This window comes from Streptomyces sp. NBC_01275 (assembly GCF_026340655.1).
Lineage (GTDB): Bacteria > Actinomycetota > Actinomycetes > Streptomycetales > Streptomycetaceae > Streptomyces.
This window is the reverse complement of sequence record NZ_JAPEOZ010000001.1, coordinates 3,094,842-3,152,512: the sequence shown is the minus strand read 5'-3', so window position 1 is coordinate 3,152,512 and position 57,671 is coordinate 3,094,842. Positions and strand designations below refer to the sequence as shown.

The window sequence follows — 57,671 nt, the reverse complement described above, 5'->3', positions numbered from 1 at the left end:
TCTTCGTGTGCGCGAGCCCGGTCTCGAACTCGGTGTTCAGGGCGTCGAGCTTCTTCACGAGGGCCGCGGTGTTGGTCTTGTAGTCGGCCGCGTGGTCGGGGTCGGCCTTCTCGAAGGCCTTGCCGACGCCCTCGGCGACCTGGGCGTAGCGCACCGGGTCGAGCCAGATGTGGGGGTCGAGGCCGGCCAGCTCCTCGTTCTCGGAGTCGTCGTGCGAGGCCGCGTGGCCGCCGACCTCGTTGCCGTGCTTCTCCAGCGTGGTGAGGGAGGCGGCGTCGATCTTCGTCTTGATCTCGGACTGGGCCACGGCGTCGTCGACGGAGGGCTGGAGGTTCTTGAGGTAGAGCACCGCGTCGGACTCCTGGAGGGCCGCGGTCTGCTTGGCGCTGATCTCCAGGTCGTGCGGTTCCTGGCCGGGCTCGGTCAGGCTGGTGACGTGCACATGGTCCCCGCCGATCTGCTCGGCGAGGTAGGCCATCGGGTAGAACGACGCGACGACGTCGAACTTGTCCGTGTTGCCGGCGGCCGCGCTGTCGGTGGCGCAGGCGGAGAGAGTGCCGAGGCCGAGGACGCCGACGGCCGCCATGGCCACCCCGGATATGTACTGTCGTCGTACGTTCATGACAGTCATTTTCAACAAATATGGAAACCGTTGTCAACAAAGCCTGGGGTAAGGGCCTGGTAAGGCCTGAAGCGCGCCGGTACGACCCCCTGTGAGCGGGGCGGCGACGGGAACCGATTTGGCCGAGGGGGAGCCCCCGCCGGTACCCTGAAGCATTCGCTGGAAGCACCTCGCTTCGTCGCCCGTCGTCGTTATGAAGAGAGCATCGTGGCCGCCGACAAGATCGACACCATCGTCAGCCTGAGCAAGCGCCGTGGCTTTGTATTCCCCTGTAGTGAGATCTACGGCGGCCAGAAGGCCGCGTGGGACTACGGACCGCTGGGTGTCGAGCTCAAGGAGAACCTGAAGCGCCAGTGGTGGCGCTACATGGTGACGTCGCGCGAGGACGTGGTCGGCATCGACTCGTCCGTCATCCTGGCCCCCGAGGTCTGGGTCGCCTCCGGTCACGTCGCCACCTTCTCCGACCCGCTCACCGAGTGCACCTCCTGCCACAAGCGGTTCCGCGCGGACCACCTGGAGGAGGCCTACGAGGCCAAGCACCACCGCCAGCCGGAGAACGGCCTGGCGGACGTGAACTGCCCCAACTGCGGCAACAAGGGCCAGTTCACCGAGCCCAAGCAGTTCTCGGGTCTGCTCTCCACCCACCTCGGCCCGACGCAGGACACCGGTTCCGTCGCGTATCTGCGCCCCGAGACCGCCCAGGGCATCTTCACCAACTTCGCCCAGGTGCAGACCACTTCGCGCCGCAAGCCGCCGTTCGGCATCGCCCAGATGGGCAAGTCCTTCCGCAACGAGATCACGCCCGGCAACTTCATCTTCCGCACCCGCGAGTTCGAGCAGATGGAGATGGAGTTCTTCGTCAAGCCGGGCGAGGACGAGAAGTGGCAGGAGTACTGGATGGAGCAGCGCTGGAACTGGTACACCGGTCTCGGCATGCGCGAGGAGAACATGCGGTGGTACGACCACCCGAAGGAGAAGCTCTCCCACTACTCCAAGCGCACCGCTGACATCGAGTACCGCTTCCAGTTCGGCGGCAACGAGTGGGGCGAGCTGGAGGGCGTCGCCAACCGCACGGACTTCGACCTCAGCGCGCACTCCAAGGCCTCCGGTCAGGACCTCTCCTACTTCGACCAGGACGCCCAGGAGCGCTGGACGCCGTACGTCATCGAGCCCGCCGCCGGCGTCGGCCGCGCGATGCTCGCGTTCCTGCTCGACGCGTACGTCGAGGACGAGGCCCCCAACGCCAAGGGCAAGCTCGAGAAGCGCACGGTCCTGCGCCTCGACCACCGTCTGGCCCCGGTGAAGGTCGCGGTGCTCCCGCTGTCCCGCAACCCCGAGCTGTCCCCGAAGGCCAAGGGCCTGGCGGCCGCGCTGCGCCAGAACTGGAACATCGAGTTCGACGACGCGGGCGCGATCGGCCGCCGCTACCGTCGCCAGGACGAGATCGGCACGCCGTACTGCGTGACGGTCGACTTCGACACGCTCGACGACAACGCCGTCACCGTGCGTGAGCGTGACTCGATGAAGCAGGAGCGCGTGTCGCTGGACCAGATCGAGGGGTACCTGGCGGGTCGCCTCGTCGGTGCGTAGTGCTTTTTAGCGGGTGAAGCGGAAGCTGGCGGGGGCGGTTACGTCTCCCGTCAGCTTTTTGCCGTCGGGGCGGTACACGGTGCACATCACGTACCGGAAGCCGTCGGTGTAGTCGGTCTTGTTCGTCCAGGCGTTCAGGTCCTGGCCGGGGCCGTTTCCGTAGGTCGATGAGTACTTGTTCGTGCACAGCTTCGGCGATTGGTCGTAGGCCGACGTGTAGGACATGCCGGCGGGTGCCTTCACGAAGCCGACGACCTGCTCGTTGTGGGGAGCGCTGCAGTCGCCGAGGATCAGCGTGGTCGTGTCTTTGGTGTTGAGGCAGTCACCGATCGAGCTGTTGGTCAGCCAGACCACTTCGCCCTGGTTGCGGAAGGTGTCGACCGGTCCGTACAAGGTGACGGTCTTGTTGAAGATCAGGCAGGCAGTGCTGTGCACGCCGTTGTCCCATCCCTGCTCGCCCGGCGGGAGTCCGTACGCCTGGGCGTCGGCCATCCGGTGCACGGTGGCCGCCAGGAGGTCCTTGCAGCGGGCCGGGCCGTTCTCCTTCGCGTCGTCCAGGGAGGTGGCCGCGTCCGTCTTGACCACCTGGCCGTCCACTTGTTCTGCTGTGTCGACGCAGTCCACAACCCCCACGGAACTGGGTACGCCCTTCAGCTTGCCCTGGGCCCAGACCGTCGAGACGCAGTCCCCGGGCTGAAGTTCCTTCGTCAGATCCACGTTCTCGCCGTACAGCTTGACCGGTCCCGTCGGGCTTGGGGTGTCCGCGACGTTTTTCCCGTCCTTGCTGCCGGACATGGCGGTGCCCGCCCACACTCCGCCGCCGATCAGCAGGAGCGCGACCGCGAGGAGGGCGATGAGGCCCTTGCGGGACCTTCTGTGGGGAGAGTCGGGTTCTCTCGGCGGTTCGGGGGTGTGCGGCGGCTGGGGGGTGTTCGGTGGCTGGGGGGTGTTCGGCGGTTGGGGGTGAGGGACCACCACGGTCGGCTTCGGTGGGGCGGGCGGTGTTTCCACGACCGTTCTCCGGGCCGCCGTCGCCACCTCGGCCAGTCTGCGGGCCGCCTCCTCGCCGTCCATGCGTTCCTCGGGCGTCTTGGCCAGGAGGCCGGTCAGGACGGGGGTCAGTTCGCGGGCGTGTTCCGGTGGGACGGGTGCCTCGAAGAGGAGGGCGGTCAGGGTGGAGGCCTCCGAGTCGCGGTCGAAGGGCCCCTTCCCGCTGACGGCGAAGTAGAGCGTCGCGCCCAGGGCGAACAGGTCGGCGGGGGCGCTCGGCGGTGCGCCACGGGCCCGTTCCGGCGCGAGAAAGCCGGCCGTGCCGACGATGCCGGAGGCGGAGGTGAGACGGGGTTCGCCGGAGTCGGGGCGGAGCGCGATGCCGTAGTCCGCGAGCAGGATCTGGCCGTGCTCTTCGGGGTACGGGGCGTCGGGGCCTGGGGTCGTCAGCAGGATGTTGGCCGGCTTGACGTCCCGGTGCAGGATGCCGATCCGGTGGCCCGTGAGCAGGGCGTCCAGCACGGCCAGGCCGATCCGGGCGGTCTCCTGCACGTCCAGCGGCCCGTGCTCGCGGACGACCTCCTGGAGGGTCGTCGCGCCGGGCACGTACGCCATCACGATCCACGGCCAGCCGTCCTCGTCGACGACGTCGTGGACTGTGGCCACGTGGGGATGGTCGCGCAGCCGGGCCGCCATACGGGCCTCGCTGCGGGCCCGGGACACCCGGGCGGCGAGCTCTGTTTCCGACAGGTCCTGCGCGAAGATGATCTCCTTGATCGCGACCTCGCAGGCCAGTTCCAGGTCGTAGGCGAGCCAGACCCTTCCCATGCCGCCGGCGCCGATCTTGTTCAGCAACCGGTATCGTCCCGCGATCACGCGTCCCGCGCTGTCGTCGAAGTTCGTCATGGCCGTACCGCCAAAGAGAAACCCCTGTATCGACCGTAGGCCCGTGGTGCCGAAGCCGCAATTCGGGTTGGTGGGACGGCTGTTGGTTGCCTGGTCAACAGGTCGTCAGGGCTCAGGACGGCAGGGCGGCAGGCCGTCAGGCCGTCACTGGGGGTGGTCCTGGTGCTGGTGCCTGCGCAGCAGCACGTTGGCATCGGTTTCCGCGCTGTAGTCGTGTGCGGCCTGTGCGGTCGTGCGCAGGGTCGCCAGTTCCTCGCACTCGGCGCAGTCCGGCTCCGGCACGGGGGGCCGACGCGTGCCGAGGAGGAAGGGTCCGTCGGTCCGAGGGGAGCGCTGGTTCGCCGCGCGCAGGCTCGCGCTGAGCCGTTCCTCGCGGGTGGCCGGGCGCAGGGTCGCCGGGTCGGCCTGCCATTCGCGGCCGCCGCCGACCGGCCGCAGCAGCGCGTAGGGCCCGCAGCGGTCCTGGTACTCGCCGACCCTGTCCGTCGCGGGGTCGTACAGCAGGGTGCCGCGCGGGTGGGGGAGGTCGTGGGGCAGCTCGTGGGGGAGAGCCTGATCCGGCGTCATGGATTCGCTCCTTTCACCCAACTTACATACTAAATGTGAGGGTTGGGCTACTCTGGGTTGTGAGGGCTGATCTCAGAATGGCCCTCGCGCGGTGCCGACAGGCCGTTGACGAGGGCGGGTTCTCTCCCGGCGGCGTTAATTCCACAACTTCCGGAGGGGTGAGATGCCGCCAAGGCGGGTGATCACGGGACGGAGCCAGGAACCCCGGCGACGGTTCGCGGAAGAACTGCGCTTACTGCGCACCGGCAAGGGGGAGAGCCTCCGGCAGCTGGCGGAGGTGCTGGGGTGGGACGCGTCCAACTTCGGGAAGATGGAGGGGGGTCAGAGCCTGGGCAGCCCGGAGATCGTCGAGGCGCTGGATCAGTACTACGGTACGACGCCGATGTTGCTGGTGTTGTGGGAGTTGGCGGTCGCGGATCCGTCGCAGTTCAAGGAGCAGTACCGCAGGTACATGCTGCTGGAGTCCGAGGCGGTGGGGCTGTGGCAGTTCTCGGTGAGCTCGCCCCCGGGTCTGCTTCAGACAGACGGGTACGCGCATGAGGCGCTAACGGCGGGCGGGCTCCGGGGGCAGGAGCTGACTCAGCAGGTCGAGGCGCGTACGAGTCGACGGAAGTTGCTGGAGGGGGCCGAGGCCCCGCCGTTCCGGGCGATCCTTGCCGAAGCGGTGCTGCGCAATTCCCTGCGCGATCTGGGGGAGTGGCGGCGGCAGTTGGAGTATCTGCTGGAGGTGGCGGAGCGCCCGAACGTCACCCTTCATGTGCTGCCGTTCGGCTCTGGCCCACACGGCCTGATGAACACCGACACGATGTTCCTGCGGTTGCTGGACGCCCGTACCGTCGCCTATACCGAAAACGACGTACGGGGCGAACTGATCGAGGAAACAGGCAAGGTTGAGGCCCTGCACCGCACATATGATGCGGTACGTGACCTGGCGCTGAACCCTGCCGAGTCGCGGACGTTCATCTTGCGGATGTTGGAGGAAGTGCCGTGCGAGCCATCGACCTGAGCAGTGTCACGTGGCGCAAGAGCAGCTACAGCAACACGGACGGCGGTAACTGCCTCGAGGTCGCCGACGGCACCCCCTCCCTCGTCCCCGTCCGGGACAGCAAGGACCCCTCCCAGGGTGCCCTCCTCTTCGACGCGGCGGCCTGGAGTCGCTTCATCGCGTGGAAGCGCAATGACTGACATCTGACAGCTGACAGATATTGAAATCTGTCAGTCGTCATGCCAGGCTTCTCGGCATGACGATGCACACGCGCGCCCTCGGCGCGACCGGCCCCCAGGTCTCCGCCCTCGGTCTGGGCTGCATGGGCATGTCCGCGTTGTACGGCGACGCGGACCGGGCCGAGGGGATCGCCACGATCCACGCGGCCCTGGACGCCGGAGTGACGCTCCTGGACACCGGCGACTTCTACGGCATGGGGCACAACGAACTGCTCATCGGCGAAGCCCTCCGCACGGCCCCCGCGGCCCTGCGGGAGCAGGCGCTGCTGAGTGTGAAGTTCGGGGCGCTGCGCGACCCGGACGGCGGCTGGACCGGGTACGACGGCCGGCCCGCCGCCGTACGGAACTTCGCCGCCTACTCCCTCCAACGCCTCGGCGTCGACCACATCGACGTCTACCGCATCGCCCGGCTCGACCCGGCCGTGCCGATCGAGGAGACGGTCGGCGCGATCGCGGAGCTGGTGGAGAAGGGATACGTCCGGCACATCGGGCTGAGCGAGGTCGGCGCGGAGACGATCCGCAAGGCCGCCGCCACCGCCCCGATCGCGGACCTCCAGATCGAGTACTCGCTGATCTCCCGAGGCATCGAGGAGACGATTCTGCCGACCACCCGTGAGCTGGGGATCGCGATCACGGCGTACGGCGTGCTGTCCCGGGGGCTGATCTCGGGCCACTTCGGCCATGACCGGCAGCTCGCCGCGAACGACTTCCGCGCCTACTCGCCCCGCTTCCAGGGCGACAACCTCCGGCACAACCTCGACCTCGTCGAGGCGCTGCGCAAGGTCGCCGAGGCCAAGGGCGTCAGCGTGGCGCAGACGGTGATCGCCTGGGTGCTGGCGCAGGGCGAGGACATCGTGCCGCTGATCGGCGCGCGGACCCCGGAGCGGCTCGCGGAGTCGCTGGGCGCGCTGGACGTGACGCTGGACGCGGACGACCTCGCGGCGATCGAGCGGGCGGTGCCCGCCGACGCGGCCGCCGGCGACCGCTACAGCGCCGCCGCCATGGCCCACCTCGACAGCGAGCGCTGATCGCCCCTGCGGGTACGGTCTCCTCCATGGCCCCCAGCGAGACCCTGACCGCCGAGCGCATCCTCGAAGCGACCGAGGAGGTGCTGCGTCGCCACGGCCCGGCCAAGGCCACCGTGGTCGACGTGGCCCGCGCGCTCGGCGTCAGCCATGGAAGCGTGTACCGGCACTTCCGCACGAAGGCCGCGTTGCGGGAAGCGGTCACGAAGCGCTGGCTGGACCGTACGTCCGACGCCCTGTCCGGCATCGTCGCCGCCGAGGACCGCGACCCGGAGACCCGGCTGCGGGACTGGCTGGCCGGGCTGTTCGCGGCCAAGCGCAGCAAGGCGGGCGACGACCCCGAGCTGTTCGCCACCTACAAGGTCCTCGTCCGGGAGCAGGGCACCGAACTCGGACGGCAGCACATCGCCGACCTGGTCGACCAGCTCGCCGCGATCATCGGCGCGGGCGTCGACGCCGGCGTCTTCACCGCCCCCGACCCCCGAGTCGCGGCCCGCGCCGTCTTCCACGCCACGGCCCGCTTCCACGACCCCTGCCACTCACCGGAGTGGGAGCGGCCGGAGACATACGCCGAGTTCGAGGAGGTCCTCGACCTGGTGCTGCGGGGGCTGCGGGCTTAGCGGTCGGCCTGTGCGGGCGGGGCCGTCGCGTGGCGCGTCTGCTGGATCAGGACGGTGGTGGCGCGTTCCAGGAGTGCGCAGAGTGCGGCGTGCTCGGAGGGCGTGAACGCGTCGGTGAGCGCGCGCTCGAGGACGATCACCTCCTGGTAGGCGCGGTCCAGCAGCGCCCGGCCCTCATCGGTGAGGGTGGCGATCTGCACCTTGGCGTGTACCGGGGACGTCTCGCGGCGGATGAGTTCCTTGGTCTCCATGTTGGTCAGCACGCTGCTCATGCTCTGCTGCGTCACCCCGCAGGAGCGGGCCAGTTGGGCCCCGGACATGCCGCCTTCGCGTGAGAGGACCAACAGCACGGTGTACTGCGTCATGGTCAGCCCGTAGGCGCGCAGCACCGCTTCGTGGTGCGCCATCAGCGCCTGCTCCGACCGCCTGATCCGGGTGCAGAGGTCGTTCTCGACCGGGGCTTCCATCGCGCACTCCCACTCCATTGCCAGGTTCATGGCTTGACTCAGGAACCTTACATACCTACGGTTGTCGACTGTAAGGATACTGAGTCAACACAGGGGGCTGTAACCATGAAGGCTGTCGTTCTCGACGCCGATGACCGCTACCGGGTCGCCGAACTCGACGAGCCCGCCGCCGGCCCCGGCCAGGTGGCGATCCGCGTGGCCTACGCCGGGATCCAGTGGGGCGACACCATGGTCAGGGACGGCCACTTCGCCGTACCGCGTCCCTTCGTCCCCGGGTTCGAGGCGTCCGGGCACATCGTCGCGGTCGGCGCGGACGTCGACGTACGCCGTGTCGGCGAGGCCGTCACCGCGCTGACCGACTCAGGGGCCTACGCCGAGACGGTCCTCGCGTCCGCCACGCTCGCGTTCGGCATCGGCGGCATGCCGCTGAGGACGGCCGCAGGGCTCGGATGGGGCGCGCCGACCGCCTACGACCTGATCAACACCGCCGCGCAGGTGCGGCCCGGCGAAACCGTGCTGATCCACGCGGCCGCCGGCTCGGTCGGCACACTCGCCGCCCAGTTCGCCCGGCTGGCCGGAGCGGGCCGGATCGTCGGCGTGGTCGGCACCGCAGAAAGGGCCGACTACGCCGCGCAGTTCGGGTACGACCGGCTCCTGCTCCGCGAGGAGTTCCCGGCCAAGCTCGGCGACGACACGTTCGACGTGATCCTCGACCCGGTCGGCGGCTCGACCCGCACCGCCGGCCTCGAGCGGCTCGCGGCGCACGGCCGACTGGTGGCTTACGGCAACCTCGCCACGTACGAACCCGTCCTCGCCGATGCCAACGACCTGCTCATGCACGGCAAGTCACTGCTGACCTACAACGGCAACCTGCTCAGCCGGACCCACCCCGAGCGGCTCGCCGACAGCGCCCGCCGTGCCCTCGGCCTCGTCGCCGACGGCCGGGTGCGCGTGGACGTCACCGCCGAGTACGACCTTGCAGACCTGGCCGTCGCCGTGCAGCGCCTCGCCGAGGGCGTCACCCGGGGAAAGAGCGTCCTCCGCGTCGCCTGACCACACGCGCAAAGCGCCGACCGGCGCCGACCCAGAGGGGCGGCTCCCGCTCAGGCCCCCGCCGTGCACCGCCAGAAGTCCCGCATCAGCGGGGTCGGCGTCGGGCTCTCCATCGCCACCTGGGTCAGCAGGATCGTGATCATGCCGGTGGGCGGGACGAGGTGGGCCGTGGTGCCGGTGCCGCCGACCCAGCCGTAGCGGCCGGGGACGTTCCACGGGTCGGCGGGGGTCACGTCGACCTGCGCGCCGTAGCCCCAGCCCTGGCCCTCCAGGAAGAGCGCCCCGATCTCGCGCTGGGCCGGGGTGAGGTGGTTGGCGGTCATCCGGCTGACCGAGCCGGGGGAGAGGATCCGCCGGCCGCCCGCCTCGCCGCTGTGCAGGAGCAGCCGGAAGAAGGCCAGCATGTCGTCGGCCGTCGACGCCAGGCCCCCGCCCCCGGACGGAAACGCGGGCAGGCGGTTCCACTCGCCGTCCGGCACGTCCGCCACCTCCAGCGCACCCGCCCCGCCCGTGCCGCCCGCGCCGTCGGGACTGTATGCGGTGTAGGCGGTGGTGAAACGGTCCCGCTTCTCCTTCGGCACCTCGAACGCCGTGTCCTTCATGCCCAACGGCTCGAAGATCCGCTCCGCGAGGAAGTCGGGCAGCGTACGTCCCGACGCCCGCGCGATCAGCACGCCCTGGAGGTCGGACGCCGTGCCGTACAGCCACGCCTCGCCGGGCTGGTACAGCAGCGGCACCCGGGCCAGCTCCGCCAGCCAGGCGTCCGGGCCGGGATACCCCTGCGGGAACCGGCCGTCCCTCTGCACGCCGAAGAGCGCCTGGACGGCGGGCAGCGCGAAGTCCGAGGGGAAGCCCCATCCCGGGCGGGAGGTCAGCAGGTCCTCGACGGTGATCGGACGGGCCGCCGGGACCAGGTCGTCCACGGGGCCGGACGGCGTACGGACCACCAGCGGCTTCGCCAGTTCCGGCAGCCACTCGGCCACCGGCGACTCCAGCGCGAGCCGCTCGTCCTCCACCAGCGTCAGCAGCGCCGCCGCCGTGATCGGCTTGGTGATCGAGGCGACCCGGAACAGGGACTCCCGGGTCATCGGCGCGGAGCCCTCCGCGTCCAGCGAGCCGACGGCCACCGTCTCCACGTCGTCGCCGCGGGCCACCAGGCCCACCGCTCCGGGCACGACGCCGTCGTCGACGTACCGTCGCAGGGTGTCGTAAAGAGCGCTCATGGCCGGCCTTCCGGTGCTGAACTCATCGCGGCGGCTGTTCCTCCGCCGGGTCCACGGTCGCCTGGTGGGCCTCGGCGAGATGCTCGGCCGCCTTCAGCCAGGGCAGGAACTGCGCTCCCTTCCGCCAGCCGCACGTGTCACATCTGATGGTGCGCTGCACACCCGAACGCTGCACCCGGACCACATGCTCGCGGCCGTGCTGGTCCCAGCGGCTCACCTTGCTCGTCGTCATCTGTGGCATGACGCGAGTGTGCAGTAACGGGAAGATCAATGGGAGGATCGTTACGGGGAGTTGACGGGGACTGGAGATACGGGGGCGCCGGGGACGCCGAAGGACGCCGGGCATCAGTAGCCGCACAGGGTCGTCAGGCGGTCCGGGGACAGCAGGAGCAACTGTCGGTAACCGGTTGTCAGGACGTTCTCCGCGCGCAGTTCCGCCAGCATCCGTTCCGTCGTGGACACCGACACCCCGGCCAGACTGCCCAACGCCCGCTGGCTCAGCGACAGTTCCAGCAACACGGCACCGTCGCGGCGCGGACGGCCGTACTCCGCCGCCAGCTCGTACAGCACCCGGGCCAGCCGTCGCCGTGCGTCGCAGCCGCTGGTCTCTATCCGCCGCTGGGTGGCGGACCGCAGCTTGCGCGCCACACTGCGCAACACCTGCAACTGGGCCGCCGGATGCGAGTGCAGAAACGCGATGAACGACGCGGGGGCGATCCGCAGCGCGGTGACCGGACCCGCGGCCCGCACGGTGGCGGACCGCAGATTCCCGTCCAGCACCGCCAGCTCCCCGACCACCTCGCCCGCCGCGCGGATCGCCAGCACCGGCTCCTCGCCGTCCTCCGTCGCCCCCACCACCAGGACCAGGCCGTCGAGCAGCATGTACACCGCGTCGCCGACCGCCCCGGCCGCCATCAACACCTCCTGGTCGGCGTACCGACGCCGGGTGCCCAGTCGTAGCAGCGCGTCCCGGTCCACCGTGTCGATCGTGTCCAGCAGGCTGCCGGCCGCCCAGACGGCGGTCATGCGGGGGCCGGGCCGTCGGAGGGCGGGGTCGCGCCGAGGCGGGCGACACGTCGGCGCAGGTCCTGGGAGCGCCGGCGGACCGGGTCCAGGGCGGCCAGCCGTCGCCGCACGACCGGCAGGCGTTCGGCACGCTCCCGGGCCGTGCTGCGCCGGACCTCCTGGAGCCGGCGCACCGTCCCGGCCATGGTCTCGGCCTGGGCGGCCAGCTGGTCCTCCAGGGCGTTCGCCAGGGCCCGGGAGCTGTCCCGGATGTGCCCGTTGAACTCCTGCTCCACCTGACGGCGGCCGGAGTCCAGCACCGGCAGCACGCTCTCCTTCAACCGCCGGGTGCGCTCCCGGGCGGCCCGCGCCTCCTCGTCGGCCCGGTCCTGCCTGCTGCCGCCGATCATCCCGGCGAACTGGCCGATCAGACTGCCGACGAAACCGCCGATCCAGGGCCCGATCACCGGGATGACCAGACCGATCACCGCCCCGGCCGCCAGCCCCATGCCACTGCCCGCCTCACCGCTGCTCCACGCGATACGCGACCGCTTCCAGCCGCCTTTCCCCGCCGTGCCGGCCGACTCCTCGCCGAGCCCCGACAGCGACGGCGTCGACAGCTTCGGCACGGCCGGGGCCGCGACCTGCGCGGTCAGCGGGACCGAGGCCAGCGAACCGTACCGCTGCGCCACCTCCAGGACCGCCGACTCCAGCTCCTTCACCGCCCGGTCGGACGCCTCCAGCAGGGCCAGCGTGGCCGCCCGCACCAGCCGCTCGGGCTCCTTCGCCGCCCGCTCGTCCTCGCAGCCCCGGCGGAACGCCTCCCGCGCCGCGTCCATCGCCGCCGTCAGCCGCCCGCGCACCGGACGCACGGCCTGCTCCAGATCGTCCTGGAGCTCGCGCCGCCACCGGCTGCTCTGCGAGCGCAACGCCGTGAGCGTCTCCTGCGTCCGGAGGATCTCCTTCTCCACCTCCGCCAGCGCCTCACCGCTCTGCAGCGCCGCGGCCTCGTTCGTGAGCGGCGCGGCGATCTCCTCCAGGGTCTCGTCGAGCCGGTCCAGCGCGATCCGCAGGGCCGCCCGCCCGCAGGTCTCGGCGAGCCCCTCCCACAGCGCCGACTCCAACTCCGGGAAGCCGGAATCGGCCGCCAGCACCGGATCCTCTTCCTCCTCGGCCGCCCACCGCCGGAACGCCGACACCCCTACGACCACGAGGTCCTCCGGCGGCACCTGCGAGACCCGGGCGATCCGGGCCCTGGCCTGCGCGACCACCGGGTCCGGATCCACCACCTTGTCGATCATCGTCACGGCGGTGACGATCACCGGACACCGCTCCAGCGTGTACCGCAGGAAGTCCAGCTCCACGGTCGAGAGCGGTTCCACCGCCGATCCGACGAACAGCACGGCGTCGGCCCGCGGCAGCACGGAACGGGTGGCCGCCGTATGCGCGGGGTTGACGCTCCCCACCCCCGGGGTGTCCACCAGCACCAGCCCCGACCTCAGCGGCGCGAACGGCGCTTCCATCTCGATACGGTCCACCCGTTTGACGTTGTCCGGGTTCTCCTGCTCGGTCGCGTACCGCCGCACCTCCGCCAGCGGCACCTCGAAGGGCGCGGGGCGGGAGTCCGGCCGGTTCGGGTCGGGCAGGGGCCACACCCGTGCCCGCTCGGTCGGACCCCAGCGCAGGGTGGCCACGATGGCCGTGGTCACGTCCACCGCCACCGGAAACAGCTTGCGCCGCCTGACGAGCGCGTTGAGCAGGCTCGACTTTCCGCGCCGGAACTCGCCGCAGACGACGACGTAGTACTCGTCGGAGGCCAGCCGCTCCCTGCTCTCCGCGAGGACCCTGCGCCGGGTCGAGGCGTCCTCCTCGTCCAGCAGGTCGGCGACGGTCGGGAAGAAGGCGAGGATGTCGGCGCGAAGGCGGTCCAGTTCGGTCTGCTGCGCGCTCTGCCCTGCGGTGGCGTTCGGGGGAGGGGGAGTGTTCTGCGTGTTCTGCGTGTTCTGCACGGGAACTCCGTCTCTCGGCCGGCCGGTCAGGAGTTCGCCGCGGCGACGATCGCGCCGACGACCGCTCCGGCGATGACGAAGAACGCGAACGCGCCGTCCGAGACGTCCCCGCCGGCGAAGAGCGCCCCGATGATGCCCGCGAGCACCCCGCCCCCGAACATCCCGGCGCACCCGCCCCCGACGAGGGTGGACGGCTGGACGGACGAGGAGGACGAGGAGGAGGAAGACGACGCGGGACGGGAAGCGGCTGTGGACGCCGACGACGTCGAACCGGCCTTGGGCAGGCCCTCGTTCACCTTCTTCATGATCTCCTTCTCCGCCTTCCTCGCCGCGGCCTCCCGTTCCTCGCGCTCCTGCCTCTCCCGCCGTTTCTTCTCGGCGGCGGCCGCCCTGCGCTCCAGCCGCTCCTTCTCCGCCCTGGCCTTCGCCGCGGCCTTGGCCCGGCGCTCCGCCTCCTCCTGCCGCAACTGGGCGCGGGCGTACAGGACCGCGCCCCTGACGACGGCCAGCTCGGGCTCGTCCGGTACGCGGACCGTCCGCCCCCACTGCTCCGTCAGCAGGTTGCGGACCAGCGGGATCTTGGCCGAGCCGCCTACCGGGATCACGTGGTCGACGTCCGCCCAGGTCAGGTCGGCATGCGCCAGCATGTCCCCGCAGCTCTTCACCGTGAGTCGGACGAGGGGCGCGATGACCTTCACGAACTCCTCGCGGGGGAGGGAGAGTTCGAGGGGCGGGGTGAGTTCGGTGACGAGTTCCTCGTAGGCGCGGCGGGAGGAGAGCCGTACCTTGATCGTCTCGCAGGTGTCGAACAGCTGGATGCGGCGGCGCAGGGTGTCGTCGTCGACGTGGCCGTCGCCGTGGGCGTCGAGGAGGTCGGCCATCGGGCCCGGGAAGCGGTTGCGCAACAGGGCGAGGACGGCGCGGGTGAAGTCGGAGCCGCCGATGTCGTCCAGCCCGTGACTGCCGAGGACCTCGAAGGTGTCGTCCGGGGCGCGGCGGGCCACCGCGCAGTCGAAGGTGCCGCCGCCGAGGTCGTACACGAGGACCGTGCGGGGGCCCTCGACGAGCCCCTCGAAGGCCGTGCGGACGGCGGCCTCGGGCTCGCTCTCCAGGACCACGTCGGCGCGGGTGAAGCCCGCCCGTACGGCCGCGTCCAGGATGTCACCGCGGCGGGCCCGCTCCCAGGTCACGGGCACGGTCAGCACGACCCGCCGGGGGCGGCCCGGCACGGCCCGCTCGGCCTGTTCGCGCAGGAACTCCAGCACCTTCGCGGCCAGGTCGAGCGGGGTGTAGGACGCGTTGCCGATCGGCGAGGGGGTGTCCTCGCCGATGTCCCGCTTGAACTCGCTGCGATAGTCGCCCGGCCGCAGCTTCTTGCCGTTCTCGGCCTCGGTGCCGACCAGGAGCCGTCCGCCCGGGCCCAGACAGACGCTGGTCGGGACGAAGGGCCGACCCGACGCCGGGTCGTTGACGCGGACCAGGGTGCCGTCGGTCGAGCTCACCATGATCGACGAGTTGGACGTTCCCAGGTCGATTCCGTACGCCAATGCGGACATGACGCATGCCTCCCCCTCCCCGGTCCCCCCGGGGTCTGTGCGTGATGTGCGTGTGCGGTTGGGCTTGGTCGGGCTTGGTCGGGCTTTGTTGGGCTTGTCATTCGTGTGCTGTGTCGTCCACGGACGCGATGACCTGTTGCGGGCGCAGGACGCGGCCGTGCCAGCGGTAGCCGGGGCGGACGGTCGCCAGGACGCGGGGGTGCGGCCCCGGGCCGGGGCGGGTCTCCACGACCTCGTGCCGGGAAAGGTCCAGCGGACCCTCGTCCTCGTCCTGGACCGTCTCGATGTCGGCCCGGGCGAGCAGGTCGGGCAGCCGGCGGTCCAGCCACCGCAGCAGCGTCGCCGCGTCGATGCCCCCGGCCGCCACGGAGGACCGTAGGTCCACCAATTGGTCCGCGGTACGAACTAGTTCGGGCACGACGGCAGGCGGCTGCGCGGCGGTCTCCCGGAGTGCGCGCAGTTCGGCGGCGAGGGCGGCCTGGGAGTCCAGACGAGCGCGCAGGGCGTCGATCTCCTCGGCGGCACGGGCCGACTCCCCTACGTGGAGGGCAAGTTGCTCGTCCCGTAGCTCCAGGACGGACCGGCAGTCGGCGAGCTCGTCCAGGGCGTGGTCGAGGCGGGAGCGCAGGGCGGCGAGGGTGTCGCGCAACGCCTGCGCCTCGGTCGCGGCATGGGCCTGCGTCGCGGCCTCGACCCGAGCCTCGAACTCGGCCAGGGTGTCGAGCCGGGCCCCGCCTTGGCCGTTGCTCCCCGTCTTGCTCCCCGTCTTGCTGCCTGTCTTGCTCCCCGTCTTGTCTCCGGCGTTGTCCTCGCCGTTCCGGCTCTCGGTGGGGCGGACGCGTCGGCCGCCCCAGCCGCGCCAGCGGGACCCCTCGCGTTCCGAGCCTTCCGAGCCTTCCATGTGATCCGTCATGGGCTCACGCGCCTTCCTCTCGGGATGCGGCCGACTCCGGGACGGCGTGCAGCAGGCGCTCGCAGCCACGGCGTACCGCTCGTACGGCCTGGAGCGAGGGGCGGTCCAGGGTCGGGTCCTGCTCGCGGCGGGCCCAGCGGTGGACGCGGGCCAGGGCGGCGGCCCGCAGCTCGTGCGGTGCGGCGTCCTGCGGCAGGCCGAGCCGACTGGGCAGGGACGTGCCGTACTCCCCGGTGATCCGCAGGAGTTCGTCCGTCTCGGCCGGGGACAACCGCAGCTCGTCGCGGTAGTACGCGGAGAGGACGGCCAGCTCGGCGAAGCCGGCCGTGCGGGCACGCAGCCGTTCCAGCCGCTCGGCCACCTCGGCGGCGACGGGCGGTACTGCGGGCCCGCCGTTCACGGCATCGCGGCGCAGTCCGGCCAGCGCGCCCTCGACCGAGCGCAACCCGTGGTCCAGCTTGATCAGGGAGTTGCGGTTGCCGAAGTGGCGGCCGACGAGATCCCGCAGCCTGCCCACACCGCTCGCCTCGACCAGCGCGGCCCGCAGCTGCTCCTCGTTCGCCCCGTCCCGCAGGAACCCGCAGGCGAGGTGGACGCCCCAGCTGCCGATCCGCGCGATCAGGGCCCTGCGCAGGTCCGCGGGCACGTCGATGCCCCGCAGCTGCTCGGCCGTGGCGAACACGCCCGTGTCCGTCAGCCGGTTCACCAGCACCCGGGGCGGAGCCTTCGCGAGGTCGGCGAGCACGTCGAGCTCGTCGCCGGTGAGCAACTGCGCTCCCTCGCCGAGGAGCCCGGCGATCGGCACGATCGTGAAGAACACCGAGCGCACGCTGGGCCGTTCGAGGTTCTTCTCGGCGATCTTGGCCGACTCGGCCATCGGGTCCCAGGTGAGGGGGTCGCAGTCGTCGTCGTAGTCCTGGCTGGGCGGCCACTGCAGATCGCAGCGGCTGAGCACGCCGAAGGTGTTGAGCGGGGTGCGGTCGTCGCCCGCGTTGCCGAGGAACTCCCGTACGCCCAGGCGGTCCTGGTCGTGCAGGCCGCGCGCGAAGAGGTACAGCACGGCGTCGGCCCGCCGGATCTCGTTCACACTGTCGTCGTGCACGTCCCGCGCGGTGCGGCCCGATGCGGCGAGGGCGGCCTCGAACGCCTTGCGGTCCTCCTCCCCGGCGAAGGAGGAGATGCCCAGGAAGTCATGGGTGTTCTGCGAGTCGACGCCGTGGACGCTGCCGAGACCCGGGGTGTCCGCCAGCCGGAAGGCACGCAACAGCGGGTTGGGCAGGCCGTGTTCGACGCGTTCCACGTCGGCCAGGAGCGCGGCCCGGCTCTCGTCGCGGGCGGTCATCTCGCCGAACGCCTCGGCCGGCAGCGTCCGGCTGGAACCGTCCCGTCGGCGGACGGTCACCCTACGCTCCCTGGCGTAGTACAACTCGCTGACCGTGAAGGTGACTTCGAGCTGCCCGGTGAGGGCGATGCGCTCGCCCAGCAGCGCGTTCACCAGAGTGGACTTGCCGCGCTTGATCTGCCCGGCCACGGCGAGCCGCAACGGTTCCCCCAGCCCGTCGGCGGCGGCTCGCAGCACCTGGGCCAGCCCGTCGGCCGCCTTTCCGGCCTGCTCGGCGGCGCGGGCGCAACCGGTCAAGGCGTCCTCGGCGTTCATGGGTCTCCCCCCTTCACCCGCTCTCCGAGTCGATGTGACCCATCCCACAAGAAAAGTCATTGTGCCCGGCGAAAACCTGACTTGACTGTTTTTCGGCTTTTTCCTCGACTCGACCCTTCCCGGACGCCATGATGGCGACGACCGAGAGGTCGAGAGGGGGGCGACATGACGACGGACGAGGACGAACACACCTGGGACGAAGGTCGGTTGACCGAGCACGATGTCATCGAGGCGGCGGACGGAACCGGCTACACATCCGTTTCCGAGTACGTCGTCGGCGAGAACGGCCACGAGCCCGATGCCTACGACACGGACGGCTCTCATGCCGCCGACGACTCCTACGCCGACGACTCCTACGGCGCGGACGACTCCTACGCCGACGACGACTCCTACGCCGACGACGACTCGCACGACTCCGGGGATTCGCCGACCGTCTGAACCCGTGGCCGGGGCCCGGACCGCCCGCCCTCCCCCGGGGTCCGGTGGACCGGACGGACGGGCGGCCGCGGATTCCCCGCCGTGGGAACGGATCGTGCCCACGTCACCGAGGCTAGGCAGCCGCCGTCCGCCGGACTCCCTCCCGGGAGGGAGTCCGACGGTCCTCGCCGACGCCGTTCCCCTCAACTCCCCTAAGAGAAGGGATCGTTGCGATGCCCGGCCAAGAGCCAGCGGTCCCCGGCGTCCGCCGTCTGTGCCTGGTCGTCGACGTCGAGGGATACAGCAAACGCCTGAACTTCGCCGCCCTCGACGTGCAGGACCGGCTGCTGTGGGCGATGCAGCAGGCCTGCCGGGTGGCCGGCGTGGACCCGGCCCACTGCGCGCGCCAGGACCGCGGGGACGGGCAGCTGCTGATCTGGCCCCCGGGCATCGACGAGGGACACGCCCTGCCGGCGGCCGTACGCGGACTGCGGGGCGCTCTGCACCGGTTGAACCACAGACCGGGCGCGGGCGGCCGGATCCGGCTGCGGGCGTCCGTGGCGCAGGGGCTGGTGTACGTGGCGGCGACGGGGTTCGTCGGCACGGCGGTCGTGCACGCCTGCCGGGTGCTGGACTCGCCCCAGCTGCGGGCCGCGCTCGGCGGCCGGGCGGACAGCGACCTGGCCCTGGCCGTCACCGACGACCTCTACCGCGACGTCCTCGCACAACGCCAAGACGAACCCGCGGCCGGTCACTTCGCCCCGCTGGAGGTGGGCGTCCCGGACAAGGAATTCCGGGCGCGCGGCTGGGTGTACGTCCCCCGGTCGGGCGGCCCGCGCGGCCTGGTGCCCGCCTACCCCGGCCCGGCCCTGACCGACGGCGCACCCCCGGAACACCGCAGCCGCTGGGGCCGCCGCCTCGCCGGGGCGGGCGGTCTGGGGGTGGGAGGCTGGGCCGCACGGGAGGTCTGGTCGGGGACCGACGCCACCGACTCCGGTACGGACCCAGACCCAGACCCCGGCCCCGGTACCGAGACCGACCCCGGTACCGACGCCGACTTCGGTGCCGACCCCTACGTCGATCACGTCGATCACGTCGACCACCTGGCCCATGACACGTACGACCAGGGTGACCCGTACGACTCCTACGACGCCCCCCACGGGATGTACGACGACGTCACGGACGTTCACGACGCCTTCGAGGGCCATGAGGACCACGGAGACCACGGCGATCACGGCGATCACGGCGACGACGGGGGTCACGACTCCGGGTCGGGCCTGTGGTGAGACCCCGGTTCGTTCAGCTTCTCAGCCGACCTTTCGGGGCAGCCGCAGACTCAGCAGCCCGGTCAGGACGACCCCGCCCAGTTGCACGGCGAGCGTCGTCGTCAGCGCGTCGCGCATGCCCATCCCGGGGACCAGGGAGAGGAAGAGGGTGCCGAGGGTGGCCACGCCCAGCGCCAGGGACGCCTGCTGGGTGGTCACCATCACGCCGCTGCCGACGCCCGCGCGGGCCGGCGGCACCTCGGACATCACGATCCGCATGACGACGGGCAGTTGGAGCGCCTGGCCCGCGCCCGCGACCACCGCGCCGGGCAGCAGTTCGACGAGGCCGACGTCGGGCCAGTCGGCGCGCACCGCGAGCAGGATGAGCACCACGCCCAGCCCCTGCAGGACCGCGCCCGCCGTCACCACCCGCGACCCGAACCGGGCGATCAGCCGGGGCCCGGCGAGCGAGGCGAGGAAGAAGGCGAGGGCCATCGGCGCGAGCGCCAGCCCGGCCGGGACCGGCCCCAGTCCGGCCCCGCTCTGCAGGGCCACCGCGACGACGAACATGAACCCGCTGAAACCGACGGCGAGCGGTGCCATGATCGTCAGTCCGCGTCGCAGCGAGGTCAGCGCGAACAGGCTCGGCGGCACCAGCGGCGTACGGCCGAGACGGTCGGCCCGCCGCTCCACCGCGTAGAACGCGCCCGCGGCCAAGGGGAACGCGGCCAGTGACAGCCACGTCCACAGCGGCCAGCCCGCCGCCCGGCCCTCGGTGAGCGGGGCGAGCAGCGTCAGCAGGGCCACGGCGAGCAGTACGGTGCCGGGCCCGTCCACGGGTTCGGGGCGCTGGGAACGCGTTTCCGGAACGGTACGGACGGCGAGGATCAGCCCGACGATCACCACGGGGACGTTCACCAGGAACACCGACCGCCAGCCGGTGCCGGCGAGGTCGGCGGCGACCAGCACCCCGCCCAGGATCTGGCCCGCCACCATGGAGAGGCCGGCGGTCGCGCCGTACAGGCTCATCGCCTTGGCGCGGCGGGGGCCCTCGGTGGACGACTGGATGGTGGCGAGCACCTGCGGGACCATCGCGGCGGCCGCCGCGCCCTGTGCGACGCGGGCCGCGACCAGCGACCAGGCGTCGGGCGCGAGTCCGCAGGCCAGCGAGGTCAGCCCGAAGGCGGCCATGCCGCCCAGGAAGAGCCGACGGCGTCCGAACAGGTCGCCGAGCCGTCCACCGAGGACGAGCAGCACGGCGTACGCGAGACCGTACCCGGCGACGACGAGTTCGAGGACGGACTCGCTCGCGGCGAGGTCGCGGCCGATGGTGGGCAGGGCGACGTTGACGATGAAGAAGTCGATGAGGGGGAGCGCTGCGGCGAGCAGCACGGTGAACAGCCCGAGCGGGCTGAGGGTGCCGGGGGCGAGGGGTGAAGGGGTTGTGGACGCGGCTTCGGAGGAGACCTCTGACGAGGTCTTTGATGAGGTCTCTGATGAGATGGGGACGGTCGCTTCGGTCACGGTCCCGAGCCTGCGCCGACTCTCAGGCGGGTACCAGAGTCTCCTTATCCTGGTAGAAGGAGTACCTGGCAACAGGCTCCGGGGCGAGGCACCCTGGTGTCATGACGACGATGGTTCAGGCGGACGTCCGGCGTCACGAACTGGCCGCCTTTCTGCGCAGCCGCCGTGAGCGCATCACCCCCGAGCAGGTGGGCCTGGAGCGGGGAACGCGCCGGCGTACCCCCGGCCTGCGTCGCGAGGAGGTCGCCCACCTCTCCGCGGTCGGCGTCACCTGGTACACCTGGCTCGAACAGGCCCGGGACATCCATGTCTCCGTCCAGGTCCTGGACGCCCTCGCCCGCACCCTGATGCTCGACCGCAGCGAACGCGCCCACCTGTTCCAGCTGGCCGACGCGAACGACCCGACCCCGGCCGCGTCCTGCACCGGCGTCACGGACGCCGTACGCGAACTGCTCGACCAACTCGACCCGATGCCCGCCTGTGTCCAGAACAGCCGCTACGACATCCTGGCCTACAACCGCACCTACGCCCGTCTCCTGTGCGACCTCGACGCCGTCCCGCCCGAGGACCGCAACTGCATGCTCCTCGTCCACACCAATCCGCAGTGGCGGGAGTCGATCGTCCACCTCGAGGAGGCGATGCGTCTGATGGCGGCGAGACTGCGCGCCTCCATGGCCGGCCATCTCTCCGAACCGGCCTGGAAGATGCTGGTCAAGCGCCTCCAGGCGGAGTCCCCCGAGTTCCGCGAGAACTGGGAGCGCTACGAGATCGTCGCCAGCCGAACCAAGACCAAACAGTTCCGCAACGCCCACGTGGGCCTCCTCACCCTCCACCACACAGACCTGTGGCTGAGCCCGGAACTGGGGGCGCGGATGGTGACGTACGCCCCGGTGGACGAGGAGTCGAGGGAGCGACTGGCGAGGCTTTACGCGATGGAGTCGGGGTCTGCTTTGCAACCGGCGGCGAGCGCACTTGCTTAGGGGTCAGGGGCGCGGGGCTGTGTCGATATGCGGCTCCGCCGCGTGGGCGCGACCAGCCCCAGCGGACTTGCACTCACACACGACCCGAAACCCCCACAACCTCCGAAACCTCGGGCTCCTTCAACCTCTCCGCAGCCTGAGCAGCGCTCCGCCGGGCCCACGCCCCCGTGGTCACCACTCCAAGCACCAACACCGCGACACCGCACCCGGTGAGAATCCACCACCCCGGCACCGCGGCGGAGCCGAACCCTTCGCGATACGACGACTCGCCGATCCCCGTGGCCAACACCGCCCCGATCACCGCGACGCCGAGCGTCTGCCCCAGCTGGCGGCTGGTGGAGGCGACGGCCGCGGCGACCCCGGCCTGACTGCGCGGCATGCCCGACACCGCCGTGTTGGTGATCGGCGCGTTCACGAAGCCGAAGCCCACGCCGAACAGCGCGTACCCGAGGAACAGCGTCACGTCGGACGTCTCCGCGTCGAACGCGGCGAACAGCAGCCCGCTCGTCGTCATCGCCAGGCCCGCGATGATCAGCGGCAGCCGCGGCCCCCGGCTGCCGACCAGCCGTCCGGAGAGCGGGGCGCACAGGAACGTCGGCACGGCCATCGGCAGCATCCACAGGCCGGCGTGCAGGGCGTCCAGGCCGCGCACGTTCTGTAGGTACAGCGTGGACATGAACAGGAACCCGCCCAGCGCCGCGAACGCGCTGATCGCGACCACGGTTGCCCCGCTGAACGGTGCCGAGCGGAAGAACCGCAGGTCGATGAGGGGTTCGTCGCGCCGGGGCTCGTACCAGAGCAGGCCGAGCAGCGCGGCCAGCGCGACCGCCGCGAACGGTCCGCTCGTCGCGATCCCCGCGCTCGGGGCCTCGATGATCGCGTACGTCAGGGAGCCGAAGAGCGCGATCACCAGCAGCTGGCCGACCGGGTCGGGGCGGCGGGCCTTGGGGGCGCGGGACTCGGGGACGTAGCGCAGGGTCGCCAGGAGGGCCGCCAGGCCGACCGGCAGGTTGAGCCAGAAGATCGAGCGCCAGCCCACCGACTCCACCAGCAGTCCGCCCAGCAGCGGGCCCGCGGCCATCGATATGCCGACGACCGCGCCCCACACGCCGATCGCGCGGGCGCGCTCGCGCGGGGCGGTGAAGGTGTTGGTGATGATCGACATGGCGACCGGGTTCAGCATCGAGCCGCCGACCGCCTGCACCATGCGAGCCGCGATCAGCAGCTCCAGGCTCGGCGCGAGGGAGCACAGCAGCGAGCCGAGCGAGAACACGACCAGGCCCGCCAGGAAGACCTTCTTACGGCCGATCCGGTCGGCCGTCGAGCCCGCGAGCATCAGCAGCGCGGCCAGCACCAGCGTGTACGCGTCGATCGTCCACTGAAGACCGGAGGTGCTGGCGTGCAGGTCGCTCTGCATGGCGGGGAGGGCGACATTGAGGACGGTGACGTCGAGGCTCACGATCAGCAGACTCATGCAGCAGATGGCGAGGACGAGCAGACGCCGACGTTGACTGAGCTCGGGCATGCGTTTCATCGTACGCCGATTTCGATAGTGCGTCTAACTAATGACTGTTACATGATCATTGCCGGAGCGGGATGCCGGGCACTCGCGCCGATGCGTGACAATGGGGGAATGCCCACGACCGCGCCCACCGAGAACCGGACCGAGAACCGGACCGAGAACCGCACCCTGCAGATCGGCCCGCACGCCGTCCAGACGCCCGTCGTGCTGGCCCCTATGGCCGGGATCACCAACGCGCCCTTCCGCACCCTGTGCAGGTCCTTCGCCGAAGGCGACTCAAAGGATGCAGCCAGCGGCGGCAAGGGGCTGTTCGTCAGCGAGATGATCACGACGCGGGCGCTGGTCGAGCGCAACGAGAAGACCATGCAGCTGATCCACTTCGACGCGACCGAGAAGCCGCGCTCGATCCAGCTGTACGGCGTCGACCCGGCGACCGTCGGCAAGGCCGTCCGCATGATCGCGGAGGAGGGCCTCGCCGACCACATCGACCTGAACTTCGGCTGCCCGGTCCCCAAGGTGACCCGCAAGGGCGGCGGCTCGGCCCTCCCCTACAAGCGCAACCTGCTGCGCGCCATCCTGCGCGAGGCCGTCACCGGCGCGGGAGACCTGCCCGTGACGATGAAGATGCGCAAGGGCATCGACGACGACCACATCACCTACCTCGACGCCGGCCGCATCGCCGTCGAGGAGGGCGTCACGGCGATCGCGCTGCACGGCCGCACCGCCGCCCAGCACTACGGCGGCACGGCGGACTGGGACGCGATCGCCCGCCTCAAGGAGCACGTTCCCGAGATCCCCGTCCTCGGCAACGGCGACATCTGGTCCGCCGAGGACGCGCTGCGGATGGTGCGGGAGACCGGTTGCGACGGAGTGGTGGTCGGGCGCGGATGCCTGGGCCGGCCGTGGCTGTTCGCCGACCTGGTGGCCGCCTTCGAGGGCCGTACGGAGGACATCGCCCGCCCGTCGCTGCGCGAGGTCGCCGACGTCATGGTCCGCCACGCCACCCTGCTCGGCGAGTGGATCGGCGACGAGGCGCGCGGGGTCATCGACTTCCGCAAGCACGTCGCCTGGTACCTGAAGGGATTCGCGGTCGGCTCCGAGATGCGCAAGCGGCTCGCGATCACGTCGTCCCTGGAGGAGCTCCGTTCCGGGCTGGACGAGTTGGACCTCGACCAGCCCTGGCCGACCGGCGCGGACGGGCCTCGCGGCCGCACCTCCGGCAACAACCGCGTCGTACTCCCGGACGGCTGGCTGAAGGACCCCTACGACTGTGCGGGCGTCAGCGAGGACGCGGAGCTGGACACCTCCGGCGGCTGAACTTCCGCCGCGGCCGGGCTTCTTCCGGCGGCTGAGCTTCCTGTCGGTGGAAGCCCAGCCGGTCGGAGTCCGCCGACGGGGGTCAGCTGGAGGGATGCGGGGTCGAACCGTACGCCGTGAGGAACTTGTCGCGGAACGAGCTCATCTTCCACACCGGGGCCTTGTGGGCCGGCTTCAGACCGTCCGTCCAGTTCCAGTCCGCGATCTTGTCGAGGACCTTCGGGTCCTTGGCGACGATCGAGATCGGCACGTCCCAGCTGGCGTTGTCGCCGCTGACCCGTGAGATGGGCTGGTGGTCGCCGAGGAAGACCAGGACGGTGTCCTCGCTGCCGTAGCGCTCCAGCCACTGGGTGAGCGCGGTCACCGAGTACTGGATGGACTTGCCGTACTCCTGGCGGGACTTGGTGGAGTCGGTGACGACGTCGGACGCCTTCAGACCGGCCTCCTGGATGCCCTTGAAGATCGAGCCGTCGCCGACCTGGTCCCAGTCGACCATCTTCGGGATGGGGGCCCAGGGCTGGTGGCTGGAGGTCAGGATGATCTCCGACATCAGCGCCTTGTCACGCTTCTTGCTGTGCTCCAGCCGCTGGAACGCCTCCAGCGCGTACTGGTCGGGCATCGTCGACCAGCTGAACTTCGGTCCCTGGTAACCCATCTGGAAAGCGTTGTAGACCTTGTCCAGGCCGTAGAACTTCGCCTCCGGCCAGGTCTTCTGCACACCCGGCATGACGCCGACGGTGTCCCACGCGCCGGTCTTCTGGAACGCCTTGGTGAGGGAGAGATGGTCGCTCGACATGACCGTGCGGTAGCGCTGCTGGTTGTCGACCCACAGCCCCGACAGGGTGGTGGAGTGGCCGAGCCAACTGCTGCCGCCGTACGTCGCCGAGGTCAGCCAGCCGCTCTTGGCGTGGAAGCCGGCCTTCGCGAGGGCGTCCGTGCTCGCGTCGAGGGTCTGGTCGACGCCGGGGGCCATGATCGGGTCCTCGATGGCGCTGCGACCGTAGCTCTCGATGAACGTGAAGATCATGTCCTTGCCCCGCAGATCGGGCACGAGCTGGTCGGGCGGGGTCGCGCCGAAGGTGTCGCTGCGGGCCACCTTCGCGAACGCGGCCTCGTCCCGGAGCGTCTCCCGCACATGCCGTGCCTCGGACTCGAGCCGGTTCGCGACGCGGTCGGAGGCGACCGGGATGCCGGCGAACTGCAGACCCAGCACCGAGCAGGTGATCCAGGCCGTGCCCGCGATCAGCGTGGCCCGGGTCGCCTGCCGGGTGTCGCGCACCAGGATGTTGCTGAGCCGGACCGTCGCCAGCGCCATCAGGGTCAGGACGAGGACGACGAGGACGACGACGCCGATCGAGGCGAGGAGCGCCGTCGTCGAGCCCATCGAGTCGGCGACGTACGACTGGGCGTCGTCCAGCAGCCCCCAGTCCAGGACCAGGTTGAAGTCGCGGCCCAGATACTCCATGAAACCCATGTCGAGCAGGTTCACGATGGTCAGCGCCCCGAGGACCGCCCCGCCCAGCGCCGCCAGCGCCACCCGCGGCCGGCGCGGCAGCGCCAGCAGCACGGCCGCGCCGATGATCGCCTCCCCGGGCAACCGCACGAAACGGTTCACCTGAAGCGCGGCGAGCCGGTTCGGCAGCAACAGCGCCCCGACGACGAGGACCAGCGACAACACGGTGACCGTCCACCACACCACACGCGCGGCACGCGGATGCCGGTCCCGCCAGGCCCACCAGTGGGACAGACGGGAACGGGGGGTGGGGGTAGGGGAGGAGGACTCGGGCGCGGAGTCGGGTGCGGGTTCGTCTGCCGACACGGGCTCGGGCTCGGGTTCGTCCTTGGCCTCGGGCTCGGGCTCGGGTTCGTCCTTGGCCTCGGGCTCGGGCTCGGGTTCGTCCTTGGCCTCGGGCTCGGGCTCGGGTTCGTCCTTGGCCTCGGGCTCGGGCTCGGGTTCGTCCTTGGCCTCGGGCTCGGGCTCGGGTTCGTCCTTGGCCTCGGGCTCGGGTTCGTCCTTGGCCACGGGTTCGTTCTCGGGCTCGGGCTCGGGCTCGTTCTTGGCCTCGGCCTCGGGGTCGGATTCCTTCTTGGGCTCGGGCTCGGATTTGCTCTCGCCCTCGACGGCCTCCTCCGCCTCCTCGACCTCTACGGAGTCCTCGGGTTCCTTGGCGTCCACGGCATCCGCCGCACCCTCGGTCTTCTCGGGTTCTTGTGGTTCAGGCAGTTGGCGAGAGGGAGTGGAGACAGGCACCCGAGGGTCCTTCCGTACGAAGCCCGGTGGTTCGGCGGATCCGATCCGGGAAACCGGATCCGCCCCAGTTTCGTACGGCCTGCCGTCGGCCGGTGTTCAGCCCCCTCGGCCACCGCTCGGCAAACACCGTGCAAACGCCGAGCCAAGCAGCACGGCGAGCACCACGGCGAACACTGCGCCAGGCCCCGCCGAGCGCAGCGTCACGCGCCCCCGACCGCCGTGAGCAGCGCCAACGGGGCCGCCGCCGAACGGGACTCCCGTACGCACGCGTGCGGGTACGGCACCGGCTCCGCGTGGGTGTCGCGGCCGTAGCCCGCGAGGACCTCGGGGAGGCGGTGGCCGGTCGCGGTCGCCGCGTCGACCAGGGCGTGGGCGACCGTGCGGGCCTCGTCGTGCAGGCCGTAGCGGGCGAGCCCGAGCGTGATCAGCGCGTTGTCGTGCGGCCAGACCGAACCGCGGTGGTACGACAGCGGGTGGTACGCCGGCTGCCCCGCCGCCAGCGTGCGTACGCCCCAGCCGGAGAAGAAGTCCGGTTCGAGGAGCCGTCGGCCGACGACCTCGCCGTACTCCTTGTCCAGCAGGCCGGACCAGAGCAGATGGCCGGCGTCCGAGGCGAGCGCGTCGACCTGGCGGCCCTCGCCGTCGAGCGCGAGCGCCGGGAAGGACTGCTCCCGCATCCAGAAGTCCCGCTGGAAACGGTCTCGCAGGTCGGCGGCAGCCTGTTCCAGCAGGGCGGCGTAGGTGTCGTCGTCCCACACCGTCCGCGCGACCCACGCCGTACGGCGCAGCGCGTCGTACGCGTACCCCTGGGCCCCCGCCGCCATCACCGGCCCACCGGCCCGGGTGCCGTCGGCGGAGCAGATCGCGCCGGGGGAGTCCTTCCAGTTCTGGTTGGCGAGGCCGCCCTGGTCGGCGCGGTAGACCAGGTAGCCGCGGGAGGTGAGGCCGCCGTGGTCCAGCATCCAGCCGATCGCCGCCCGCGCGTTCGGCTCCAGCCGGCGCGCCAGCGCCGCGTCGCCGGTCTGCTCGACGTACGCGCCGAGGACGACGAGGAACAGCGGGGTCGCGTCCACCGAGCCGTAGTAACGGCCGTACGGGACCTGTCCGAAGTGGGCGAGTTCGCCGTGCCGCACCTCGTGGACGATCTTGCCGGGCTGGGACACCGACTCCGGGCCGACCTCCTTGGCCTGCGCCGCGGCGAGCGCCAGCAGGGTGGCGCGGGTCGGTCCGGGGCGGTAGGGGAGGGCGAAGAGCGAGGTGAGGAGGGCGTCGCGGCCCAGCAGCGTCAGGAACCAGGGGGCCCCCGCCGCCGGGACGCGCAACTCCTCGCCGTCCGGGCCGCTCGCCTGGACCTGGAGCGAGGCGAGGTCGGCGAGACCGCGCGCGCAGGCCGCGGCCAGCTCGGGCCAGCCGGTCGGGAAGGCCACGCCCTCCACGAACTCGCCTTCCTGCGCGATCACCTGCTCGGTCACCGCGGCCGGGGAGCGGGGCACCCGCAGGGCCCGCTTCTCGCCGTGCGGGCGGGCCATCACGCGCAGCGTCAGCTCGACGGAGCCGTGCGGCTCGAGTTCCAGCGTCCACACCAGGCGGCGGGCGCCGGTGCCGGTCTCCTCGACCCCGTCCGGGGCCGGCTCGGCGGTCACCGTGGTGACCGACCGCCACTCGCCGCGCCGGTAGGTGAACTCCACGCCGTCGTCGAGGACTTGGCGGCGACGGACGACGCCTCCCTTGGCGTACGTCCGGTGGTCGGAGCGCAGTTCGAACTGGTCGGTGAAGTCGGCGTCGACGGTGACCGCGAGCCGGACCGTCGTCGCCGTCGGGCGGTTGCTGACGACCCGCAGCGACTCCACGAACGAGCTGTCGCCGACGGCCTGTTCACGGAAGAGCGTGCAGGACGGCGGCTCGGTGCGACCGCCGCGCGGGACGAGCACACAGCGCGCGGTGTCGCCGTCCGCGACCGGCGTCAGCGTCTCCGGAACCGCCCCGTCGACGGTCAACTGCCAGCGGCTGAGGTGCCGGGCGTCCCGGACGAATAACCCCTCCGGGGACCCGGAGCCCCGTACGCCGCTGATGTCCCCGCGGTCGCCCACGGCGGCGAACGTCCCGCCGTACACGAGCAGATGATGCCGGTCCGTCATCCCCGGTCCCCTCCCTTGAGAGCCGCGATAGCCGTACTTGATGAGCTGGATGAGCTGGATGAGCTGGATGAGCTGGATGAGCTTGAGGTGCTGATATCGGGTGCGGTGCTGGTGCTGCCGGTATCGGTGTCGCTGTGCAGCAGGTCGAGCGTGAGCGCGGCGGTCCAGCTGAAGCCGGTGGCCCCGCAGGCCTCGCCGGTGTACGGGTCGACGTACTCCGCGAAGTCCGAGGTGTCGGCGATGTCCAGGACGGCCTCGCGCAGTGCGTCCGCCCGGGCGCGCTCGCCGTGCAGCCTGAGGCCCCGTTCCAGGAGCCAGCTCGTGTTGAACCAGGCCGGGCCGCGCCAGTAGCGGTGCGGGTCGAAGGCCTCGCCGAGCAGGTCGTAGCTGGGCACGAGCCGGGTGCGGTCGCCCACGCCGAAGTGCGGGCCACGCAGGGTCCGTACGAGCGCGGCGGTCACCTCGCGCGGCAGGCCGGGCAGGAGCAGGGGGACGAGGCCGGAGACCCCTCGTTCGCGGATGAGATCCCCGCCGCGCACGTCCCGGCAGAAGAACAGCCCCTCCGCCGGATCCCACAACCGCTCCACGAGCGCGGCCGTCAGCCGCTCCGCACGCGCGTGCCGGGCCGTGCCCGCCGCTCCCAGCTCGTGCGCGATGCACGCGAGGGCGTGCTCGGAGGCGATGAGCAGCGCGTTGAAGGAGGGATCCTCCACGGCGAACTCGCCGGCTTCCCTTGTGTAACCGCTCTCCCGGTAGTCCGTCGCCAGTCGCACATACCGTCCGTAGTCCAGATCGGTCGGCCGGTCCTCGGCCGCGCCGTGGTCGAGGTCGGCGCGGCGGAAGGAGCGGGCCGGGGCCGGGGTGACGCGGGCGAGCGGGGCGTCCCAGGAGGGGGCGTTGTCCATCCCCTGCTCCCACGGGTGGACGATCGACACCAGCCCGCCGCCGCCCAGGTCCCGCCGGTGCAGCAGATAGCGGTGCCAGGCGGCCAGCCGGGGATACACCCGGGAGAGGAAGCCGCGCGCCCGCGAGAGACCCGGGTCGGCGCGGTGCACCAGCCAGGCCGCCAGCGCGTGCACCGGTGGCTGCACGATGCCCGAGGTCTGTACGGTGCGCGGGGCGCCCGCAGCGCGCCCCGCGGTCGAGGAGCGCCAGAAGTCGGGGCTCGGGAAGTACGCGTCGAGCGGCACGGAGGGGTTGAAGACGATGTGCGGGATGCGCCCGTCGTCCCACTGGGCGGCCAGCAGCGTCTCCAGCTCGGTCTGCGCCCTGCGCGGCGAGACGTGCCGCAGTCCGATCGCGATGAACGCGGAGTCCCAGGACCACTGGTGCGGGTACAGATGGCGGGAGGGGACCGTCGAGGTTCCCGTCCAGTTGCTCTCCAGCACGTCCACCGCCCTGAGGTGCAGCGGACCCGGCGGGGCCGCCGGATCGTATGCAACGGCGTACTCCGCCGGGCGGGCGATGAGCTGGGCAGTGCGATCCACTCGGGGCTCCCCGAAGACGACAAGGCCGACTGGTTCGGCAGTGGCTACCGTAGGGTTACGTCTATTTAACACGCAAAACTCAATATGTAATGCAAGGTTGAGAAACACAAGGGGGTGCGCATGACCGGACGTCCGGGACGGACCGGCAGGGCGGGCGGTCAGGCCGGCGCCGGAGATCTGCTGGAACTGGTGCGCAGCGGACGGGCGACGACCCGCGGTGCGCTCCAGCAGGTGACCGGTCTCTCCCGCGCCACCGTCGGCCAACGCCTGGACCGGCTCTTCCGTGCGGGCTGGCTGCGCGAGGGCGCGGGCGGCCCGGTCGACTCGCCGCTCGGCGGACGCCCCTCGATCACCCTGGAGTTCGACGACGCGCACGCCGTCGTCCTCGCCGCCGACCTCGAGACCCGGCACGCGCGCGCGGCCGTGCTGTCCCTGACGGGCGAGATCCTGGCCGAGCACAGCGGCACGCTGCTCATCGAGGACGGCCCGGACGCGGTCCTCGGCGAGCTGGGCGGCTGGTTCGCCGAGCTGCTGGAGAAGGCCGGCCACCGCGCCGACGAGGTCTGCGGCATCGGCCTCGCCGTCCCCGGCCCCGTCGACAACGAGACCGGCCGGGTCGTCCAGCCGCCGATCATGCCCGGCTGGGACGGCTACGACATAAGGGGCCGCCTGTCCCGCGCCTTCACCGAACGCACGGGCGCCCCCCGCGTCCCCGTCCTCGTCGACAACGACGCCAACCTCATGGCGTACGGCGAACAGCGCACCGGATACGCCGACTGCTCGGCGTTCGTGCTGGTCAAGGTCTCGACGGGCATCGGCGCCGGGGTCGTGGTCGGCGGCTCGGTCTTCCGGGGCGTCGACGGCGGCGCCGGCGACATCGGTCACATCAGGGTCGGCACGGAGGCCCTGTGCCGCTGCGGTTCCCACGGCTGTCTCGCGGCCGTCGCGAGCGGCGGCGCGGTGGCCCGGAAGCTGGCGGAGTCCGGCGTTCCGGCATCCTCGGGCTCAGATGTGCGGGACCTGCTCGCCGCCGGGCATCCGGGCGCGGCCGCGCTGGCGCGTGAGGCGGGGCGCCGGGTGGGGGACGTACTGGCGACGGTCGTGACGCTCCTCAATCCGGGCGTGCTCATGATCGCCGGGGATCTGGCCGGAACCCCCTTCCTCACGGGCGTGCGCGAGCTGCTCTACCAGCGGGCACTGCCCCGCTCCACGGCCCGCCTGGAGATCGTGACCTCGCGCCTGGGGGAGCGTGCGGGGCTGGTGGGAGCGGGTGCGCTGGTCGTGGAGCACCTGTACGCGCCGGACCGGGTGGAGGAGCGGTTGCTGGCGCTGGGGGTGTGAGGGACGCTCGTGGTACGGGCGTGTTCGTGTGCTCCCCGCGCCCGTGAGATGGACGCGTTCGCGCGCTCTCCGTACCCGCGTGAGGGGCGCGTTCGCGTGGTCCCTCGCGCTCGTGTGACGGGCGCGTTTCCACTCCGAGACGTGTCTGCGGACTGTCCGCATGATGAAATCCGGGCGCTGCCGGAAGCGTGATTCTCGCCACCCTTGAGGGGCTTGCTGCTCAGATGAGCGGATCATGAGCGGCTGTACTTCTCCAAGGGGTGGCACTCGGTGCCACCCCTTGATCGTTCATCGATCGAAATCAAACGTGGCATACGGCGCTCATCTGAGCGTAAACTTATGGGTGGAGGGGGTGCCTGCGTTCAAGAAGTGAAAACATCCACCGCCCGGAGCTTGCCCAGCCTTGACTTTCGATCCGCTGGCGGACGACTGGTTACGGGCACATGACGCGTGAGTGGACGTACCCAGGAGCCTTCGATCTGGGTATGTTCCTGGCCGTCAGGGCAGCCACCGCGTCCTCGAGGAGTCGAGACCCGTGTCGGAAAACAAAGATCCCCAGGTAGCGAAGTTCGTTTACGACTTCACCGAGGGCAACAAGGACCTCAAGGACCTCCTCGGCGGCAAGGGCGCGAACCTCGCCGAGATGACCAACCTGGGCCTTCCCGTCCCTCCGGGTTTCACCATCACCACCGAGGCCTGCAAGGTCTACCTCGACAGTGGCGCGGAGCCGGCGGCACTGCGTGACGAGGTGAGTGCGCACCTCGTCGCCCTGGAAGAGCGCATGGGCAAGAAGCTCGGCCAGCCCGACAACCCGCTCCTCGTCTCCGTCCGCTCCGGCGCGAAGTTCTCCATGCCGGGAATGATGGACACGGTCCTCAACATCGGCCTCTCCGACAAGTCGGTCCAGGGCCTCGCCGCCCAGGCCGGCGACGAACGCTTCGCCTGGGACTCCTACCGGCGACTGATCCAGATGTTCGGCAAGACCGTCCTCGGCGTCGACGGCGAGCTCTTCGAGGACGCGCTGGAGAAGGCCAAGGACGCCAAGAAGGTCACGGTCGACACCGAACTGGAGGCGGCCGACCTCAAGAAGCTGGTCACCAGGTTCAAGCGGATCGTGAAGACCGAGGCCGGCCGGGACTTCCCGCAGGACCCGCGCGAACAGATGGACCTCGCCATCCACGCGGTCTTCGACTCCTGGAACACCGACCGCGCCAAGCTCTACCGCCGCCAGGAGCGCATCCCCGGTGACCTGGGCACGGCGGTCAACGTCTGCTCGATGGTCTTCGGCAACCTCGGCCCCGACTCCGGCACCGGCGTCGCCTTCACCCGCGACCCCGCCTCCGGCCACCAGGGCGTCTACGGCGACTACCTCCAGAACGCCCAGGGCGAGGACGTCGTCGCGGGCATCCGCAACACCGTCCCCCTGGCCGAACTCGAACAGATCGACAAGAAGTCGTACGACCAGCTGATCACGATCATGGAAACGCTGGAGAACCACTACAAGGACCTCTGCGACATCGAGTTCACGATCGAGCGCGGTCAGCTGTGGATGCTCCAGACGCGCGTCGGCAAGCGCACGGCGGGAGCCGCGTTCCGTATCGCCACGCAGCTGGTGGACCAGGGCCTGATCGACGAGACCGAGGCGTTGCAGCGCGTCACGGGCGCACAGCTCGCCCAGCTGATGTTCCCGCGCTTCGACGAGCACACGAAGGTGCAGCAGGTCGGCCGGGGCATCGCGGCCTCGCCGGGCGCGGCGGTCGGCAAGGCGGTCTTCGACTCGTACACGGCCGTGAAGTGGTCGCGCTCCGGCGAGAAGGTCATCCTGGTCCGCCGCGAGACCAACCCCGACGACCTCGACGGCATGATCGCGGCCGAGGGCATCCTCACCTCGCGAGGCGGCAAGACCTCCCACGCCGCCGTGGTCGCCCGCGGCATGGGCAAGACGTGCGTGTGCGGCGCGGAGGAGCTCGAGGTCGACACCAAGCGCCGCCGGATGACCGTCCCGGGCGGGCACGTGGTCGAGGAGGGCGACGTCATCTCCATCGACGGCTCGTCCGGCAAGGTCTACCTGGGCGAGGTCCCCGTCGTCCCGTCCCCGGTCGTGGAGTACTTCGAAGGTCGGATGCACGCGGGCGCGGACGACGCCGACGAACTGGTCGAGGCCGTCCACCGCATCATGGCGTTCGCGGACCGCAAGCGCCGGCTGCGCGTCCGCGCCAACGCGGACAACGCCGAGGACGCGCTGCGGGCGCGGCGCTTCGGCGCACAGGGCATCGGCCTCTGCCGCACCGAGCACATGTTCCTCGGCGACCGGCGTGAACTCGTGGAGCGGCTGATCCTCGCGGACACCGACGAGGAGCGCGAGGAGTCGCTGAAGCAGCTCCTGCCGCTCCAGAAGAAGGACTTCGTCGAGCTGTTCGAAGCGATGGACGGCCTGCCGGTGACGGTGCGTCTCCTCGACCCGCCGCTGCACGAGTTCCTGCCGGACATCACCGAACTCTCGGTGCGTGTGGCCTTGGCGGAGGCCCGCAAGGACTCCAACGAGAACGACCTCCGACTCCTTCAGGCGGTCCACCGCCTGCACGAGCAGAACCCGATGCTGGGCCTGCGAGGCGTACGCCTCGGCCTGGTCATCCCCGGTCTGTTCACCATGCAGGTCCGTGCCATCGCGGAGGCGGCCGCCGCACGCAAGAACGCCAAGGGCGACCCGCGCGCCGAGATCATGATCCCGCTCGTCGGCACGGTCCAGGAGCTGGAGATCGTCCGAGAAGAGGCCGACGAGGTCATCGCGGAGGTCCAGGCCGCCACCGGCGTCGAGCTGAAGCTGGCGATCGGCACGATGATCGAACTCCCGCGCGCCGCCCTCACGGCAGGACAGATCGCGGAGGCCGCGGAGTTCTTCAGCTTCGGCACGAACGACCTGACGCAGACCGTGTGGGGCTTCAGCCGCGACGACGTGGAGGCGTCCTTCTTCACCGCATACCTCGAGAAGGGCATCTTCGGCGTCAGCCCCTTCGAGACCATCGACAAGGACGGCGTCGGCTCCCTCGTGAAATCAGCGGTCGAGGCAGGCCGCGCCACTCGCCCCGACCTCAAACTCGGCGTCTGCGGCGAACACGGCGGCGACCCGGAGTCCGTCCACTTCTTCCACGAGGTCGGCCTGGACTACGTCTCCTGCTCCCCGTTCCGCATCCCGGTGGCCCGCCTCGAGGCGGGACGGGCCGCCACACAGTCCGCGGGCAGCGACCACCGCTGACCCCTCCGGACACCAGAACCCCGGAACCGCCGCCGGTCCCCGACCCTCACCGATCGACGGCGGTTCCGGCACGCAAGAGGAGGGCGACACCCTGTGCGGGGGTGTCGCCCTCTTGTGCTTTTCGGTGAGCGTGTCTGGATTTCGATCGCCTGATGTGATGGTTATGAGGCGATAGATCGTTTCTGTCAACTTACGCACCGCTACAGTCCGTTACTCATGGCGATGGAGATGTCGCTATTGGTTATGGAGGTGTGCATGAAGAGGGCAGTGCTCGGTTTGGCTGCGGCTGGTTTGGTGCTCAGCGCGGCGGTGACGGCATTTGCTTCGCCGGTGAAGGGGACGATCCCGAACCTCGACCCGCAAGGCGTCGAGTTCAGCAACGGGAAGTACAAGTTCAACCGGCCCGGGGTCAACCATGGTGCCTTCGAATGGTGGGGACAGCTCAAGGACACGATCGCTGCTGACCGGCACAACGTGTACGTCGAGGTCAAGATTCAGGGGCACGACTGGGTGCGGTACTACGGCAAGCAGCGGAGTTCCGTCCGACTCCACCACTCCAATTGGGATGGTGCACAGCGCTACACGGGCAAAGCCAAGCTCCGAGTCTGCCGCGACCGGGGTGCCCTGCGTCCGGACAACTGTGCTCCGGAGCAAGGCTACTCGTACGACTGGGACCGTGGCTGATCCGGTCCGACTTCCCGAGCCCAGGTGGATGCCCCTGGGCTCGGGCTCTTGATAGGGGAACGAGATCAACACGTCAGAAGTCCTTTCCGCCAAGGGAGTCGACCTCTTCTATGGGGAGACGCCGGCCGTCAGGAACGCGCAGATCGCGCTGCGCCGAGGCGAGGTCGCAGCGATCACCGGTCAAAGCGGGTCGGGCAAGTCGTCGCTGCTCTATTGCCTGGCAGGGGTGCTGCCAGTTGCCTGCGGTGAGGTCTGTTTCGAAGGGCGCTCCCTCGGTGCGCTCGATGACGAAGAGCTCAGCGCGCTTCGTCGTGAACGGTTCGGCTTCGTCTTCCAGTACGGCGAACTTCTGCCCGAACTGACCGTGGAGGAAAACACGGCGCTGCCGCTCCGGCTTGCCGGACAGCGCAAGGCTGAAGCCCTCGCCGTGGCCGGTGAGGTCCTGGGGCGGCTCGGCCTCGCGGACCTGCGCGAGCGACGTCCGTCGCAAGTGTCCGGAGGGCAGAGTCAACGCGTCGCGGTGGCACGTGCGTTGGTACACAGGCCTGCCGTCGTTTTCGCAGATGAACCCACTGGCTCGCTCGACAGCGGCAACGCTACGGCTGTGCTGGATGAATTCCTCACCCTGGCACGATCGCAGGGGACGGCCGTGGTGCTCGTGACCCACGACACGCAGGTGGCAGCGCGGGCTGACAACCGGTACACCATGTGCGACGGAGTGCTCACGGCCCAAGTGCGGGAGGCGTCGTGAGGGAACTCCTCTTGGGCTTACGGCTGTTGCTGGGCAGCGGGCGGGGTAATCGTGTGCGTTTCCTGCTCATGGTCGTGGGCAGCGGGATCGGGGTGTGCTGTCTGGCGGTCGTCCTCGCGATTCCCGGCATTCTCGCCGCCCAGGACGCCCGCAAGGCAGCTCGTGAGCCGGATTGCTCGAACGGGCGGGGCAGTTGTCTCTCCACCGGGGGGAGCGGGCTCGCACTCACCAGGCTGGACCCCTACGGTTCGGAACCCCTCACGCGGATCTTCGTGGCCATGGGAAAAACGCCCATCAACCCACCGCCGGGTCTCCGTGAACTTCCCGACTCTGGTGAGGTGTTTGTGTCGCCTCGGCTGCACGAGCTCCTGAGGAGCGATCCCGGCCTTGCGCAACTCCTGCCCGGGAGAGAGATGGGGCTGATTTCAGCCCAGGGACTGGCTCAACCCGACGAGCTCTACGCATACATCGGTGCCAGTCGAGAGGAGCTCAAGGCAGGCGGGCATTTGACGGAGTTCGGAGGATCGGACACACGCTTTCCCACCGTGGAGCCTTCGACACTCGATATCCTGCGCTTCACCTTGGCAGGCGTCGTGCTGCTTCCGCTGGCGGTCTTTCTCTCCGTGTGTGCCCAGCTGTCCGCCGCCGCTCGTATGAGGCGGTTGGCGGCGCTGCGCTTGCTCGGACTGAGCAGAAAGGGCACACAGCGCGTCAATGCGTCCGAGACCGTTGCTGCCGCCTTGCTGGGAGCTGTCCTCGGTCTGGGCGCGTACTGGGTCGTCAACCAACTGGTTTCACGGATCGGGCTGCCTGGATTCAAGTGGTACCCGGCTGACGGTTCGCTGCCCGTGATCGCACTCTTCATCTGCCTGGCGGGTTGTCCGGCGATGGCCTGGTTCGTGGGCCGGGTCGGAGCGAAGAAGGCTGCGGCCAACCCGTTGGCCGTGCGGCGCAGCGCCGTGGAGAAAGCGCCTCGCCTCTGGGGCCTGCTCCCGCTTGTTCCAGGAGTGGGCATTGTCATCGGATACTGCGTGGCCGGTGCGACGGGGCATGCACCCACCGACACAGGGCTCTCCTCGATCCTGATGCCACTCGCCGTCGTGCTGGTCGGTACCGGTCTCGTGCTTTCGCTGCCGGTCCTCTCGCGCGCCCTCGCCCGACAGGTGGCCCGATCGACTGGTTCGCTGTCCCTCGGCCTTGCCATGCGCCGCAACGAGGCGGAACCGGGCGGAGCTATCCGCGTGGCGACCGGTCTGGTGATGCTGGTCTATGCGGCGTCGCTCACGCAGGGCGTGCTCATCGAGCTTGATCAGGTATCCAAGAACACTGCGCCGGTTCAGCTCTACACCATGCGGCTTGGCGATGTTCCTGAGAACAAGGAGCGGGCGCTCACGAAGGTGCCGGGCGTCCGCAGCCACGTCATTCTGGCGGAATCATGGACGGACTCCAACAGCGAGGAATGGCCGACGAGTATCAGTGCAGTGATCGCCACTTGTGGTCAGCTGCGCAGGATGGCATCAGCGGTTGAGAACTGCGTCGACGGACGGCCTGCGCGGCTGATGGTTCCGGACCACATGTACGACGAGCACAGCAAGCCAGGAAGCCGATTCCCCTTTCACCTGCGGAACTCCGAAGGGCAGCGCCGGGTCGTCACGGTGCAGGTGCCACGCCAGACGGTCCGTTACCACGACGACACGGCAGCGCAGATGGTCGGCAGCGGCACTGTTCTGATCCCGCCGTCCTCCTTCCCCGCCGGTTTCCGCCCCGAGGGGGAAGCCACTCTCGCTCTTCTGAGCAGCGCCGCCCCCGAGGCTGTGCGCTCCGTACTCGAAGGCATCGCGGGGGTCGACCCTACGATCGAGGTCGAGGCGCACGGTGTGGATGCCGCAGCCCTCCAGCAGATCACAGTCATCAAGACCCTCCTGGCAGTAGGCATGGTCCTGGGCCTCATCATCGGCGTAGCCGCCTACTTCGTCGCTGCAACCGACCGAGCCGTGGAACGCCGACCGCAGGTCACTGCGCTGGCCTTGCTCGGGGCCAGGCCCCGGACGCTCCGGGCCGTTCAGTTCGCGCAGGTGGTGTTGCCCTTGGGGATCGGGCTCGTACTGGCCGTGGTCACCGGGAAGATGGCCGAGTCCAGCTACCTGGTGACAGGTGGCGGGGCCATCTTCTGGGACGGCGCAGGGCTGCCCCTGCTTCTCGCGTCCGCTCTCGGTGTCGTGGTCGTCGCCGCCCTCGGATCCCTGCCGTTGATCGGACGTCGGATCGACCCCGAGCTGATTCGGCGGGATTGACGGTCGGGAGCAGGAACAGGCAAGGGGTGGCGCCTTCTGGGAGACCGCCCCTTGCTGCTTGGAGGGTGGGTGCCGGTGCCGAAGGGGGACTGGGGTGGAAAGACGCATTCATTGAAGGGAAGGGCGTGCCGCGTGGGCTATGAAGAGTTGGTGACCGAGGCCGTCAAGGCGCGTGTGGTGGAGGAATCGGGCAGGTGGTTGAAGGGTGGGCTGTCCACCGGGCGTTGTGATCGGGGGGCGGCTGAGGCCGCGGTCGGCGAGGTGTATCGGGCGCATGGCATGGCCGTTCCCCGGACGGTCGTGTGGATGGATTCGCCGCTCGGGGGCGCGCTGGCGAGTTGGGTGTTGTGGCGTGGGTGGGAGGAGCGGCTCGACGGGATTTCGCTCGCCGATGCCGATGCCGATGCCGATGCCGATGCCGATGCCGATGCCGGGCCGCCGATGTCCGTGGCACCGGCGTTTGCGACGCAGGCGGTTGAGCGGATCCGTGAGCAGGTTCAGGTTCAGGTTCGTGGGAGGCGGCGGGTGGCCGAGGTGTTCTACGACACCTCTGGTGCGCAGGCGCAGCTAGTCGAGGCTCTGGGGTCCCCTATGTTCGACCAGCTCGACTATCACTGGCTGCGGGATGTGCGCGGTGCCTACGAGCTGGAGCAGGAGATGAGCAGGGTTTTCGACTGGTCGACCAATCAGTCTCTCTCCCGCATTGCCACGTCGGTGTACGGGGAGCTGCTGGGTCGGCTCCGTGGTCCCGTTCCGGAGCGCATCGTGCCGCCCCGGCGGGACGGGGACGTCATCACGCCGCCACCGCCGCCGAGCCGGGAGCGGATCTATTTCTTCGAGGAGTTCGGCGGCTGGCTGGATTCCTGGAGCACGCCGAGAGAGCTGATCCGTTGGCGCTGCATGCTCGCCGCCGCCGGCCTGCCCGCGTCGTCGGCGCTGGAGGCTGTGCAGGAGGCCGTGTATCAGGTCGGCGGGTGGTGGTGGCCGTTGGAGGACGCCGTCGTTCTCACCGAGCGGCCCGTCGTCCTGCGGTACGAAGGTGATCAACGCGGGGCGGGACCGTTGCTGGTCACCTACGCGGACGGCTATCAGGTGGGGAGCGCGTAGCCGTCACGGCCGTAGCCCGGTCCGCCCATGTGGACGGGAGCGGTGCCGGCGGTGCACGGCGTGGCCTGTTTGTGGCCCTTGCGCGCGCATCGGTCACCAGCCCTCCGCGCCCTCGGCCAGGCGGTGGTGCCACCAGGGGGCGGTGGGCGGGACGCGGGGGTCGGGCAGGGTGCGGTGCAGGTAGCGGCGGTCCAGGGTCTTTATCGTGCGGGCCAGTTCGGCGCGGGGTCTGGGTGGGAGCAGGGGGAGGATCTCGTCCAGAACGTCTCGGGCGTGGCGGACGTCGTCGAAGGCGCAGCCGGGGCAGGCGGGGCACACGGCCGTGCGGGGGTAGAGGATGCGGCGGCCGGGGGTGGTCACGAACGCGTGGTAGCGGTGCAGCGCGCGCTCCGTCGAGCCGCGGAAAACGTGGAAACCGGCGTGCTCGTGTTCCACGCGGTGGATCGCGAGGCTGGTACGGGCGGAGAGGCCGGGGATGCGTTCCGGCTGGGGCTCCTCGCGGGTGCGGGTGCGGGTGCGAGAGGGGGAGCCGGGGGTCTGGCGAGCGCGCAGGGCGCCCGGGCGACTACGCGGCATCTGCCTTTCGGCAGGCCGTGGTGGTCATCGTCATCGTCACCGTCATCGTCATGCGCTCATCATGCCAGGCCGCATCAGACGACGGGGGCGGCACTCGGGTTCCATCCAAGTGCCGCCCCTGCCACGAGGGTTGGGTGGAGCCGTCCGTCAGATCGACACCGCCACCGCCGTGAACGTCGTCTCCGGGAGCTGTGGGCTCGTGAAGCGGGCGTTGACCAGGTAGAGGCGGTCGCCGTAGCGGGCAGCCGTGGTGGGGACGTCGAAGCGGGGGTCGGTGATCGTGCGGGTCAGGGTGGCGGTGGTCGCCGTGCGGTCGAGGGACCAGACGCTGATCAGGTTCAGGCGGTTCTGGACGACGTACAGGGTGCGGCCTATGCGGTAGAGGCCGTCGCCGTTCGCGACGTCGGTCGCGCCGACCAGCGTGATCTTCGTGGCGTACCCCGTCTTGAGGTCCACGTTGTACAGCTCGCCCGGGGTGCTCTTGACGACGATCAGGCCGCGGCCGTCCGGTGTGCCGACGACGCCGTTGGCGTTGATGACGTCGGGGAGCTGGACCCAGTCGCCGGTGAGGGGGAGGGCGCGGATCTCGCCGGTGCGGCCGCGCGGTGCGCCGTACAGGACGGCTTCGCGTGAGTCGGTGAACCAGGCGCGGTCGCCGAGCAGGGTGACGTCGTTGATGAAGTGGCCCGCTGCCTCAGTGAGTTGATGGGTCGTCAGCAGCTCGCCCGTGCGGGAGTCGATGACCCGGGCCACTCCGGTGCTGCCCGCCACGTACAGGAGGCCGTCGTGGTCCAGCTTCAGGCCGACCGCGATCTCGCCCGTGCCGCCCGCGTAGAGGACCTGGCCCTCTCCGGTGCGCAGGTCGGTGCGGTAGATGCCGCCGTTGGCGCGGGAGCCCTGGTAGGCGTACGGCTTGCTGCCGATGGCGATGCCCTCGGGCAGCCAGCCGTCGGGGAGGGGGTAGTCGGTGGGCCACTGCGCCTTCGTCGCGGCGCCGGCCGGAGTCGCCGTGACCGCCGTCAGGGTGAGTGCGGCCGCCGCTGCGCCGCCGAGGACGGTGCGGCGGGACGGACCGGGGGTGGGGCCGGGGGTGGGGGTGCGGGTCATGGTCGGTGCCTCCGGGAGTGGGGTCGGGCGGCGGACGCATTGCCTGGTGACGACGACTTCGTCGGCGAGCTTCGTGGGCGAGTAACGAGCCGGCGGCCGGTCGTGTTCCATTCCCCCGCTGTCAGGTTCCTTTCAATTCGATGGCCCTCCCGGCTCCGGCGCTCCCGGACGCGTGACCCCACGCGTCGTAGGCTGCGAGGCAGCAGCGGAGGGAGACCGGTCATGTCCGGCTGGAGCACGTACGACATCCCCGACCAGGGCGGCCGCACGGCGGTCGTCACCGGCGCCAACAGCGGCCTCGGCTACGTCACCGCCCGGGAGCTGGCCCGCAAGGGGGCCCGGGTGGTCCTCGCGTGTCGGAGCGAGGCGCGGGGGAGGGCTGCCGTCGAGCTGCTTCGCGATGAAGTGCCGGGTTCTGACGTCGAGTTGCGGGTTCTTGATCTCGGGGACCTCGCCTCCGTAAGGGAGTTCGCGGCCGGGCTGCCGTACGAGCGGGTCGATCTGCTCGTCAACAACGCGGGCGTGATGGCGATGCCGTACGGCACGACCGTCGACGGCTTCGAGACGCAGTTCGGGGTGAACCACCTCGGGCACTTCGCCCTCACCGGACTGCTGCTGCCCGCACTGCTCGCCACGCCCGGCGCCCGTGTCGTCACCGTTTCCAGCTTTGCGCACCTGCTCGGCAACATCGACATCCATGACCTCAACAGCGAGCGCAGGTACCGGCGTTGGACCGCCTACGGCCGCGCCAAGACCGCCAACCTGCTCTTCACGCACGAGTTCGCGCGCAGGCTGGAGGCGACCGGAGCCGACGTCGTGGCGGCGGCCGCGCACCCGGGGTACGCGGCGACCAACCTCCAGACGGCCGGGCCGCGCGCGGAGGGGCGCCGGGTCGCCGAGCGGCTGATGGAGCTCGGCAACCGGGTGATCGCCCAGCCCGCCGAGGCCGGTGCGCTGCCCGCCCTCTACGCGGCGACCGCGCCCGGGGTCCGGCCGGACTCCTTCACCGGGCCCTCCTTCGCGATGTGGCGCGGGGCGCCCGCACCCTCGCGGCGAGCGCCCTGGACCCTCGACGACCGGGCGTCCGCCGCGCTGTGGGCGGAGTCGGAACGGCTGACCGGGGTGTCGTACGAGGGCCTCAAGGGGGCGTAGCGGAGGGGCGGACGCCGGACGCGTTGGGCGCGCAGTACGTGCGCATGGATGCACAGTGCGTGCGCATGGATGCACAGTGCGTGCGCGTTGGCCCGTGCATCCATCCTCAGCGGGCCGCGTACCCGTCCGCGTGCCACCCCTCCGTATAGCCCTGCCCGTTCCCGTATGCCTGCCCGTTCCCGTGTCCCTGGCCGTCCCCGTATCCCTGGCCGTTCCCCTCTCGACGTTCCTGCCTCGGCGCGTACTCCTCCGCGTAGCGCTGGGCGAAGTCCTCCGGCATGGGCCTGGTGTCCAGGTAGAACCACTCGGCGGTGGGGCCGGGGGCCGCGGCGGTGGCGGCCGGGGCGGCCGGGCGGCGGGGCAGGGGGTCGGGGGGCGAGGGGTGGTCGGTCGTGGGTCCGGTCGTCGTCGGGTCGGCTGTCGTGGGCGGGCGTTTCGCCGGGCCCGGCATCAGGAGTTCCACCCGTAGGCCCTTGCCGCGCTGTTGGGCGGTGAACTCCTCCACCTGGCTGCGGCAGGCGTGGTCGAGGTGGGTCACGCCGGTGAGGTCCAGGCGGATCCGGGGTTTGCCGGACTCGGCGGCGGACTCCAGGGCCTCGATGAGCTGGGGCAGGCGCAGGAACGTCGCGTTCCCGGCCATGACCACCTTGGCGGTGTCCTCTTCGTCGTGCTGCTTGATGACCGTACGCGACATGCGCACCGCGACCAGCACGATGCCCGCGGCGAGGCCGATCAGGACGCCCTCCAGCAGGGCCGTCGCCACGATGACCAGCGTCGTGATCGTCATGACCGCGAACTCGCCCCGGTCCTGCCGCCACATCTTCGGGAACTCCTCGGGCGCGAAGAGCTTCCAGCCGCTGTGGACGAGCACGCCCGCCAGGACCGCGATCGGGATCAGGGCCAGCACCTGGGGGAGGAGGATGGCGAACGCCAGCAGCCACAGGCCGTGCAGCGTGCGGGAGAGGCGGGTCTTCGCGCCCGCCTGGACGTTCGCCGAACTGCGGGCCACGACCGCGGTGATGGGCAGCGCGCCCAGCAGGCCCGCGAGCGTGTTGCCGGCGCCCTGCGCGATCAGCTCCGGGTTGTAGCGGGTGCGCGCGCCGTCGTGCATACGGTCCACGGCGGCCGCGGTGAAGAGGGACTCCGCGGACGCGATCACGGTGAAGGTGAGGATCGCGGTGATGACGCCGACGTCCGCCAGGCCCGCGAACTGCTCCGGGCCGGGTATGTCGACGGAGGCCAGCAGGTTGCCCACCTGGAGGGTCTTCACGTCCACGCCGGGCAGCGCGGCGACCGCGATGCCGATGCCCACCGCGACCAGGGCCGCCGGGACCTTCTTGACCGGTCCGGGCGCCTTCTTCCACAGGAAGCTCAGCACGACCGTGACGACGCCGAGGCCGGCCGCGATCATCGCCTGCGGGTCGGCGACCGTGTCCGCGAGCAGAGCGGGGATCCCGGCCATGTTCTCCAGCGGGGTGCCGGGGGCCTTCGCGTCCATCGCCGGGTAGGCCTGGCTGAACATCAGCGGCAGGCCGATGCCCGCGAGCATGCCCTGGACGACGGCCAGGGAGATCGCCTGGAAGAAACGGCCCAGCTTCACCAGGCCGAGGACGATCTGCAGCAGACCCGAGAAGAGCACGATCACGCCGAGCATGGCGACGCCGTATTCGAGAACGGTCTCCGCGACCAGCGCGGCGAGACCGGCGGCCGGGCCGCTGACCTGGAGCGTGCTGCCGCGCGCCGCGCCCACCACCAGACCGCCGATGACGCCCGAGATGATGCCCAGCTCGGCGGAGACCCCCGAGGCGACGGCCACGCCGATGCACAGCGGGAGCGCGACCAGGAAGACGACGAGGGACGCGGTGATCTCGGTGGCCAGGTCGGCCTTCGGCGTCTTGCCGCTGGTCGCCTTGCCGACGGATGCCTTGCCGGTGGGCGCCTTGGTGGCGGGACCCCTGCCGGGTGGGGCGGCCTTCCCGGGCGGTGCGGCCTTCCTGGGCGGTGCGGCCTTCCCGGGCCGGGCGTCCCGCCCGGCGACGGCGCGGTGTTCGGCCGAGGCGTGCCATGCGTCGAAGGACTGCCCCTCGTCGGCGTAGTCCCAGCCGGCGGTGTGCGGGTCCAGCCCGCCGTCGGAGCGATCCGGCCCGAACGAGGCGGGGTTGCTCGACGGCCCGGCGGGCGGTGGACCGGCGGGCGTCCTCGGGATCGTGTGCCGGGCGTGTGCGCCGCTCATGCCGCGTGCACCCGGAACAGACCGTCGTTGTCGAGTTCGTGCACCTGGCCGGTGTCCACCTCGTAGTACCAGCCGTGCAGTCGCAGGCGTCCGGTGTCGAGACGCTGTCGCGCGGCCGGGTAACTCCGCAGTGCGGTCAGCTGGTTGACGACGTTCAGCTGGGAGACGTCCGGCATCGACGGGTCCAGGACGTCGCCGTCGAGGACGGGCGCCAGCCGGGGGCGGGCCAGTTGCAGCCAGGCGTCCACGCCGGGCAGGGCGGACAGGTCGTCGCCGGACTTGATGGCGCCCATCGCGCCGCAGTGGGAGTGACCGCACACGACGATGTCCTGAACGCCGAGCACCTCCAGTGCGTACTCGATGGTGGCGGCCTCGCCCGAGGCGCCCTGCCGGCCGTGCGGCGGAACGATATTGCCCGCGTTTCGCAGCTCGAATATCTCACCGGGCCGTGCGCCCGTGATCAGGGCGGGTATCACCCGCGAGTCCGAGCAGGTGATGAACAATGCCTCGGGATATTGGCCTTCGGCCAGCCGCCGATATTCCGTGCTTTCAAATTCGACCCGTCGCTTGAACGAGCGGGCGCGGTCCAGCAGTGCCTTCACGTTTCCTCCCAGGTCAAAGCCAGCAAGAGTCAGTAAGAGCTGGTCAGAGCTGGTCGTCGTGGGGGGCCGACCAGTTCCTCATCACCGTAGAGGAGCGTTTGCCAGGCGAAGGTTAGAGGAACGCTAAACCGCCGACAAAAATGGGACAGTTTTCGTCCGCGGCTGCTCCGGGAGACGATTCCGGGCTGAGCCGCTGCTCACATTGTCCGGATCGATGTTTACGTTCTATTGACCGTTCTTGTAGCGTGACGGATCCACGGAACAACGGAACAAGCGAATTCGGTTCATGGGAGAGACGGGAACGCATGGGCGTACGAGTCCTGCTCATCGAGGACGACCAGACGATCGCCGAACCGCTCGTCGAGGGTCTTGGCCACTTCGGACTGACGGTGCATCACGTCACCACCGGCAACGAGGGGTTGAGAGGGCCGTACGGCGATGTCGTGCTGCTCGACCTGGGGTTGCCCGACGTGGACGGCATCGACGTCTGCCGGGGCATCCGGCAGACCTCGGACGTGCCCATCATCATCCTCAGCGCACGGGGCGAGGAGGCCGACCGGGTGCTGGGCCTCGAACTGGGCGCCGACGACTACCTGGCGAAGCCGTTCAGCATGCGTGAGCTGGTTGCACGGGTGCGTGCGGTGACCCGGCGTACCCAACGAGGGCTCGTGGAGCGGGAGTTCGCCGGAACGGAGCCGACTTTCGCACCTACGGCCATGCCCTCGCCCTCGCCCTCGCCCATGTCCCCTCCCACGTCTCCTTTCATGTCCGCGCCTCCGGTGGCGACCCAGGGCGCCGTCGGGCCGCTCGTCGTCGACCGGCGGACCCGGCAGGTGTGGGTGGGGGAGGCGGCGGTCACGCTGACGCCCAAGGAGTTCGAGCTGCTGGCGCTGCTCACCGAGGATCCCGGCGCCGTCTACTCCCGGCAGCAGATCCTCGACCGGGTGTGGGACCCGCACTACGAGGGGCCGACGAAGACGCTGGACGTGCATGTCGCCACGCTGCGCCGGAAGTTGGGCAACCCGGCGTGGATCCAGACGCTGCGCGGAGTGGGCTTCCGGCTGGCGGTGCACGCACAGCCGCCGGCCACCCCGCCGACGTACGAGCCGCCGAGCCGGCAGTCCGCGTACGAGCCGCCGAGCCGGCAGCCGGCATACGAGCCACCGGTCCCGCAGCCGTCCTACGAGCCGTCGGCCTACGAACCTCCGCCCGCCCGCCCGCACCCGGGCGACCAGTACTCCTGGAACCAGTACCCGACGAACGCGAACCCCACGTACGCGAACCCCACGAACCCGCACCCCGCCCCCCATCGCCCCCACCACTCGGCGGCCTACCGATGACCCGCCGCCTGCTGCTCAGTTACCTCACGCTCGCCGCGCTCGTGCTGGTCTGCCTGGAGATCCCGCTGGGCTACGTCTACTCGCGCGGCGAGCGGGAGCGGGTGACCAACGCGGCGAAGGACGAGGCGGAGTCGGTGTCGGCGTTCGCCTCGCTGTCGATCTCGGCGGGCCGGGCGGCGCAGGATCTGCCCGAGCGGGCCGCTCACTGCGCCGAGCGCATCGGCGGCAAGGTGCTGATCGTGGACGGCTCGGGCGTCCTGCTCGCCACCTCGCACCCGCTGTCCGAGAGCGAGGGACGCGGCCTCGCCTCCAGTGCGGGCATCGCCGCCGCACTGCGCGGCACCGCCACGGCGGACGTGCGCACCTCCACCATCGGCGGGGTGCAGTACCTCGCGGTGGCCGTCCCGGTCCGGCACGGCGTCGAGGAACAGGGCGCCGTACGCATCACCGTGCCGACCCGGATGGTGCACGAACGGGTGCACCACGTCTGGCTGTTGCTGGCCCTGGGCGGCTTCGCGGCGCTCGCCGCGGTCGCCGTCGTGGGGTTCGCCATCGCCCGCTGGGCCGGCCGTCCGATCCGCGAACTGGAGCACGCTACACACGAGTTGGCCGTCGGCGGCTCCGTCACCCCGGTGGCGATCACCGAGGGGCCGCCGGAGGTGCGCAGCCTCGCCGCCGCCTTCAACCGCACCGCCGCCCGCCTGGAACACCTGCTGTCCTCCCAACGCGCCTTCGCCGGCGAGGCCTCGCACCAGCTGAAGACCCCCCTCGCGGCGCTGCGGCTACGGCTGGAGAACCTGGAGAACGACATCGCCCTGCACGCGAGGGGCTCGCTGACCGCCGCGCTGACCGAGACCGACCGGCTGGCCCGGATGGTCGAGGGGCTGCTCGCGATGGCCCGGCTCGACGAGAGCGCCGCCCGGCCGGAACGGATCGACCTGAGCCGGGTGTGCGCGGAACGCCACCGCGCCTGGACGCCGTTGTACGAGCAGCACGGCGTCTGGCTCGCGCTGGCCGGGGACTACACGGGCGAAGTGCTGGCGCTGCCGGGGGCGGTGGAGCAGATCATCGACAACCTGCTCTCCAACGCCCTGCGCGTCGCGCCGCCCGGCTCCACGGTCTCCGTCGACCCGCGCCGCCACACGCCCCACGAGCGCCGCTTCCCGCACCGCCCGACCGGTCCCGGCTGGGTCGAGCTGCACGTCATGGACGAGGGTCCCGGCATGACCGAGGAGCAGCGCCGCCGTGCCTTCGACCGCTTCTGGCGTGCGCCGAACGCCCCCAAGGGGGGTACGGGGTTGGGGCTCGCCCTGGTGCAGCGCCTCGCCCATGCGAGCGGCGGCGAGGCGATTCTGCGGCGGGCGCCGCGCGGCGGCCTCGACGCGGTGGTCCGGCTCCCGGCGGTGCCGGCCCGACCCGGTGCCGGCGTCCCCGTCCAGCGACCGGCGGAACGGCCGTTGCAGACCACGGCGCCGGGCGGTGTCTGACGAACCGCGCTATGCCAGGCCGGAATCGGCGGAAGTCAGCGGGAACGCAACGCCTCTTCGGAGGTGCCGAGCCGTCACACCGCCGTCCGCACCTCGTACGTCGCGATGCGCACCGTCTCGTCGTCCAGGCACCGCCCGTCCAGCAGGTCGAAGCGCTGCTTGAGCAGGGGCGAGGCGACGAACGGGCGGCCCTGGTGGGTGCCGGTCAGGCCGCGGGAGAGGACCGCCGCGCCGCCGAAGGGATCGCGGTTGTCGACGGCGTACAGCTCGCCCCCGCGGTCGCGGAAGAGGGCGACCTGGCGGCCGTCCGGCAGGAGCGCGGCCACGCCCCGGCCGGGGAGGAGCAGGCTCAGGTCGCAGACCGTGAACCATCCCTCGTCGAGCTGGAGTTGGACTTTGAGATCGGTGGTCTCGGGTGCCAGGGTCATCGCTGGGCGCTCCCTTCCAGAGCTTCCATGGGACGCGTGCCGATGGTCAGCAGCGGCAGGTCGGGCTTGATCTGGTCGCGCTCGGGGACGAAGCCGACGACCGGGTCGGGGGTGTCCGGCGCGTTGACGAACGACACGAACCGGGCGAGCTTCTCGGGGTCGTTGATGGTGGTCGCCCACTCGTCGCGGTAGTGGGACACGTGGTCCGTCATCAGGGACTCCAGCTCCTCGCAGATGCCGAGGGAGTCCTCCACGACCACGTCCCGTACGTGGTCCAGGCCGCCGGGGATCCGCTCCAGCCAGGTCGAGGTGCGCTCCAGGCGGTCGGCGGTGCGGATGTAGAACATCAGGAACCGGTCGATGAGGCGGACCAGTTCGGCGTCGGTGAGGTCCTGCGCGAGCAGGTCCGCGTGGCGCGGGGTCGCGCCGCCGTTGCCGCCGACGTAGAGGTTCCAGCCGTTGGAGGTGGCGATGATGCCGAAGTCCTTGGACTGGGCCTCGGCGCACTCGCGGGCGCAGCCGGAGACCGCCGACTTGAGCTTGTGGGGCGACCTGAGCCCCCGGTAGCGCAGCTCCAGGTCGATCGCCATGCGGACGGAGTCCTGGACGCCGTAGCGGCACCAGGTCTGGCCGACGCAGGACTTCACGGTGCGCAGGGACTTGCCGTAGGCGTGGCCGGACTCGAAGCCGGCGTCCACCAACCGCGCCCAGATCAGCGGGAGCTGCTCGACGCGTGCGCCGAACATGTCGATCCGCTGACCTCCGGTGATCTTCGTGTAGAGGCCGAAGTCGCGGGCGATCTCGCCGATCACGATGAGCCCCTCGGGGGTGATCTCACCGCCGGGGATGCGCGGGACGACCGAGTACGAGCCGTTCTTCTGGAGGTTGGCGAGGAAGTGGTCGTTGCTGTCCTGGAGGGCCGCCTGCTCGCCGTCCAGGACGTAGCCGCTCGCGCCGATCGTCGGGGCGAGGGAGGCGATGATCGAGCCGACCGCCGGCTTGCAGGTCTCGCAGCCGTCGCCGCCCCGGGCGCCCTCGCGACCGTAGCGGTCGAGGAGGTCCTGGTAGGTGTTGATGCGCAGGGCGAGGACGATCTCGTAGAGCTCCTCGCGGGTCTGGGAGAAGCAGCCGCACAGGCCCTTGTCGACCTCGACGCCGCTCGCCTCCAGCTCGGCGGTGACGAGCTGGCCGAGGACCTTGACGCAACTGCCGCAGCCGGTACCGGCCTTGGTGCACTTCTTCACCTCGGGCACGGTGGTGCAGGAGTGCTCGGTCACCGCGCCGCGGATCGTGCCCTTCGACACGTTGTGGCAGGAGCAGATGATCGCCTCGTCCGGCAGCGCGGACGGGCCGAGCTGGACGGCCTCTCCGGAACCGGCCGGCAGGACCAGCGACTCGGGGGCGACGGGCGGCACGGACCCGGTGAACGCGCGCAGGGTGCCGTACGCGTCCGCGTCGCCGACCAGGATGCCGCCCAGCAGGGTGCCGTCGCGGCCGATGACCAGCTTCTTGTACAGGCCCGAGCGGGCGTCGGAGTAGACGACGTCCAGGCAGTCCTCGGCGGCGCCGTGCGCGTCGCCGAAGGACGCCACGTCCACGCCGAGAAGCTTCAGCTTGGTGGACAGGTCCGCGCCGGTGAACGCCGACTCGTCCTGCGCGATGGTCGCGGCGACCGTCTCGGCCTGCTCGTAGCCGGGGGCCACCAGGCCGTACACCCGGCCGTCGGCGGCCAGCGCGCACTCGCCGATCGCGAACACATGCGGGTCGGCGACGCTGCGGCACTGCTCGTCGACGGCGATGCCGCCGCGCTCGCCGACCGTCAGTCCGCTCTCGCGGGCCAGCTGGTCGCGGGGGCGGACGCCGGCGCTGAACACCACCAGGTCGGTGGCGAGTTCGGAGCCGTCGGAGAGCTTCATCCCGGTGACCGCGCCGGACTCGTCGACCACGATCTCCTGCGTGCCCACGCCCGTGTGGACGGACAGGCCCATGTCCTCGATGGTGCGCAGCAGCGCGGCGCCACCGCCCTCGTCGACCTGGACGGGCATCAGGCGGGGCGCGAACTCCACGATGTGGGAGGTGAGTCCGAGACCCTTCAGCGCACCGGCCGCCTCGAGGCCGAGCAGACCGCCGCCGACCACCGCACCCGTCGTCCTCGTCCTGGCGTACTCCTCGATCGCGAGGAGGTCCTCGATCGTGCGGTAGACGAAGCAGCCGGCCGCGTCCTTGTTCGGGACGGGCGGCACGAACGGGTAGGAGCCGGTGGCCAGGACGAGGACGTCGTAGTCGACGCTCAGCCCGGAGCGGGCGGTCACCCGCCGCGCGGACCGGTCGATCGTCACCGCCGGGTCGCCGACGTGCAGTTCGATGCCGTGCTCGGCGATGAACGCCATGTCGGTCATCGACAGGTCCTCGGGCGTCCGGCCCGAGAAGTACGAGGTGAGCTGCACGCGGTCGTACGCGGGACGCGGCTCCTCGCACAGCACGACCACGCGGTGCGCGGCGGTCAGGCCGCGCTCGGCGAGCGCTTCGAGGAAGCGCTGGCCGACCATGCCGTGGCCGACGAGCACGATTGTGGGGCGGGGGCGGTCCCCAACAAGTGCGGTCGTGGACATCAGGAGCCTCCATCGTTGGGGAGCAGGTGGAGCGGGTGGAGCAGCGGGGGCGGACTCGAGGTCATGTCCAGGAGTGCGAGGTCATGTCCAGGAGCGTGCGACGCCGGTGTTACCCGACCGCATCACGACTGTTTCCCGCGAGGAACGCTGCCCTCAGCGAGGGCGGGGGGCGGGTGTGAGGGTTCGCCGAACGGGTTCCCACCTCAGAAGATCCTCAGGTGCGTGGCTCGTGCACACACCGGGGCCGTAGGGTCGCGGTCATGCCCGACATACCCCTGACCACGGTCGCCGTCCTCTGCGTCGCCGCCCTCGCGGCCGGCTGGATCGACGCGGTGGTGGGCGGCGGCGGCCTGCTGCTGCTGCCGGTGCTGCTGCTCGGGCTGCCCGCCGGGACCCCGGTCGCCACCGTGCTCGGCACCAACAAGGCGGTCGCGATCGTCGGCACCTCGGGCGCGGCGGTGACCTATGCGCGCCGGGCGCCCGTGGACGTTCGGCTCGCGGTGCGGATCGGGCTGGCGGCGCTGGCCGGGTCGTCGGGCGGGGCCTTCTTCGCCGCGGGGATGAGCACCGAGGTGCTCAAGCCGGTGATCATGGTGGTGCTGCTGGGCGTGGCCGCCTTCGTGATCCTGCGCCCCGCCTTCGGCGCCGCCCCCGCCACCGGCCCGGCCACCCGCCGCCAGGTCCTCGCGGCGATCGGCCTCGCGGGCCTCGGAATCGGTTTCTACGACGGTCTCGTCGGCCCCGGCACCGGGACCTTCCTGGTCCTCGCCCTCACCGCCCTCCTCCACCTCGACCTGGTCACCGCCTCGGCCACCGCCAAGATCGTCAACTGCTGCACCAACGCCGGCGCGCTGGCCACCTTCGCCTGGCAGGGCACGGTGCTGTGGCAGCTGGCGGCCCTGATGGCCGTCTTCAACCTCGCGGGCGGCACGCTCGGCGCGCACACGGCGCTCAAGCAGGGAAGCGGTTTCGTCCGCGTCGTCCTGCTGACGGTGGTGTTCGCGCTGGTGGGGAACCTGGCGTACGAGCAGTGGCTGGCGTAGTGCTCACGTCCGGGCAGGGGCCACTCGACCCGGTCACGCACGAGATGCCGACCGACTTCGATGCCCATTTGCGGCCGAGGTATTCCGGGATCGATTGCTCCAGGACGCCATTCGTCAGCTTCCCCCGGCCCTGGGGACGGACCTCGAGCAGGTCCTTCTGCACACCCTGAAAGCGCGGAGACTGCATGACAAGCGCGATGCAAAGATCCTCGTCGTCAGTGCCGCGTTGATTCCACTGGCTTTCTGGGCGGCCAGTCAGGGCATGTTCGCCGGAACCGTGGTGATCGTGGTGACGTTAATCTCCAGCTGCCTTCCGATTGTTTTCCGTGATTTACGGGAAGTGCGGAACGTCCTGGTTGAGATGTCCAAACCGGATGGGGGCTGGAAGCTTAAGCAGGGGCCTGACTTCAAGAGGGTGAAAGGCCGTCTCGACCTCATTTCTTCGACTCAGTTCGGTGCGGCCTCGTCCCCTTTCTGCAACGTGTCCATTCATGACGGGTTCGAACCGTTCGGCGAATATGGGAGCAAGGTCTCCGGGTGGTCCCTGGTCGTTCCGCTGCGCCCACAGTCCCAAATGTCTCTCGCGGTTCCGGCGAACCCGTTTGTTCCGGTGAACCCGTTTCAGGAATTCACTCCGTGGGAGCTCTCCTGTCACCTCAAGGGAAGTCTGAAAGATCTCTCGGGCCGTTCGGCAGAAGATGTCGGCTCTGACCGTGACTCCCATGGCGGAGGTGATGGGGCTGTTTCAGCGTGGGGTGCGGGGGAAACGGTTCTCGTTGAAGACCGAGTCTTTGTCAACGGAAACCTGGCCCGGGGCGTCGGGCAGCTCTGGGACCACAGAAGTGGCGACAGAAGCACTGGTCCGGCCTCCAGCGGGTGCAATCATCCGGTTCAGCATTGGAGCGATTTGCAGGGAGTCGCCGATCGTCCCGGTCCGGCGGCGCGCCACTACCTTGGCGTTTATGTCTCATCCTGGGGCGGAGAGCTGGTCACCAGTACTTTTCTGCATTTCGCAGTCGAGCACAAGACGCTGTACATCGACTGCCAGCGAGTCGTCATGCCGCCTGTCGCGGAAAGGTATCGCGTTCTCGACCGGATGGGCAGGCGCCCTTCGAGTGACGCCCGTCTGTGGGGAATCACGCTCCTCAAGACACCCTTACGCATCGTCTTGGCTCCCGCCTTGATCGTGGGGAGAAGAGTGTCCGATCTGGCTCACCGACTGGACAGGAAAAGACTGGAAAGGCAAGCCGAGTCCGGTTCCGGAGTGGACTTTTCCGTCGGCCTCAATATTCGCAAATGGATCGGTGAGGGCGTCTACCGGAGCCACTTCCAGAAAATTGACTCCGACCGGCATCTGAAAGCGATTGAGCGTCACGTTCTCGCCGAAATCGTCGAGTTTCTCGATGATAAAGGCATGGATGTCTCGGATTTCAAGTCCCAGCAGACCGTCATCTTGAACCAGGGAATCATTCACACCGGAGGGACCAGCAACGCAGACAACGTAGTGATCGACGGGAGATCCCAATTCTACGGGTTCGCGTCTCCGTCCAAGGAAAAATAATCGAGAAGAGGGAAGAGATGAACCAATCGATTAATTTGGGTGTTCAGGTGTCGGGCGGACACTTCAACGCCGACCAGGTTCACACCCAGAATGAGGTCACGATTATTGACAATTCGCTGCGGTCTTCGGATTCCGAGGTGCTCGCGGATCTTCGTGATTTCGCCGACCGTGCTCGAGCGGAGGCGGCCGTCGGCGGGCCCGTGGCTGAAGAGGACGTAGCGGAATTGTCGAGGGTCCTGGAACCCGCGTCGCAGAGAGGCCCGGCGAGTATCGACCGGGGTCGGCTGAAGACAGTGGTGGAGAAGCTTGTGCAAGCGGCTCCGGCCCTGGGTGCGCTCGGCCAGGCGGCGACATCCTGGCTCGGCCAGTAGCGCCGGGCCGCCGGTCTCCAGCGGCGCGGCCGACCGGCTCAGCGGCTGCCGGTCAGGTGCGCGAACACGACCACGTTCCCCTGGTATCCGGTCGCCTTGGAGTAGCCGCCGCCGCAGGTGATCACCCGTAGCTCGGGCCGCCGCGCCGCCCCGTACACCTTCTCGTCGGGGAAGTCGTGTGCCTGGTAGACCTCGACGGCGTCGACCGTGAACAGGGCGACGCTTCCGTCGCGCCGGTCGACCTCGATCGGGGCGCCCTTGCGCACGGCGCCGAGGCTGTAGAAGACGGCGGGGCCGTCGGCGTTGTCGACGTGACCGGCGACGATCGCGGTGCCGCTCTCGCCGGGGGTGGTGCCGGCCTCGTACCAGCCGGCGAGGTTCTTCCGTGCGGCGGGCGGCACGTCGAGGCTGCCGCCGGGGGTCAGGCCCAGGCCCGTGAGGGGGGCGTCGACCCGGATGCCGGGGATGCGGATGCGGTCGGGCGGGGAGGGCGGCAGGGCCGGGGCGGCGCCTCCGCCCCCGGCCGGGTCGGTGTCGGCGTCGGCGTCGGCCGAGCGGGCCTGAGCCGCGGACGGCTGCGGCGGGGGGTGCGACTCGGCGCCGCTGTGCAGCAGCCACGCGCCCGCGCACAGGGCGACCGCCGTGGCGACCGCTATGGCGCTGTTACCGGCGTTACGAGTGTTTCCGGTGCTTCCGACGCTTCCGACGCGGCGCATTCTCAGAAACCCCTCTCCCGCGTTTCCCGCATGGCAGAAACCCCTCTCCGTGAACGAGGGCCCCGAGCCCCCCTCCGGGCCGCGAGGGGCGTCGGGCCCGGAGGGGGAGGGGACATGCGGTACCGGCGGACGGACAGCGGAGGGTGTCCGTCAGATCCCGTCGCCTCTCGCCCGGCGATGCAGGAGCCAGGTACCGCCCGCGGCGGCGACGGCGAGAGCCGCCACACCGGCCGCGGTCTGTACGGGGTCGGGGCCCAGTGCGCCGCCGACCCCCGTCTTCACACTTCCGCGCGGATGCACCGGCTGCCGGTCCGAGGCCAGCGTGACCACCAGGTCCCCGCTGATCCGCCGGCCGCCCGCGGCGCACTCCGCGACGATCTCGTACGTCCCCTGCTGTGCGCTCGGCGGCACCCGGAACTGGCCGATCGCCTCGCCCCGGTGCGTGCTGGGCGCGAGCGTGAAGCGCCCGGCGCCCACCGCGCCGGCGTCGCCCGCCGCCGTGCCGTCGTCCCCGCACGCCGCCGTGTTCACCGTGACCTGCCCGCCCGGCGCGGCGCTGGAGGGGTACACCTCCAGCCGCCCGGCACTGGCGCCGGTACCCGTGCCGACGCCGTACGCCGGTGCGGCGAGCGCGCCCGCGGCGACGACGGCGAGCGAGGCGCCGGTCAGTAGGCGGGCGGTACGTCGCATCTGTCCTGCTCCTTCGCGCTCTTCGGGTCGCGTCCCTGGCCTTCGCTTCCCGGCCTTCGCGTCCCTGCCCTTCCGAGGTAAGTCGCAGAGCGGCGAGCGCGCTTCCTGAGCGAGCGTCAGGAATGGGATGAATGGGTGTCAGATGCCGGGCCGGAGGACGGCCGGGACGGTTGTTTCGGCAGGTCATCGCCGTGCTCGGGACGCCGTGCGGAAAAGCGCGCGCAGGGGGTGTGAACGGGTGACCGTCACCGCCGGGCGAGCCAGTCCCCGCCCTCGAGGAGCTTCCCGCGGGCCCGCAGCCGGGCGGCGACGGCGGGCGCGGCCACGTACACCCAGGCGCGTACGGCGGTGCGTACGGCGATGCGGTCGGCCCCGAGGACGACGACCTCCCGTTCGACGCGCTCGTACAGGTTGCGCGGGTCGCCCGGCGTGTACTCCTCGAGCCGGTCGAGCTCGGCCAGCAGCCGGTCGTAGGCCTCCGGTCGCGCGGTGACCAGCTCGCCTGCCACGGTCCCGCCCGTCTCGGGTCCGCTCGCCACGGTCCCGCCCGTCACGGTCCCGCCCGTCTCGGGTCCGCTCGCCGTGACCCCGCTCGTCATGACTCCGCCGGGTTCCTCCACCGCGTACGGATAGCCGGGGCCGTCGTACAGCACCGCGCCGGGTAGGCGGGCCGGGTGTTCGTGGAGGGTGCGGTCGCGCAGGAATCGGTCGTGGTTGACCTCGCCCGGGCGCAGGGTGCCGTAGACGAAGAAGGGGAGGTGGGGGAGGTGCGGAGTGGTCGGGCTGCTCACGGAAACGATTCTCTCCCCTCACGGCACCGGCACGTAGCGCTATGGACACGACATGTCATGCCCACTTAAATCTCAGGACGACCTCAGCGCCACCCCCACGTCACTCCACGCGCCCCACAGCGCCCTCTCGAGGAGACCGAGCAGACTGATGAGTCGGATACGGCAGCACGTCCGAGGTTCCCGTCTCGCCACCGCAGGCATCGCCGTCACCACGGCCACCCTGCTGGCCGCCGTACTCTCCCCGGTCGCCGACGCGGCCGACAGACCGACCCGGGCCACCGCGCTCGGCAACGCGGCGGCGGCCCTCGCCGACCATGCCGCGGCCCTGGGCCTGACCGCCCCGCAGGGCACCGCGGTCCGGGACGTCGTCATCGACAAGGACGGCGCCCAGCACGTCCGCTACGACCGCACCTACCGTCAACTCCCGGTCCTGGGAGGTGACTTCGTCGTCCATCTGGCCGCCGACGGCGCGTACCGCAGTGCGAACCGTGCGACGAGGAGCACGATCTCCCTCTCCAGCATCACCCCGTCCCTCTCCGCCCCGAAGGCCGCCGACGCCGCCGTGAACGCCCTGCGCGCGGCCAACCTCGGCGAGCCGCTGAAGCAGGTGAAGGCCAAGCCGCAGCTGGTCGTCGACGCCCTGCACGGCACGCCGAAGCTGGCCTGGCGGACCAACGCCGTGGGCCTGGACTCGCTCGGCAACCCGGTCGCCCGCACGGTGCTGACCGACGCCCGCAGCGGCGCCCAGATCGACGCCTGGGACGCCATCGAGACGGCCACCGGAGACGGCAGTTCGCTGTACGGCGGCACGGTCCCGCTGGAGACGACCCTCTCGGGAACGACGTACCAGCTCAAGGATCCGACGCGCGGGAACACGTACACCGGTGACGCGGCCAACAAGACCGACCTGTGCATCTTCGGCATCTGCATCAGCCGCGCCCCCGCGACCCTGTTCACGGACACCGACAACCACTGGGGGACGGGGACGACTTCGGACCGTTCCACGGCCGCGGTGGACGCGCAGTACGGCACCGACGTGACCTGGGACTACTACAAGAACGTGCACGGCCGCAACGGCATCGCGGGCGACGGCAAGGGCGCCTACAACCGCGTCCACTACGGCAACAGCTACAACAACGCCTTCTGGGACGACAGCTGCTTCTGCATGACGTACGGCGACGGCGACGGCACCCAGCTCGGC

47 protein-coding genes and 1 pseudogene (2 of these 48 cut by a window edge) are annotated in these 57,671 nt (G+C 70.5%); 23 read left to right on the top strand and 25 right to left on the bottom strand.

Annotated elements, in window-relative coordinates:
- Positions 1 to 622, bottom strand: partial view of a metal ABC transporter substrate-binding protein gene (locus OG562_RS13780; RefSeq protein WP_266397157.1) — the 5' portion only. The gene continues 338 nt to the left of window position 1, outside the view; only the first 622 of its 960 coding nucleotides appear in the window; the start codon lies at positions 620 to 622; its stop codon lies beyond the left edge, outside the window.
- A 207-nt stretch (positions 623 to 829) separates the two neighbouring features.
- On the opposite strand from OG562_RS13780, the gene OG562_RS13775 reads away from it, so the two are divergent.
- Positions 830 to 2,212, top strand: coding sequence for a glycine--tRNA ligase (locus tag OG562_RS13775; RefSeq protein WP_266397154.1), 1,383 nt, complete (start codon positions 830 to 832; stop codon positions 2,210 to 2,212).
- Positions 2,213 to 2,218: 6 nt separating this feature from the next.
- On the opposite strand, the gene OG562_RS13770 is transcribed toward OG562_RS13775, so the two are convergent.
- Positions 2,219 to 4,108: a serine/threonine-protein kinase gene (locus tag OG562_RS13770; protein ID WP_266397151.1), complete on the bottom strand. Its 1,890-nt coding sequence runs from the start codon at positions 4,106 to 4,108 to the stop codon at positions 2,219 to 2,221.
- A 144-nt stretch (positions 4,109 to 4,252) separates the two neighbouring features.
- Entirely contained in the window at positions 4,253 to 4,675 is a 423-nt protein-coding gene (locus OG562_RS13765) for a hypothetical protein (protein WP_266397148.1), read from the bottom strand.
- 163 nt (positions 4,676 to 4,838) lie between these two features.
- Here OG562_RS13765 and OG562_RS13760 point away from each other — a divergent pair, with 163 nt between their 5' ends.
- Genes OG562_RS13760 through OG562_RS13745 form a run of 4 tightly spaced genes read left to right on the top strand, consistent with a single transcriptional unit; the run spans position 4,839 to position 7,544 of the window.
- A complete protein-coding gene (locus tag OG562_RS13760) occupies positions 4,839 to 5,681 on the top strand; it encodes a helix-turn-helix transcriptional regulator (RefSeq protein WP_266397145.1) in 843 nt (280 codons plus the stop codon).
- Positions 5,663 to 5,860 carry a DUF397 domain-containing protein gene (locus OG562_RS13755; RefSeq protein ID WP_266397142.1) on the top strand — a complete coding sequence of 66 codons (198 nt, stop codon included), beginning with the start codon at positions 5,663 to 5,665 and terminating at the stop codon, positions 5,858 to 5,860. The genes OG562_RS13760 and OG562_RS13755 overlap by 19 nt, the downstream gene beginning before the upstream one ends.
- Positions 5,861 to 5,916: 56 nt before the next feature.
- The gene (locus OG562_RS13750) at positions 5,917 to 6,927 is read left to right on the top strand and encodes an aldo/keto reductase (protein ID WP_266397140.1); all 1,011 of its coding nucleotides are present in this window, start codon (positions 5,917 to 5,919) and stop codon (positions 6,925 to 6,927) included.
- A gap of 26 nt (positions 6,928 to 6,953) precedes the next feature.
- A complete protein-coding gene (locus tag OG562_RS13745; RefSeq protein WP_266397137.1) occupies positions 6,954 to 7,544 on the top strand; it encodes a TetR family transcriptional regulator in 591 nt (196 codons plus the stop codon).
- Here the strand turns inward: OG562_RS13745 and OG562_RS13740 are convergent.
- Positions 7,541 to 8,041 (bottom strand): MarR family winged helix-turn-helix transcriptional regulator, encoded by a 501-nt coding sequence (locus OG562_RS13740; protein WP_266397135.1) that lies wholly within the window; start codon positions 8,039 to 8,041, stop codon positions 7,541 to 7,543. The genes OG562_RS13745 and OG562_RS13740 overlap by 4 nt on opposite strands.
- Positions 8,042 to 8,116: 75 nt before the next feature.
- Between OG562_RS13740 and OG562_RS13735 the strand changes: the two genes are divergently transcribed.
- On the top strand, positions 8,117 to 9,064 hold the full coding sequence (locus OG562_RS13735) for a zinc-binding alcohol dehydrogenase family protein (RefSeq protein WP_266397134.1): 948 nt from the start codon (positions 8,117 to 8,119) through the stop codon (positions 9,062 to 9,064).
- 50 nt (positions 9,065 to 9,114) lie between these two features.
- On the opposite strand, the gene OG562_RS13730 is transcribed toward OG562_RS13735, so the two are convergent.
- The 7 genes from OG562_RS13730 to OG562_RS13700 form a co-directional block, all read right to left on the bottom strand.
- On the bottom strand, positions 9,115 to 10,287 hold the full coding sequence (locus OG562_RS13730; protein ID WP_266397132.1) for a serine hydrolase: 1,173 nt from the start codon (positions 10,285 to 10,287) through the stop codon (positions 9,115 to 9,117).
- 22 nt (positions 10,288 to 10,309) lie between these two features.
- A complete protein-coding gene (locus OG562_RS13725) occupies positions 10,310 to 10,528 on the bottom strand; it encodes a hypothetical protein (RefSeq protein WP_266397131.1) in 219 nt (72 codons plus the stop codon).
- A 104-nt stretch (positions 10,529 to 10,632) separates the two neighbouring features.
- On the bottom strand, positions 10,633 to 11,313 hold the full coding sequence (locus OG562_RS13720; RefSeq protein ID WP_266397129.1) for a Crp/Fnr family transcriptional regulator: 681 nt from the start codon (positions 11,311 to 11,313) through the stop codon (positions 10,633 to 10,635).
- On the bottom strand, positions 11,310 to 13,301 hold the full coding sequence (locus tag OG562_RS13715) for a dynamin family protein (RefSeq protein ID WP_266397127.1): 1,992 nt from the start codon (positions 13,299 to 13,301) through the stop codon (positions 11,310 to 11,312). Before OG562_RS13715 ends, OG562_RS13720 begins: the two co-directional genes overlap by 4 nt.
- A gap of 26 nt (positions 13,302 to 13,327) precedes the next feature.
- Positions 13,328 to 14,857 carry an Hsp70 family protein gene (locus OG562_RS13710; protein ID WP_266397124.1) on the bottom strand — a complete coding sequence of 510 codons (1,530 nt, stop codon included), beginning with the start codon at positions 14,855 to 14,857 and terminating at the stop codon, positions 13,328 to 13,330.
- A 97-nt stretch (positions 14,858 to 14,954) separates the two neighbouring features.
- Complete coding sequence (gene grpE, locus OG562_RS13705) at positions 14,955 to 15,758, bottom strand: nucleotide exchange factor GrpE (protein WP_266397121.1); 804 nt, start codon at positions 15,756 to 15,758, stop codon at positions 14,955 to 14,957.
- A gap of 16 nt (positions 15,759 to 15,774) precedes the next feature.
- Positions 15,775 to 17,427, bottom strand: coding sequence for a dynamin family protein (locus OG562_RS13700; RefSeq protein ID WP_266397119.1), 1,653 nt, complete (start codon positions 17,425 to 17,427; stop codon positions 15,775 to 15,777).
- Between the two features lie 165 nt (positions 17,428 to 17,592).
- On the opposite strand from OG562_RS13700, the gene OG562_RS13695 reads away from it, so the two are divergent.
- Together OG562_RS13695 and OG562_RS13690 are read left to right on the top strand one after the other, a co-directional pair.
- Positions 17,593 to 17,865, top strand: coding sequence for a hypothetical protein (locus OG562_RS13695; protein WP_266397117.1), 273 nt, complete (start codon positions 17,593 to 17,595; stop codon positions 17,863 to 17,865).
- Between the two features lie 212 nt (positions 17,866 to 18,077).
- Positions 18,078 to 19,130 (top strand): hypothetical protein, encoded by a 1,053-nt coding sequence (locus OG562_RS13690; RefSeq protein ID WP_266397114.1) that lies wholly within the window; start codon positions 18,078 to 18,080, stop codon positions 19,128 to 19,130.
- Positions 19,131 to 19,151: 21 nt separating this feature from the next.
- Here OG562_RS13690 and OG562_RS13685 read toward each other — a convergent pair whose 3' ends face one another.
- Positions 19,152 to 20,510 (bottom strand): MFS transporter, encoded by a 1,359-nt coding sequence (locus OG562_RS13685; protein WP_266409253.1) that lies wholly within the window; start codon positions 20,508 to 20,510, stop codon positions 19,152 to 19,154.
- A 224-nt stretch (positions 20,511 to 20,734) separates the two neighbouring features.
- Between OG562_RS13685 and OG562_RS13680 the strand changes: the two genes are divergently transcribed.
- Positions 20,735 to 21,613, top strand: a complete 879-nt coding sequence (locus OG562_RS13680; RefSeq protein WP_266397111.1) for a helix-turn-helix transcriptional regulator — start codon at positions 20,735 to 20,737, stop codon at positions 21,611 to 21,613.
- A 73-nt stretch (positions 21,614 to 21,686) separates the two neighbouring features.
- Here the strand turns inward: OG562_RS13680 and OG562_RS13675 are convergent, their stop codons facing one another.
- Entirely contained in the window at positions 21,687 to 23,138 is a 1,452-nt protein-coding gene (locus tag OG562_RS13675) for an MFS transporter (protein WP_266397109.1), read from the bottom strand.
- Positions 23,139 to 23,246: 108 nt separating this feature from the next.
- Between OG562_RS13675 and dusB the strand changes: the two genes are divergently transcribed.
- Positions 23,247 to 24,452: a tRNA dihydrouridine synthase DusB gene (dusB, locus tag OG562_RS13670; RefSeq protein ID WP_266397107.1), complete on the top strand. Its 1,206-nt coding sequence runs from the start codon at positions 23,247 to 23,249 to the stop codon at positions 24,450 to 24,452.
- Positions 24,453 to 24,534: 82 nt separating this feature from the next.
- On the opposite strand, the gene OG562_RS13665 is transcribed toward dusB, so the two are convergent.
- The 3 genes from OG562_RS13665 to OG562_RS13655 all read right to left on the bottom strand — a co-directional run bounded on the left by OG562_RS13665 (position 24,535) and on the right by OG562_RS13655 (position 30,328).
- A complete protein-coding gene (locus OG562_RS13665; RefSeq protein ID WP_266409252.1) occupies positions 24,535 to 26,199 on the bottom strand; it encodes a CDP-alcohol phosphatidyltransferase in 1,665 nt (554 codons plus the stop codon).
- A gap of 704 nt (positions 26,200 to 26,903) precedes the next feature.
- Complete coding sequence (locus tag OG562_RS13660; RefSeq protein WP_266397104.1) at positions 26,904 to 28,841, bottom strand: glycogen debranching N-terminal domain-containing protein; 1,938 nt, start codon at positions 28,839 to 28,841, stop codon at positions 26,904 to 26,906.
- The gene (locus tag OG562_RS13655) at positions 28,838 to 30,328 is read right to left on the bottom strand and encodes a hypothetical protein (protein WP_266397102.1); all 1,491 of its coding nucleotides are present in this window, start codon (positions 30,326 to 30,328) and stop codon (positions 28,838 to 28,840) included. Before OG562_RS13655 ends, OG562_RS13660 begins: the two co-directional genes overlap by 4 nt.
- Before the next feature lie 120 nt (positions 30,329 to 30,448).
- On the opposite strand from OG562_RS13655, the gene OG562_RS13650 reads away from it, so the two are divergent.
- The 6 genes from OG562_RS13650 (at position 30,449) to OG562_RS13625 (ending at position 39,761) form a co-directional block, all read left to right on the top strand.
- Complete coding sequence (locus OG562_RS13650) at positions 30,449 to 31,669, top strand: ROK family protein (protein WP_266397100.1); 1,221 nt, start codon at positions 30,449 to 30,451, stop codon at positions 31,667 to 31,669.
- A 535-nt stretch (positions 31,670 to 32,204) separates the two neighbouring features.
- The gene (ppdK, locus tag OG562_RS13645) at positions 32,205 to 34,925 is read left to right on the top strand and encodes a pyruvate, phosphate dikinase (protein ID WP_266397097.1); all 2,721 of its coding nucleotides are present in this window, start codon (positions 32,205 to 32,207) and stop codon (positions 34,923 to 34,925) included.
- 216 nt (positions 34,926 to 35,141) lie between these two features.
- On the top strand, positions 35,142 to 35,609 hold the full coding sequence (locus OG562_RS13640; RefSeq protein ID WP_266397094.1) for a hypothetical protein: 468 nt from the start codon (positions 35,142 to 35,144) through the stop codon (positions 35,607 to 35,609).
- 64 nt (positions 35,610 to 35,673) lie between these two features.
- Entirely contained in the window at positions 35,674 to 36,360 is a 687-nt protein-coding gene (locus tag OG562_RS13635) for an ABC transporter ATP-binding protein (protein WP_266409251.1), read from the top strand.
- A complete protein-coding gene (locus OG562_RS13630; protein ID WP_266397092.1) occupies positions 36,357 to 38,654 on the top strand; it encodes an FtsX-like permease family protein in 2,298 nt (765 codons plus the stop codon). The genes OG562_RS13635 and OG562_RS13630 overlap by 4 nt, the downstream gene beginning before the upstream one ends.
- A gap of 132 nt (positions 38,655 to 38,786) precedes the next feature.
- Complete coding sequence (locus OG562_RS13625; protein WP_266397087.1) at positions 38,787 to 39,761, top strand: DUF6745 domain-containing protein; 975 nt, start codon at positions 38,787 to 38,789, stop codon at positions 39,759 to 39,761.
- Between the two features lie 93 nt (positions 39,762 to 39,854).
- Here OG562_RS13625 and OG562_RS13620 read toward each other — a convergent pair whose 3' ends face one another.
- Both OG562_RS13620 and OG562_RS13615 read right to left on the bottom strand, forming a co-directional pair.
- A complete protein-coding gene (locus OG562_RS13620) occupies positions 39,855 to 40,337 on the bottom strand; it encodes a hypothetical protein (protein WP_266397085.1) in 483 nt (160 codons plus the stop codon).
- A gap of 147 nt (positions 40,338 to 40,484) precedes the next feature.
- Positions 40,485 to 41,444: an SMP-30/gluconolactonase/LRE family protein gene (locus tag OG562_RS13615; RefSeq protein ID WP_266397082.1), complete on the bottom strand. Its 960-nt coding sequence runs from the start codon at positions 41,442 to 41,444 to the stop codon at positions 40,485 to 40,487.
- 222 nt (positions 41,445 to 41,666) lie between these two features.
- Between OG562_RS13615 and OG562_RS13610 the strand changes: the two genes are divergently transcribed.
- Positions 41,667 to 42,596, top strand: coding sequence for an oxidoreductase (locus OG562_RS13610; protein WP_266397079.1), 930 nt, complete (start codon positions 41,667 to 41,669; stop codon positions 42,594 to 42,596).
- A gap of 106 nt (positions 42,597 to 42,702) precedes the next feature.
- On the opposite strand, the gene OG562_RS13605 is transcribed toward OG562_RS13610, so the two are convergent.
- Entirely contained in the window at positions 42,703 to 44,829 is a 2,127-nt protein-coding gene (locus tag OG562_RS13605; protein ID WP_266397077.1) for a SulP family inorganic anion transporter, read from the bottom strand.
- Positions 44,826 to 45,431, bottom strand: a complete 606-nt coding sequence (locus OG562_RS13600) for a carbonic anhydrase (protein WP_266397075.1) — start codon at positions 45,429 to 45,431, stop codon at positions 44,826 to 44,828. The genes OG562_RS13605 and OG562_RS13600 overlap by 4 nt, the downstream gene beginning before the upstream one ends.
- Positions 45,432 to 45,736: 305 nt before the next feature.
- On the opposite strand from OG562_RS13600, the pseudogene OG562_RS13595 reads away from it, so the two are divergent.
- Both OG562_RS13595 and OG562_RS13590 read left to right on the top strand, forming a co-directional pair.
- A pseudogene (locus OG562_RS13595) lies at positions 45,737 to 46,501 on the top strand (response regulator transcription factor); the annotation flags it as partial.
- 266 nt (positions 46,502 to 46,767) lie between these two features.
- Positions 46,768 to 48,258, top strand: coding sequence for a HAMP domain-containing sensor histidine kinase (locus OG562_RS13590; protein ID WP_266397073.1), 1,491 nt, complete (start codon positions 46,768 to 46,770; stop codon positions 48,256 to 48,258).
- A 74-nt stretch (positions 48,259 to 48,332) separates the two neighbouring features.
- Here OG562_RS13590 and nirD read toward each other — a convergent pair whose 3' ends face one another.
- A complete protein-coding gene (gene nirD, locus OG562_RS13585; protein WP_266397071.1) occupies positions 48,333 to 48,686 on the bottom strand; it encodes a nitrite reductase small subunit NirD in 354 nt (117 codons plus the stop codon).
- On the bottom strand, positions 48,683 to 51,298 hold the full coding sequence (gene nirB / locus OG562_RS13580) for a nitrite reductase large subunit NirB (RefSeq protein WP_266397069.1): 2,616 nt from the start codon (positions 51,296 to 51,298) through the stop codon (positions 48,683 to 48,685). Before nirB ends, nirD begins: the two co-directional genes overlap by 4 nt.
- Positions 51,299 to 51,558: 260 nt before the next feature.
- Between nirB and OG562_RS13575 the strand changes: the two genes are divergently transcribed.
- The 3 genes from OG562_RS13575 (at position 51,559) to OG562_RS13565 (ending at position 54,273) form a co-directional block, all read left to right on the top strand.
- Positions 51,559 to 52,341, top strand: coding sequence for a TSUP family transporter (locus OG562_RS13575; protein ID WP_266397067.1), 783 nt, complete (start codon positions 51,559 to 51,561; stop codon positions 52,339 to 52,341).
- Positions 52,342 to 52,435: 94 nt separating this feature from the next.
- On the top strand, positions 52,436 to 53,902 hold the full coding sequence (locus tag OG562_RS13570) for a hypothetical protein (protein WP_266397065.1): 1,467 nt from the start codon (positions 52,436 to 52,438) through the stop codon (positions 53,900 to 53,902).
- Positions 53,903 to 53,919: 17 nt separating this feature from the next.
- Positions 53,920 to 54,273 carry a hypothetical protein gene (locus OG562_RS13565; protein WP_266397062.1) on the top strand — a complete coding sequence of 118 codons (354 nt, stop codon included), beginning with the start codon at positions 53,920 to 53,922 and terminating at the stop codon, positions 54,271 to 54,273.
- Between the two features lie 38 nt (positions 54,274 to 54,311).
- On the opposite strand, the gene OG562_RS13560 is transcribed toward OG562_RS13565, so the two are convergent.
- The 3 genes from OG562_RS13560 to OG562_RS13550 form a co-directional block, all read right to left on the bottom strand.
- Positions 54,312 to 54,989, bottom strand: coding sequence for a class F sortase (locus OG562_RS13560; RefSeq protein ID WP_266397060.1), 678 nt, complete (start codon positions 54,987 to 54,989; stop codon positions 54,312 to 54,314).
- A gap of 150 nt (positions 54,990 to 55,139) precedes the next feature.
- Positions 55,140 to 55,679, bottom strand: a complete 540-nt coding sequence (locus OG562_RS13555; RefSeq protein ID WP_266397057.1) for a hypothetical protein — start codon at positions 55,677 to 55,679, stop codon at positions 55,140 to 55,142.
- 245 nt (positions 55,680 to 55,924) lie between these two features.
- A complete protein-coding gene (locus OG562_RS13550) occupies positions 55,925 to 56,470 on the bottom strand; it encodes a gamma-glutamylcyclotransferase family protein (RefSeq protein ID WP_266397054.1) in 546 nt (181 codons plus the stop codon).
- Positions 56,471 to 56,618: 148 nt separating this feature from the next.
- On the opposite strand from OG562_RS13550, the gene OG562_RS13545 reads away from it, so the two are divergent.
- Positions 56,619 to 57,671 carry the 5' portion of a M4 family metallopeptidase gene (locus OG562_RS13545; RefSeq protein WP_266397051.1) on the top strand. Its footprint extends 594 nt past the window's final position, so only the first 1,053 of its 1,647 coding nucleotides appear in the window; the start codon lies at positions 56,619 to 56,621; the stop codon falls past the right edge of the window.

Bases quoted from the DNA above. Each gene is read 5' to 3' on its own strand.
- OG562_RS13560 (WP_266397060.1), bottom strand. From the start codon at position 54,989: ATGCGCCGCGTCGGAAGCGTCGGAAGCACCGGAAACACTCGTAACGCC.
- OG562_RS13690 (WP_266397114.1), top strand. From the start codon at position 18,078: ATGCCCGGCCAAGAGCCAGCGGTCCCCGGCGTCCGCCGTCTGTGCCTG.
- OG562_RS13590 (WP_266397073.1), top strand. From the start codon at position 46,768: ATGACCCGCCGCCTGCTGCTCAGTTACCTCACGCTCGCCGCGCTCGTG.
- OG562_RS13555 (WP_266397057.1), bottom strand. From the start codon at position 55,679: ATGCGACGTACCGCCCGCCTACTGACCGGCGCCTCGCTCGCCGTCGTC.
- OG562_RS13565 (WP_266397062.1), top strand. From the start codon at position 53,920: ATGAACCAATCGATTAATTTGGGTGTTCAGGTGTCGGGCGGACACTTC.
- OG562_RS13710 (WP_266397124.1), bottom strand. From the start codon at position 14,857: ATGTCCGCATTGGCGTACGGAATCGACCTGGGAACGTCCAACTCGTCG.
- OG562_RS13760 (WP_266397145.1), top strand. From the start codon at position 4,839: ATGCCGCCAAGGCGGGTGATCACGGGACGGAGCCAGGAACCCCGGCGA.
- OG562_RS13720 (WP_266397129.1), bottom strand. From the start codon at position 11,313: ATGACCGCCGTCTGGGCGGCCGGCAGCCTGCTGGACACGATCGACACG.
- OG562_RS13680 (WP_266397111.1), top strand. From the start codon at position 20,735: ATGACGACGATGGTTCAGGCGGACGTCCGGCGTCACGAACTGGCCGCC.
- OG562_RS13700 (WP_266397119.1), bottom strand. From the start codon at position 17,427: ATGAACGCCGAGGACGCCTTGACCGGTTGCGCCCGCGCCGCCGAGCAG.
- OG562_RS13765 (WP_266397148.1), bottom strand. From the start codon at position 4,675: ATGACGCCGGATCAGGCTCTCCCCCACGAGCTGCCCCACGACCTCCCC.
- OG562_RS13770 (WP_266397151.1), bottom strand. From the start codon at position 4,108: ATGACGAACTTCGACGACAGCGCGGGACGCGTGATCGCGGGACGATAC.
- OG562_RS13740 (WP_266397135.1), bottom strand. From the start codon at position 8,041: ATGAACCTGGCAATGGAGTGGGAGTGCGCGATGGAAGCCCCGGTCGAG.
- grpE (WP_266397121.1), bottom strand. From the start codon at position 15,758: ATGGAAGGCTCGGAAGGCTCGGAACGCGAGGGGTCCCGCTGGCGCGGC.
- OG562_RS13605 (WP_266397077.1), bottom strand. From the start codon at position 44,829: ATGAGCGGCGCACACGCCCGGCACACGATCCCGAGGACGCCCGCCGGT.
- OG562_RS13725 (WP_266397131.1), bottom strand. From the start codon at position 10,528: ATGCCACAGATGACGACGAGCAAGGTGAGCCGCTGGGACCAGCACGGC.
- OG562_RS13575 (WP_266397067.1), top strand. From the start codon at position 51,559: ATGCCCGACATACCCCTGACCACGGTCGCCGTCCTCTGCGTCGCCGCC.
- OG562_RS13650 (WP_266397100.1), top strand. From the start codon at position 30,449: ATGACCGGACGTCCGGGACGGACCGGCAGGGCGGGCGGTCAGGCCGGC.
- OG562_RS13735 (WP_266397134.1), top strand. From the start codon at position 8,117: ATGAAGGCTGTCGTTCTCGACGCCGATGACCGCTACCGGGTCGCCGAA.
- OG562_RS13610 (WP_266397079.1), top strand. From the start codon at position 41,667: ATGTCCGGCTGGAGCACGTACGACATCCCCGACCAGGGCGGCCGCACG.
- OG562_RS13695 (WP_266397117.1), top strand. From the start codon at position 17,593: ATGACGACGGACGAGGACGAACACACCTGGGACGAAGGTCGGTTGACC.
- nirD (WP_266397071.1), bottom strand. From the start codon at position 48,686: ATGACCCTGGCACCCGAGACCACCGATCTCAAAGTCCAACTCCAGCTC.
- OG562_RS13620 (WP_266397085.1), bottom strand. From the start codon at position 40,337: ATGCCGCGTAGTCGCCCGGGCGCCCTGCGCGCTCGCCAGACCCCCGGC.
- OG562_RS13615 (WP_266397082.1), bottom strand. From the start codon at position 41,444: ATGACCCGCACCCCCACCCCCGGCCCCACCCCCGGTCCGTCCCGCCGC.
- OG562_RS13640 (WP_266397094.1), top strand. From the start codon at position 35,142: ATGGCGATGGAGATGTCGCTATTGGTTATGGAGGTGTGCATGAAGAGG.
- nirB (WP_266397069.1), bottom strand. From the start codon at position 51,298: ATGTCCACGACCGCACTTGTTGGGGACCGCCCCCGCCCCACAATCGTG.
- OG562_RS13745 (WP_266397137.1), top strand. From the start codon at position 6,954: ATGGCCCCCAGCGAGACCCTGACCGCCGAGCGCATCCTCGAAGCGACC.
- dusB (WP_266397107.1), top strand. From the start codon at position 23,247: ATGCCCACGACCGCGCCCACCGAGAACCGGACCGAGAACCGGACCGAG.
- OG562_RS13675 (WP_266397109.1), bottom strand. From the start codon at position 23,138: ATGCCCGAGCTCAGTCAACGTCGGCGTCTGCTCGTCCTCGCCATCTGC.
- OG562_RS13660 (WP_266397104.1), bottom strand. From the start codon at position 28,841: ATGACGGACCGGCATCATCTGCTCGTGTACGGCGGGACGTTCGCCGCC.
- OG562_RS13750 (WP_266397140.1), top strand. From the start codon at position 5,917: ATGACGATGCACACGCGCGCCCTCGGCGCGACCGGCCCCCAGGTCTCC.
- OG562_RS13730 (WP_266397132.1), bottom strand. From the start codon at position 10,287: ATGAGCGCTCTTTACGACACCCTGCGACGGTACGTCGACGACGGCGTC.